Raw genomic sequence first — 56,659 nt, forward strand, 5'->3', positions numbered from 1 at the left:
ACGAGGCCAGACGGCTGCTGGAGCTCCCCGAGGACGCCGAGGGCCGCAACGTCGCCGAGCTCGGCCTGGAACCCGCCACGGTCGAGCTGCTCACCGCGGACCGCGCCGCCGACGACGAGGTGCACCAGGCGGGCGGCCGCCTGCTGGCGCTGAACAAGCGCTCCACCACCCCCTACGGCGGCCCGCGCACCAGCGTGGTGACCCTGCGCGACACCACCGAGCTGCGCGCCCTCTCCGGCCGGGCCGAGCTGGCCCGCGCCCGGCTGCGGCTGCTGTACGACGCCGGCATGCGGATCGGCTCCACGCTGGACGTGGTGCGCACCGCCCGGGAGCTCGCCGAGGTGGCCGTCCCCGGCTTCGCCGACGTGGTCACCGTCGAGCTGCGCGACCCGGTGCTGCGCGGCGAGGAGCCGGACGGGGCCAGCTCCGAGCTGCGCCGCAGCGCGGTGGCCGGGCTGGCCGAGGACCACCCGCTCTACCCGGTCGGCCGCCTGATCCACTTCGTCCCCGGCACCCCGATGGCCAGCAGCGTCCACGGCGGCCGCTCGGTGGTCGAGGCGGACCTCGCCGCCTCCCCGGGCTGGCGCTCGCAGGACCCGGAGCGGGCCCAGCGGATCCTCGACTCCGGCATCCACTCGCTGATGGTGGTGCCGCTCCAGGCCCGCGGCGTGGTGCTCGGCCTGGTCAACTTCTGGCGCTCCGGCGACTCCGCGCCCTTCGACGCCGAGGACGTCTCCTTCGCCGAGGAGGTGGCCGGCCGGGCGGCCGTCTGCATCGACAACGCTCGCCGCTACACCCGCGAGCACGCCATGGCGGTGACCCTGCAGCGCAGTCTGATGTCCCGTGCGCTGCCGCCGCAGGACGCCCTGGAGCTGGCCCACCACTACCTCCCTGCCCGGACCGGCGTCGGCGGCGACTGGTTCGACGTCATCCCGCTGCCCGGCGCCCGGGTCGCCCTGGTGGTGGGCGACGTGGTCGGCCACGGGCTGCACGCCGCCGCGACCATGGGCCGGCTGCGGATCGCCGTTCACAACTTCTCCGCCCTGGACCTGCCGCCCGACGAACTCCTGGGCCACCTGGACGAGTTGGTGGCCCGGCTGGACGTCCAGGACGAGAACGCCGAGGACGACGCCCCGGCCATCACCGGCGCCACCTGTCTCTACGTGGTCTACGACTCCGTCTCCGGCACGGCCACCGCCGCCACCGCCGGCCACCTCCCGGCCGCCGTGGTGCTGCCGGACGGCACGGCGACCTTGCTGCAGCCGCCGGTCTCCCCGCCGCTCGGCCTCGGCGCCGGCCTGCCGGTGGAGACCGCCGAGCTGACCCTGCCCGAGGGCTCCCGGCTGGTCCTGTTCACCGACGGCCTGCTGACGGCCCGTCACCGCGACCTGGACACCGCGCTGGCCTCCCTCCTGACGGCGGTCGCCGGGCCCGGCCGGACACCCGAGCAGATCCGCGCCGCGCTGACCGAGACCCTGCCCGTCCGCCCCGACGACGACATCGCCCTGCTGGTCGCCGGGACCCACCTGCTCGACCCGGAGCTGGTCGCGGTCTGGGACGTCGAACCCGATCCGGCCGCGGTCGGCCCCGTCCGCCGGGCCTGCACCCGCAAGCTGGAGGAGTGGGGCCTGGACCACCTCACCTTCGGCAGCGAGCTCATCCTGAGCGAGCTGATCACCAACTCCGTCCGCTACGGCAAGCCGCCGATCCGGGTCCGGCTGCTGAAGACCAGGACGCTGGTCTGCGAGGTCTCCGACGGCAGCAGCACCGCCCCGCACATCCGCCGCGCCAAGGAGAGCGACGAGGGCGGCCGCGGCCTCTTCCTGGTCGCCCAGTACGCCCAGCACTGGGGGACCCGCTACTCGGTCCGGGGCAAGACCATCTGGGCCTCCCAGTCGCTGGAGGCCGGCGCGGGGGAGGAGGAGGCCTTCGCCGACTTCCTCGGCGGCGACTGGGACGACCTGGAGCTCTGACGGCGGCCCGGGGCCCTGACCGACCGTCAGCCCGGCGGTGCGCTCCCGGCCCGGACGAGTACGCTGGAGGCCCACCGACGCCGTGACCAGGGGGAATTCCGACGGCCGGTGCGTGGGGGCCGGCTTCCTTCACCCATGGAGGCGTCGTGGTCAGATCCCCGCGGAGCCGCCTCGCCGCGTTCTCCGCCTCGCTCGTCCTGCTGGCCGCTGCCCTGGCCGGCTGCGGCGCGGGCGACGACACAGCCGTCACACCGTCCCGGGCGGTCACCGCCGCGGAGCTCGGCGGCATGGACGCCCTGGTCAGGGCGGCCCGGCAGGAGGGGCGGCTGAACACCACCACGCTGCTGCGCCACTGGGCCAACTACGGCGGGCTGATCGACGGCTTCGCCAAGAAGTACGGGATCGAGGTGGTGGTCGACAACCCCTTCGGCTCCAGCCAGCAGGAGATCGACGACATCAAGCGGCTCAAGGGCCGCCCCGAGGCGCCGGACGTGCTCGACCTCGGCGACTCCTTCGCGCAGTCGGCGGCCGAGCAGGGCCTGCTGGCCCCGTACCGGACCGTGGGCTTCGACCGGATCCCGCACGCCCAGAAGGATCCGAAGGCGCGCTGGTACAACAGCTACGGCGGCTACGTCTCGATCGGCTGCGACGCCAAGCGCGTCGCGCACTGCCCGGTCTCGTTCCTGGACCTGCTCAAGCCCGAGTACTGGGGCATGGTGGCGCTCAACGGCAACCCCACCACCGCCGGCTCGGCCTTCGCGGGCGTCTACGCGGCGGCGCTGGCCGGCGGGGGCTCGTTCGGCGACATCCAGCCGGGCATCGACTTCTTCTCCAGGCTGGACGACGTCGGCAACTACAACCGGGGCAACCCGAACCCGGACGCCATCGTGCGCGGCGAGACGCCGATCAGCATCGAGTGGGACTTCCTCAACCTGGTGCACACCGACGAGCTCCGGGACCGGGGCGTGGACTGGCGGGTGTCCATCCCGTTCGACGGCAGCTTCTCGCAGTACTACGCCCAGGCGGTCAACAAGGACGCGCCGCACCCGGCGGCGGCCCGGCTCTGGGAGGAGTACCTGGCGAGCCCCGAGGGGCAGAACCTCCGGCTGGCGGGGTACGCACGGCCGGTGCTGATGGCGGAGATGGAGCAGGACGGCACCCTCGACCGCACCCTGGCCGGGCGGCTGCCGACCGTGGAGGGGACCCCGGCCTTCCCGACCTCGCAGCAGCTGGCGGCGGCGCAGCGCACGGTGCAGAAGAACTGGTCGACGGCCGTACCCGAATGATTCACGGATGTTTCCGGACTATTGACACGGCCGGACGGGGCTTACAGACTCTCCTCACCACACCGTGTTAACGCGGACACGACGATGATCCGTCGGCGCGACCGCACGGTGCGCGGCGAGTCGGCCCATCGCCTCCGCCCCTCGCGTGACAGCAGTGCCCGCCCTCCCTCACGGCGCCCCCTCCACGCCGGACCGCGGACCCGTCACGTTCCGAAGCGAACAGCAAGAGGTACCCACCCATGTCCTTCAGAGCCCTCAGAGCCCGAGGCATCCCCGCGGTGTCCGCCGTCCTCACGGCCCTCCTCCTCTCCCTGCTGGGCGGTGTGGGCACCGCCCGGGCCGCGACCGTGACCATCGACAACGCGACGCAGTTCGCCGACCAGAACGGCAACCCGGTGCAGGCCCACGGTGGTGGGGTGGTGAAGGTCGGCGAGTTCTACTACTGGTTCGGTGAGGACCGGAACGCCGACAACACCTTCCGGTACGTGTCGGCGTACCGCTCGGCGGACCTGAAGAGTTGGGAGTTCCGCAACCACGTGCTGTCGCAGGCCACCGATCCCGAGTTGGCTTCTGCGAACATCGAGCGGCCGAAGGTGATGTACAACGCCGCGACCGGCAAGTTCGTGATGTGGATGCACAAGGAGAACAGCCGGGACTACGGCGAGGCCAAGGCGGCGGTGGCGGTCTCCGACACCGTCGACGGTGACTACGCCTGGCGCGGCAGCTTCCGCCCCTTCGGCGAGATGTCGCGGGACATCACCACCTTCGTGGACGACAACGGCACCGGGTACATGATCTCGGCCGCCAACGAGAACGCCGACCTGCACGTCTACCGCCTCACCCCCGACTACACCTCGGTCGACGCCCAGGTGCAGAAGCTCTGGGCGGGCCAGTCCCGCGAGGCCCCCGCGATGTTCAAGCGCAACGGCGTGTACTTCCTGCTCACCTCCGGCGCCACCGGCTGGTCGCCGAACCAGCAGAAGTACGCCACCGCCACCAGCGTCACCGGCTCCTGGAGCGGCCTGAAGGACGTCGGCGACTCCACCACCTACCGCACCCAGACCGCCTACGTCCTGCCGGTCCAGGGCACCAACGGCACCAGCTACCTCTACATGGGCGACCGCTGGGGCAACTCCATGGGCGCCATGGTCAACGACTCCCAGTACGTCTGGCTGCCGCTGAAGTTCCCCACCAGGACCACCATGACCATGGACTACTCGCCGCAGCTCACCGTCGACACCGCCACCGGCACCGTGCGCGGCATGAACGTGCTCTGGGAGACCCTGACGGGCCGTCAGAGCGGACGGTGCGCCAACGTCGCCAACTTCGACACCCGCGACGCGGCCCCGGTGGTGCAGTGGGGCTGCAGCCCGGAGATCAACGAGCAGTTCTGGTTCAAGAAGACCGGCAACGGCTACCTCCAGGTGATGGCCCGGCACAGCGGCAAGTGCCTCGACGTGGCCGACGCCTCCACCGCCGACGGCGCGCTCGTCGTGCAGAACCCCTGTGACGGCCGGCCTTCGCAGCAGTGGAAGCCCAAGGCCACCGACATCGCCGCGTACGTCCAGCTCGCCGCCCGGCACAGCGGCAAGTGCCTGGACGTCACCAACCAGTCCAGCTCCGACGGCGCCCCGCTGGAGCAGTGGACCTGCGGCACCGGCCAGAACCAGCACTGGAAGCGCACCACGGTCTGAGCCCGGCGTCTCGCGCGCGGGGCAGGGATGTCGACGCCGTCGGCCGTCACCCTGCCCCGCGAGCGGTGTTTTCGTGAACACGCGTCAGGCGGGCACGGTCCAGCGCTGGTTGGGGGTGGTGGTGCAGGTCCAGACGATCAGCGCGGTGCCGTTGGCGGTGCCGCCGCCCGAAGCGTCCAGGCAGAGGCCGGACTTGAGGTTCTGCAGGGTGTGGTCGGCGGGGCGGTGGGTCCAGGCCTGGGCCGGGGTGCCGTTGCAGGTGTAGAGCTGGACGACGGTTCCGGGGGTGACGGCGCCGTTGCGGACGTCCATGCACTTGCCCATGGCGCGCAGGGTGCCGTCGCCGGGGGAGGACCAGGTCTGGGCGGGGGTGCCGTTGCAGGCGTAGAGCTGCAGGGCGGTGCCGTCGGCGGAGTTGCCGCCGGTGACGTCCACGCAGGTGCCGCCGGTGCCGGTGACCGGGCCGGCGGGGGTGACCGGCGGGAGGGAGGCCGCGATGGCGGAGGCCACGGTGAAGACGTCGCCGGTGGGGGTGGTCGGGTAGCTGGTGGTGGCATGCGCCCAGGCGTCGTCCATCGCGAAGAAGTCGACGGCGGCCGGGGCGGTGTTGGTGCTCAACGCCGTTTCCAGGGACTGGAAGTAGGCGGCCCAGCGCTTGGCGTAGAGGTCGTTGATCAGGCCGGAGTACTCGCGGGCGGCGTAGTCCCGCAGGCCGTTGCCGTCGGCTTGGGACCGGTTGCCCCAGGTGGTGATGAGCGAGCGGGCGTCGTACCGCAGCCGGTCGTTCTCGGCGGCGGTGGCGCCCCAGGCGTCGACGCCGGCCAGCCAACTGCCCACCAGGAAGCGGCTGTCGGTGGCCATCAGCCGGTCGAGGGCGGCCAGGTCGGCGTTCCACTCGGCGGTCAGGGAGCGGAAGGTGGTGAGGTTCCTGGCGGTGTAAGCGGTGTTGATCTGCGGGAGCAGCGCGCGGGCGCGGTTGTCCAGGGCCTGCCGGGCGGTGTGCAGCAGGTCGAAGCGGTAGGCGTCGGTGGTGCGCAGCGCGGGGGCGACCTGGAGCAGGCTGTTCAGCGCGCTCTGGACGGTGGCCGGGTCGTAGCGCATGGCCCCGGGCGACCAGCTGGCCGAGCTGCTCGCGGTGAGCGAGGGCCGGGCGGTGAAGAGGCTGTCCTGCGGTTCGGCCCAGCTGCCGGACGGCATCGAGTAGGGGCCGGTGCGCAGCTTCTCCCAGGCCGCGGCCGCGTTGGCGTCGGCGCCGCCGTAGCGGGCGGTGGCGTAGTCCCGGAACCAGGCGGCCTGGTCGATCGGGGCGGCCGACCAGGCGAGGTCGGCGAAGAGGGCGAAGGCGGCCGGGTCGGTGCCGGTGCCCTCGGGCATGTAGGCGATGCCCTTCAGCGCGCTGCCGGGTTTGGCCAGCCACTGCCGGAAACGGGCCGTCCACACCGCCGAGTTGGCGCCGAGGGTGGTCTTGCCGCCCATGTTGGCGATGGTGCCGAAGGCGTACGGGGTGCCGTGCCAGGAGGCCTCCCGGTCGAGGTTCTGGTAGCGGTCGGAGAGGCCGTCGACGATCAGCATCCTCGACTTGTCGACACCGGCCAGCACTGCGTCGGAGGGGTTGTCCTGCCAGCCGAGGATCGCCCAGGTGGCGCCGGGGTGGGCGGTGAGCAGGGCCCGCTGGACGGCGCCGGCGGCGGCGGTCACGTCGATGTTCCCGGCGCTGCCGCCCTCCTGGAGCGGGTCCATCTTGAACATGGTCGTCTCGCCGAAGGCGGCGGCCTGGTCGGCGTAGTAGGCGGCGGCGACGGCCGGGTAGCGCGGGTCGTTCGGGTCGAGCCAGGACGGGCGGGTGAAGCCGACCCAGCCGCCGGGGGCGACCACGTTGGCGCCGGGGTTGCGGGTGGCGAAGTCGGCCGGGACGGTGCCGAAGTAGCCGGGCAGCACCGGGGTCATGCCGAGCGCGCGCAGCCGGTCGCAGATCTGCCGCCCGACGGCGGCCCGGGCTGCGATGAGCTGGGCGGAGACGGGGGAGGCCGAGGAGCCGTACATGTTCTGCATCAGCCACCAGGGCTGATGGGCTGGGGCCGGCACCCAGGACTGCAACTCGGCCGCGCTGTAACCGAATTGCTGGAGCGTCCGGTAGTAGGGCTGCTCGGCCCCGGCGGTGACCAGCACCTCGTTGACGCCGTGCAGGGCGAGGACGTCGATCTCGCGCTGGTAGTCGGCGAAGCTGCGGTAGGCGCCGGTGTAGCCGTTGTCGACGTCGTTGAGCGCGTAACGGTGCGGCACCACCGAGGAGTTGGTGTACGCGGTGGGGACGCCGGGCAGGGTCGCGGGCAGCGCGGAGGTGCTGGTGCCGGGCAGGCCGACGTCCACGTGCGCGACGTTGCGCAGGTACCAGCCGACGCCGGTGAGGAGGGTGGCCGGGCTGGTGCCGGACACCCGGATCGCGCCGGGGGCGCCGGAGACGGAGAAGGAGTCGACGCCCGGTGCGGTCCGGTCGACCGGCAGCAGGGTGAACTGGGCGGCCTGGGCCGGGAGCAGGCGCTGGATGCTCGCGGCGGCGGGGGAGGTGTCGAAGGTGGCGGCGTGGGCGGCGGGTGCGGACACGGTGGTCAGGCCGGTGCCCGCCGCCGCCAGGGAGATCACGACGCCGAGCAGGCGTCGGTGGAGCCTTGGCTTCATCGGTCGTCTCCTGGGAATGCGCTGTGGGGGATGGCATTATTAACGGAGCGTCCGTAAATATCTCGGCGCCGCCGGGGAGTGTCAAGGACCCGGGCGGGGAAACCTGCCCGCAGGGCCGGTCCGGAGCCCCAGTACAGTGCGAGACCGGTCCGCAGCACGGCGGCCGACGAGGAGTCAGGAGGGAATCGGGTGCCCACCCAGGGAGCGGCCACCGGGCCGCACGTCCTGCGCGCGATGAACGCCACCGCCGTCCTCGCCGCCCTGCGCGCGGCCGAGACCGCGACGGCCAGCGTCACCGGCCTCGCCACCGCCACCGGCCTCTCCCGCCCCGCCGTCACCCGGGCCCTGACCGCGCTGGCGGAGGACGGACTGGTCGAGTCCGTCACGGCGGCTCCCGACACCGCGGCACCCGGCCGCCCCGCGCAGCGCGTCCGCTTCCGGGCCGAGGCCGGTCACGTCGCGGGCATCGACATTGGCCCGCACAAGGTGCTGGTGGTGATCGCCGACCTGGCGGGCGAGGCCCGGGCCGAGCGGCGGGTGACGGTGGGTCAGGACATCGACGGCCCGGGGCTGTTCGAGACCGTCCGCACCGCGCTGACCGCCGCCGTCGCGGAGGCGGGGCTGGCCCCGGCCGACCTGCGGGCGGTCAGCGTCGGCACGCCCGGCATCGTGGACCGCGAGCGCGGGGAGATCCTGCTCGCCCCGAGCATCCCCGGCTGGGCCGGCCTGCCCGTCGTCCCGCAGTTGCGGGAGTGGCTGCACTGCCCGGTCCTGATCGACAACGACGTGGACCTCGCCGTGCTCGGCGAACGCTGGCGCGGCGGCGCCGGGGACGTGGACAGCCTGGTCTTCGTGCAGTGGGGCGAGCGGATCGGCGCCGGCATGCTGCTCGACGGCAGGCCCTTCCGGGGCGCCGGCGGCGCGGCGGGGGAGCTGGGCTTCATCGACGTGCCGACCGGGGACCCGCGGTCCGGAGACGTGCCGACCGGGGCGCCGTCCGGAGGGGCGCGGTCCGGGGCCGCCGGTGACGAGACGTCAGCCGCCCCGCTGTTCAGCACGCTCGGCCCCTTCGAGCGTCTCGCGGGCGCCGCCGCGATCCGGCGGCTCGCCGAGGAGGCGGGCGTCGCGCTCGGGCCGGACGGCGAGATCGGCCCGCTCTTCACCGCGGCCGCCTCGGGCGACCCTGCCGCCACCGCGGTGGTGGACCGGGCCGCCGACCGCTTCGCCCGGGGCCTGGCCACCCTGCTCCTGCTCCTCGACCCCGGCCGCGTCGTCATCGGCGGCGGCCTGTCCCGGGCCGGTGAGACCCTGCTCGGCCCCGTCCGCCGCCACCTCCGCGACCGCACCCTCACCACCGCCGAGGTCACGGCCTCGGCCCTCGGCGAACGCGCCGTCGCCGTCGGAGCCCTGCGCCGAGCCCTCGACACGGTCGAGCCCACCCTGATCGCCCCTGTGTGACCGACGCCGTCTGACCGGCGCCGAGGGCTGACGGTCGATCAGGGCACGACCACGTCCAGGTGGTAGGTCGTGTCCACCCAGAACTCACCCGACGTCGCCTTGATCGACAGCACGTACTGGCCGGGTGCGAGCGGGTCGAGCGTGCCCCACAGACCCCACGCCACGTGCGGGATCACGCCGGGCCAGAACCGCTTCGAGCTGAACTCGTGCGTCTGCAGTGGTATGCCGTTCAGCTCGGCCACGGCCCTGGAGACCTCGGCGCGCCACGGGCGGGCCCTGAACCCCAGCGCCGGGGCCACCGTGTTGAAGACCGGGAAGAAGAGCGGCTGCCCCGCCGGCACCTGGCACCGCCGCACCACGCGGCCACCGTACGTGCCCGCCAGGAACCAGACGTCCGCCGGCTGCCGCCAGTCCGCGAACTCTCCGGTCGTGTCCCCCACCGGGCTGCGGTCCGACGGCGCCGACAGTGCCCACTTCCACCACCGCGCCGCGAGCACCCCACCCTCCGCGGCATCGGGTCCGGCACCCTGGAACACGGCCTTGCTCACATCAGCTCCTCTGTTCGATCACGCTCTGCACAATCGAGCGAGACCCTACCCGGCGTCCCGGAGGGCAGGCGCCGCCAGGTATCGCCCGGCGTCGCGGTCAGTGGTCGCGGGTGACCGTCCAGGCCGGGAGGTGGTGGAAGAAGGCGACGGCGGTCGGCTGCCAACGGTCGTACCAGGAGCCCGCGACGGCGGAGGCCTCCGCCGCGTGGCGTTCGGCGTCGGCCTGGAGCGAGCGGTCGACGCCGTGCCGCCGCCCCAGGGCGCGGACCTGGTCGAGGGTCTCCTCGGAGGCGTCGGGGTCGCCGAGGGCGGTGGTCAGCAGGGCGCGTTCGGCGGTGTCCAGGTCGGCGGTCAGCAGGGCCCGGACCGCGTAGCTGCGGCGGCCGGAGCGGAGGTCGGAGCCGACCGACTTGCCGAGTACGGCGGGGTCGCCGAAGAGGTCGAGCCAGTCGTCGCGGAGCATGTTGGCGATCCCCAACGCGGTGGCGTAGCGCCGTAGTTCACCGTCGAACGGTGCGGGGTCGGCCCCGGCGGCGAGCAGGCCGAGGCGGAGCGGGGACAGGATGGAGTAGCGGGTGGTCTTGTACTCGGTGACCGCGTGCAGGAGGTCGAGGCCGGGGAGGGGGCCGAAGTCCCGTTCCAGGTCCAGGAACTGGCCGAGCACGGTGGTGGCCCCGACCCCGGCCAGCTCGGCGGTCATGGCGGCGGCCCGCCCGGGCGGCAGCTCGGCGGAGGCCAGTACCCGCAGGGAGAGGAAGGCGGCCAGGTCGCCCGCGAGCACGGCCAGGCCCAGCGCGGTGCCGGGCCGGTCCGGGTGCTCGTCGCGGTAGCGCTGCGGCACGGACGGCGCGCCGCGCCGGACCGCCGAGCCGTCGATGATGTCGTCGTGGATCAGGCCGTGGGTCTGGAGCAGTTCGATGCCGATCGCGGCCTCGGCCAGGCCCGGCGCGGGCTGATCGGTGATCAGCGCTGCGGCCTCGTGCAGCACCGCCACCCTGAGCCGTTTGCCGCCGCGCAGCGACATGTCCCGCAGCAGCTCAACGGCGCGGGCGGGGAAGGCGCCGTGCGCGAGGCCGTCCAGGGCGCCGCCGCCCGCCGGGTCGGTCAGCGAGTCGAAGTACGCCGCGAAGAGGGCGTCGAAGCGCTGCCGGTGCCCGGCCGCGCGCCGCAGGGCGGCAGTGATCGTCTGGTCCACCGCCCCAGACTTCCATCCGCCCCGCGGCCCGCGCCAACCCGGGGCGCCCGCTGTCAGGCCGGGTCGATCACCACGACCGGGATCTCGCGGTCGGTCCTGGTCTGGTACTCGTCGTAGGCGGGCCAGTGACCGACCATCAGGGGCCAGTAGGCGGCGCGCTCCTCGGGGGTCGCGGTACGGGCGGTGCCCTGCAGGACCTCCGGGCCGACCTGGATCCGGACCCGCGGGTCGGCCTCGAGGTTGCGGTACCAGAGCGGTGCCTCCGGGGCGCCGCCCTTGGAGGCGACCAGCAGGTAGCGGCCCCCGGACTCGCCGTAGATCAGCGGGGTGCGCACGGGGGAGCCGGAGACCCGGCCGATGGTGGTGAGCAGCAGGGTCTGGGTGCCGCGCCAGTACTGTCCCTCGGTGCCTCCGCTGTCCACGTACTGCCGGACGTGGGCCAGCTGCCAGCTGTCCTCGCGGGGGTCCTTGGGGTGGTCCCAGTCGATGTCGTCCACGGTCTCTCCCTGCTGTGCGTCGGAACGCCAACTCGGCCTCTGAACCTCTCAACGCGCGCCAACGCCGCCGGGCACGGTCTGGATTCCTACCGCACGGGTCTTGACGCACACTGCGTTCAGTCTCCAGTCTTTGCTCGAACATGCGCAGTTAGCGCAGGTATCGCTCAACTTTGCTCACGATATGCCACTGGAGAGCAACATGGGATGGCAGCACCGCGTGCTCGGGCTCTGTACCGCAGCCGTCGTCACCGCCGCTCTGGCCGTGTCCGCCGGGACCCCGGCCGCCGCCGACAGCACGGCGGCCAACACCTCCGCCCCGATCGGCGTCAAGCCGATGATGGGCTTCAACAACTGGGCCCGGTTCACCTGCGCCGCACAGGCCCGCCTGGACGGGACCCGCGAGGGCTACTCGTTCCAGCAGTTCATGCAGGACCAGGCCAAGGCGATGAAGGACACCGGCCTGGTCGCCGCCGGCTACACCAACCTGACGGTGGACGACTGCTGGATGCAGCGCACCAGCGCGGGCTACCTGCACGGCGCCGCGAAGTGGGGCAGCAGCAGCCAGCCCGGCTACGACTGGGAGCTGACGGACTACGCGAACTACGTGCACGCCCAGGGCATGGAGGCCGGGCTCTACAGCACCTCCGGGGTGAACACCTGTCAGGGCGTGCCCGGCGGTGTGCTCGGCCACGAGCAGGCGGACGCCAACTCGCTGGCCTACTGGGGCGTCGACTCCATCAAGCTGGACAACTGCGGGACCAGCATCACCAACCGGCAGCAGGTCTTCACCACCTTCGCCAACGCGCTGAAGACCGCCACCGCCAACACCAGCCGCAAGATCCTCTTCAACGAGTCCGCCCCGGCCGGGTACGGCCCGACCAGCGCCGAGAAGTACAACGCCCAGGAGTGGGTGCGCGGCCTGGGCCAGATGTGGCGGGTCAGCCCCGACATCGCCGTCTGGCACACCGGCACCACCTCGGCCTGGGACTGGCAGCACGGCGGTGACTACTACGAGGGCGGCGTCCTGCAGAACTTCGAGGACACCGTCGCCCTGGCCCGCTACAACGGCCCCGGCAACCACAACGACGCCGACATGCTGCTGATCGGCGACAACAACCAGCTCACCCTCGCCGAGCAGCGCAGCCAGTTCGCCCTCTGGGCCGCGATGGGCTCGCCGCTGATGATCTCCACCGACGTCCGCAGGATGGCGGCCGACCCGGCGGCCTACGCACCGCAGTTGGAGATCCTGAAGAACGCCGACATCATCGCCGTCGACCAGGACACCACCGCCGGCGGCTACCTCGCCGCCCGGGACGGCGCCGCCACCACGGCCGGCACCGAGGTGGTCGTCAAGCCGCTCGCCGACGGCTCCCGCGCGGTCGTGGTCCTCAACAAGAACGCCACCGCCACCGGCTTCACCCTCGACCTCGCCCGGGTCGGCTTCGGCAACACCGGCTGCTCCCGCACCGTCAAGGACCTCTGGAACCACACCAGTTCGCAGGTCACCGGCTCCCTCACCGCCACCGTCGGCGCCCACGACAACGTCATGTACACCATCGCGCCCGGCAGTTGCGGGGCCGCTCTGCCGACCGGCCAGATCCAGGCCGCCCAGTCCGGCTTCCAGGCCTACGCCCTCTGCCTGGACGCCTACAACGGCGCCACCAACGGCACCACCGTCGGCCTCTGGGACTGCCACTCCGGGGCCAACCAGCAGTGGCAGCGCCAGACCGACGGCCGGGTCAACTCCCTGGCCGCGCCCGGGCTCTGCCTCTCCGGCGAGACCACCGGACTGAAGCTGCGCAGCTGCGACGGCGCCGACGCCAAGCAGCTCTGGAGCTACGGCCTCGCCGGACAACTCAAGGCCAACGGGCTGTGCGCCGACATCGCCGGCGGCTCGGTCGGCGACAAGACCAAGGCCGTCGCCACCTACACCTGCGGCACCCACCAGCCCAACCAGACCTGGAGCGCGCCCTTCGCCACCGCGCCCACGTCCTGATCCGGTGGTCCGCCCGGCGGGGCGGACCACCCCTCCATCGCTGGGTGCGGGCACCGCTTCGGCGGGTGACCTGGGGGCATCTTCCCCCGGGGGCTCCGGGCTCCGGGCTTCGGTGCTCCGAACTCATCGGTGGGGGTTGGAAACTGATGCATGCGAACAGACGGACCGCCGGCCCGCACGGGCGCGTCGCCGGAGGCGTCGCCGCGCTCGTGGCGCTGACGCAGGCCGACCCGGCCGCCGGCCCCGGCTGCACCGCCGCCGGGGCCGTGCAGGCGGCGGCGTGACCAGCAACCTGTACGTCGATCCGCGACGGCAGCGGCGCCCTGGTCTGGTCCGCCGGGCCCGCCTCCGGCGGCTGGTGGCTGAGGCTCCAGGGCGACGGCAACATCGTGATCACCGACGCCGCCCGCAACCCGCTCTGGGCCACCGGCACCTTCGGCTAGGGGTTGGCAGGGTGGTGTCCGGAGGCTAGTGCCTCCCCCGGCAAGGTTTGCCCCGTCGCGCCGCCCGGCACGCACTCTCGGCGTGCCGGAGCAAGACCCGAGTAGCTCCGCTACGAGGGCCTTTCTCCGGCGCGCCGAGAGCACGCGCCCTCCTTGCCCGCCATCGGGCAGGAGGGGCCCTGAACGACGCTCCTCATGGGGCAAACCTTGCCGGGGGAGGCACTAGCTCGGCGAGGTAGCGTCCGGCCTCCTGTTCGAGGGCGGCGGCCAGCAGGCGGCGGGCGTGGTCGCGGACCAGCTCGTCGAGTGCCGGGTCCGGCGGGGCGAGGGTGGCTTCGGTGACCAGGCTCAGCGGGGGCCGGCCAGGACGGAGTTGGTCGCCGACCTGGATCCGGCGCCAGGCGGACTGCCACCGGGCGAGCTGCTCGGCGGAGGCGCCGCAGGCGGTGACCAGGGCCGACACCCGTGCCAGCGGGGGGAGGCGGGTGCGCCGGTGGCTCAGGTCGTCGGCGAGGGTGCTGCGGGGGACGCGGGTGCGGCGTTCGAGCTCGCGCAGCGACGGGTTGCCCGACCAGGCCCTGAGGGCCTGGAGCCGGCGGACGTACTCCTGCGGCGAGCCCGCGGTGCCCGGGTCGGGCGGCGTGGTCGTGATGGTGGTCGCGGCCCGGTGGGCCACCGTCTTGTGCTGTCCGGTCATGTCTCCCCCTCCGCCGGTGCGGCCCGGTCGGCCCGTCCGGCGTACCGGGCAGTCATCCTGTCTGCGAACGTTTGGCCGCTCCATGGCGTTGCCTTGGCGTTCCTCGTGATTTCCTGTCAGGAACGCGCCAGACGGGCGCCGTTCGGAGGCGGGCGTGGTGGGGAAGTTCGGTGCGCTGCTGCGCGGGTACCGGCTGTCGGCCGGGTTGACGCAGGAGGGCCTCGCGGAGCTGTCGGGCGTCTCGACGCACGCGATCAGCGTGCTGGAGTCGGGGCGGCGGCGGCCTCGGCTGTCCTCGGTGGCGCGGCTGGCCACGGCGCTCGGCCTCGGCCCGGGCGACCGCGACCGCCTGCTGGCGGCGGTGCGGGAGGAGTCGGGCGAGGGGCCGTCTCCGGCGGTGGACGGCCACCCGTCCCCCCGTCAGCTGCCGTACGCCGTACCGGACTTCACCGGACGTCGCGAGGAGCTGGCGCGGCTGCTGGAGCCGGCCGCCGGGACGGGCGGGGCCCGTCCGCTGGTGATCTCGGCGATCGACGGGATGGCCGGGGTCGGCAAGACCACGCTGGCCGTCCAGGCCGGCCACGCCCTCGCCGGGCGGTACCCGGACGGCCAGCTCTTCGTGGACCTGCGTGGGTTCACGCCCGGGCAGCGCCCGCTCGAACCGGGCGCCGCGCTGGCGGCCCTGCTCCGGGCGGTGGGGGTCAGCGAGGCCGCGCTGCCCCCGCACGCCGAGGAACGCGCCGAGCTCTGGCGGACCAGGACCGCCGGGCGGCGCTACCTGATCGTGCTGGACAACGCCGTCGACGCCGACCAGGTCCGCCCGCTGGTCCCCGGTGCCCCGGGCTGCCTCACGCTGGTGACGTCCCGTCGGCGGATGCCGGCGCTGGACGGAGCCCTCGCTCTGCCGCTGGACGTGCTGGGGCCGGCCGAGGCGGTCGAGCTGTTCGTCCGGATCGTCGGCCCGGACCGGGTGGCCGGCCACGCCGCCGCCGTGGACGAGGTCGTCGCCCTGTGCGGCCGGCTGCCGCTCGCGGTGCGGATCGCCGCCGCCCGGCTGGCCCACCATCCCGCCTGGACCCCGGCCGACTTGGTGCGGCGGCTCAGACCGGTCGGTCTATGGCGGCCGCAGAAGTTATGGAGTGAACTCGCCGGCCACGACCCGGGTGTCGCGGCGGCCTTCGCGGACTCCTACCACGCCCTCGCCCCGGCGCAGCGGCGCGCCTTCCGGCTGGCCGCGCTGCACCCCGGTGAGGACTTCGCGCCGCACGCCCTGGCCGCGCTGGCCGGGACCGGCCTGGAGGAGGCCGAAGAACTGCTGGAGTCGCTGCACGAGCACCACCTGCTGGTCGAGCACACGGCCTTCCGCTACACCTTCCACGACCTGCTCCGGGCCTTCGCGGTCGAGCTGCTCGCCCGGGAGGAGCCGGAGGCCGCCCAACGGGCGGCGCTGGTACGGCTGTTCGATCACTACCGGTACACCGCCGCGGCGGCGATGGACCAGCTGGCCCCGCTGGAGCGGCACCACCGGCCACGGCCCACCGCGGCCGGCGGCCCGGTGCTGCCGCTGGCGGACCGCACCGAGGCGGCCCGCTGGCTGGCCGAGGAGCAGGCCAACCTGCTGGCGGTCGTCCGGTACGCGGCCGAGGCCGGCCTGCCCGCGTACACGGCGGACCTCCCAGCCATCCTCTGGCGCCACCTCAAACGGAACATGCCCGCCACCGAGGCGCTGGCGATGGGAGTCCAAGCCCTGTGGGCCACCCGGCAGTTGGGCGACCCGGCCGGGGAGGCGGCCGCGCTGCGGCACCTCGGGCTGGTCCACTACCAGCTGGGCGACTTCCGGCGGGCGGTCGAGCTGCTCGGCTCGGCGCTGGAGCTCCGGCGCCGCACCGGTGACCGTGGCGGCGAGGCGCACGTGCTGGCCAACCTGGGGTTCACCCTGATGCGGATGGGCCGGCTGGAGGAGGCGCTCGGCCACCAGCGGCTGGCGCTGCGGCTGAGCCGGGAGCTTCCGGAGCCCGCCGTCGAGTCGGTGGTGCTGACCAACCTCGGGCCGACCCTGACCAGGCTCGGGCTGTTCGAGGAGGCGCTCGAACTCCACCACGAGGCACTGGAGTTCCACAGCAGCGGCGGCAGCTCGCTAGGCCGGGCGATCGTGCTCGACCAGCTCGGCGAGCACCAGCAGAGCTTGGGCCGGCACGCGGAGGCCGCCGTGCTGTACCAGGAGGCCCTGGAGCTGCACGAGTCCCTCGGCGACACCTTCGGCCAGGCCGAGTCGCACACCTTGCTGGGCGACGCGCTGCTGGCCCTGGGCGCTCCGGAGAGCGCGCTGCGGCACTACCGGGCCGCGGCCGAGTACCTCCCGCACACCGGCGAGCGCTACAACCTCGGCCGCGTGCACTTCGGCCTGGCCCGCGCCCACCAGCGGCTGGGCGATGCCGGGGCGGCTCGGGAGCACGCCGAACGGGCCGTCGAGATCCACACCGCGCTGGACGTCCCCGAGGCGGAGGAGGCCCGGGCCCTGCTCGCCTCGCTCACCGGCTCCCGGCGGGCGGCAGGACGCCCCGGCCGGGTGGCCGGGGCGTCCTGAGGGTGGGTCAGGGATGGGTCAGACGCGGGTCAGGCGATGGTCCACTGCTGGAGCGCGGAGCCGGTGTTGGGCTGCTGGGTGACCAGCGAGCCGTTGCTGAGGGAGGCGGTGCTCAGCAGCATGTTGCTGTGGACCGAGCTGACCGTGTAGGCGCCGTTGGCCAGGCGGTTGACGTTCCAGCGCTGGTTGGCCGAGCCGGCGGTGCAGGTCCACTGGATGATCTTGCCGCCGGCCGTGGTCGAGGAGTCGCTGACGTCCAGGCACATGCCCGACTCGCCGTTGGTGAGGGTGTAGGAGCCGTCCGCCTGGGCGGTGAAGGTCCACTTCTGGTTGAGGCCGGTGCCGAGCGTCCAGGTGATCATCTGGGTGCCGGCGGTGGTGGAGTGGTTGGGGTCGTCCAGCGCCTTTCCGCTGATGGAGAGGGTGTGGACGCCGGCCAGGGCCGGGTTGACCGTCCAGCTGAAGGTGGTCTGCGAGCTCGCGGTGCCGGAGGAGGCGGTGACGGTGACGTTCGAGACCGCGGTGCTGGTCGGGGTGCCGGTGATCAGGCCGCCGGAGCTGATGGAGAGTCCGGCGGGCAGGCCAGTGGCCGAGAAGGTGAGCGGCTTCTGCAGGCTGTCGGTGGCCGAGAGCTGGAGCGAGACCGCGGTGTTGACGGAAGTGGTCTGGTTCCCGGGCGAGTTGAGCACCACGGACTCCGGCGCGGTGCCGGCTGCCGTGAGGGTGAGGGTCTGCTCGGCGGCGGTGCGGCCGTTGCCCACGGCGCTGCCGCCGGCGTCGGTCCAGGTGCGGCCGGGGGTGGTCTCGGCGAGGCGGCCGGTGGTGGCGGAGAGGCCGACGGCCAGGCCGCTGTAGCGGTTGACGATCCGGAAGGTGCCGGGGGCGGAGGTGTTGGCGAGCACCCACCACTGCTGGCCGACGGCGGCGTTGCCGCCCGCGGGGCCGGTCACGGTCGGGGCGTTGCCCCAGGCGCGGCCGGAGTTGGCGGTGGCGTCCACGCCGAGCAGCTGCCCGCTGGCCGAGTTGGCGATCCGGTAGGAGCCGTCGCCGACCGCCTGGAAGGTCCAGGCCTCCAGTGCGGCGCCGGTGCCGGCGGCCACCGAGGTGGTGGTGGAGCCGCCGGAGACCTGGGCCAGGACCCGGCCGTTGCCGTTGGCGATCTTGTAGGACTTGCTCAGGTCCACCGGCGCGGCGGCCGGGGCCGAGGAGCCGACGGAGAGGTTGACGTACTCGCCGGACTTCCCGCCCGAGCACCCGAAGGAGCAGTAGGTGCGGAAGTTCTTGCCGACGATCGCCGAGCTGGTGCGGTTGGCGCTGTCCAGGAACCAGCGGTACCAGGAGGCGGTGTGGTAGCTGCCGGTGTCACCGAGCTTGAACCACTTCTGGGTGGCCAGGTCGGCGGTGGCGTAGATCTCCTGCGGTGCGTTGCCGCTCTGGTCGACCGCCTGCGGCTGGCCGAGGTAGAGGCCCAGGTAGGCGTTCCAGGTGACGTCCATGACGAACAGCGGCGAGGTGGCGGGCATCTTGCCGGCCGCGATCTGCTGGGTGGCGGTGCCGGTGTTCGCCGGGTCGTACTCGCCAGCGACCGGGGTGTACCCGGTGGTGCTGGAGGCACCGACGGGCACCATGTTGCTCTCCTTGCCGCCCTTGCCGGGCTGCGACCAGGAGCCGTCGTACCACTTCTGCCAGGAGCTCGGCGCCATCTTGCCGGAGATCGGGGCGCGGGCCACGTGCTCGTAGAACGCCTTCCAGCCACCGGACTTGTCGACGATCCGGGAGCCGTAGAAGACGTAGAAGTAGCCGGAGACGGTGTCCACCAGCAGGCGCTGGTCGCCGTCGCCGTAGGAGTAGGTCTGGTTGGGGAAGCCGGTGGTGTCACCCCGGGTGGTGCTGAACGGCGAGGTGATGACGTGGTCCTTGATCTTCCAGGTCCGGCCCTGGTCGGTGGAGACCGCGTAGTCGATCGCGTCGTAGTGCAGGCCGTCGCCGAAGGGCTGCGGGGTGAACTCGTTGTGCACCAGGCCGTACCAGTCACCGGTGTCCGGGTCCACCCAGACGCCGGCCAGGTCGCAGTAGTTGCGGTGCGCGTAACTGGCGCTGCCGGCGGCCGCGGTGGCCTCCAGGCCGGTCGGGCTGTTGTTGCAGCGCCAGGTGGTGTCGTTGTTCTTGTCGTTGGCGTTCGCCGGGTTCACGTAGTTGGAGACGGTCGCGTTCCGGCTCGCGGTGTCCAGGTCGGTGCCGGTGAAGAAGTCCCAGTAGCGCACGTCGTTGGCGCCGTAGAGCGCGGCCGACTGCTGGTACCAGAAGGAGCCGTCCTTGTCGATGTACGGCGCCGCGGGGGTGTCGGTCGGGTGGGTCCAGGAGCCGGTGGCGCCGACGGTGACGCTGTAGCTGGGGGCGAGTTCGTCCGCCGAGGCGGGGGTCGGGCTCGCCAGCAGCGGGGCGGCGAGGGCGAGGACGGTGGCGAGCAGGGCGCCGCCGGTCCTTCTGGCGGGAGTAGGCATGGGGGTACTCCTCAATGGGGGTGGGGAGGGTGAAGTGAACTGCGGGGGAAGGAAGTTCAGTCGTCCGACATGCGGAAGTCGTAGTGCGGCGGCACCGGCAGGCCGGGGTGGACGGCGCGCCACAGGGTGTCGAGCGACACCTCGCCCTCGCGCATGTTGTCCACCCGGATGCCCTCGGCCAGCAGCCGACGGACCAGCTCGTGGTCGCCGAGCGCGTACCCGGCGGTGGCCTCCGCCAGCCGGACCCGGCCGTGGTCGCGGACGGGGTGGGGGAGTTCCCCGATCAGGGCCAGGGCGGCGGCCGGCCGATCGGCGCGGAGCAGGGCGTCCAGCGTCTCGACGCCCAACTCCGTGAGGTCGGGCCGGAGCCGGTGCGCCTCGGCGAGCAGGTCGGCGGCGTCCTGCGGGTCCTCGGCGAGGTGGGCCAGGGCGCGCAGCACCCAGGGCGTGCGGCGGTCGGCGAGGGAGCGCCGCCAGGCCTCGCGGGCGGACTCCGGCTCCCCGTCGGCGAGGCGGACCAGGCCCAGGTGGTAGAGGGCGTGCCAGTCCCCGGCGTCGTTCCCGGTGCTCTCCTCCAGCAGCGCGCGCCAGCGCCGGCCGGTGACCGGGGCGGCCGGCGGGTCGCTGGCCGGCAGGGTGCCGGTGGCCAACAGCCGCTGCCACGGCCGCTGTTCGGGGCCGGGGCGGCCGAAGGGCAGCAGGGCGGAGGCGGGGAGGCGGCCGGCCTCGATCTCCAGCGCGGCCCAGCCCTGACCCTCCGTCAGCATCTCCTCGGGCTCGCCGAAGGCGGCGGCCGCGGCCTGCGCGCGGTCCAGCTCGACGGGCGGCAGCAGCAGGTCCAGCGCCGCGCCGACCGCTGTCCGGGCCTGCTGCCAACTGCCGTGCACGGCACGGGGATCGGCCTCCAGCAGCCCGTAGGCCTCGGTCCAGGACCAGGTGCCGCCGGCCGGCATCGGCAGGTGCTCCAGCTGGGTGCGGGCCAGGCCCGCCTGGATCTCCAGGTAGGGGTGGTCCGGGCCGGAGAGCCACTCCTGCCAGTGCCGGCCGCCGGTTCCGGTGCCCCAGCAGAACAGCTTGCGGCCGCGCAGGCGGGCGGTGGACGTCTGGACCAGGCCCGTGCCGTCGGCGTCCAGCGCGGCGATCCAGCGGCGCTCGTCGGGCGGGAGGTCGAGGAAGTGGTCGGCGGCGTGCTCGGCCCGGCCGGGGTAGCTGTGGTCGGTGGCGGCGCCCTCGGGCCGGGGGAAGGGCAGGCGGCGCAGGTCGCTGCGGTAGTCGAAGTGGAAGGCGTGGTCGGCCGGGGCCACCACCCGGGTGTCCGGGGTCTGCGGCACGGCGGTGTTGGACCACCAGTAGACGGCCGCCTCCTCGCCGGAGGGGTTGTGGATCTCCACGTGGACGTACAGCGCGGGAGAGCCCGCGGGCAGCCAGGCGTCGATCCGCAGCACCAGCCGGCGCAGCCGCTCGAAGGCGAACATCCGCAGCACCGGCGTGCCGTCCGGGGCGGTGAGCCGGGCGGCGTGCAGCGGCTCGCAGGTCAGCGGCCAGTGGCCGGTGGTGCCGAGGTTCCACTCCACGCCGCCGGCCAGCCAGGCGTCCCGCAGCGCGAGGTTGGCGGGCTGGAGCACCGGGTTGCGGTGCAGCAGCTCGCGTCCGGTCGGACGGTGCGTCAGGGACCAGAGGCGGCCGCCGTACCCGGGCAGGAAGGTGGCGGTCAGGAGCTCGTTCTCCAGGACCACGGCGGGCAGTCGGCGCGGGGAGCGGCGGCGGTCGTAGCGGTCCTGGCGGGTGTAGGGCAGCAGGGTGGCGGGCCGGCCGTAGCGCAGGCCCCGGCGCAGCTCCTCGTCCAGCCCGGCGCCGTGCGCGGTGACGGCGGGGATGCCGTGCAGGATCGGCAGGGTGGCGACCGGATCGGCCGCCCCGTCGATCGTCAGGGATTCGGTGCGCAGGACAGTGGTGGGTAGGGCGGTGGGCACGGTGAGGGTCCGTCCTCTCGGGGCACGACGAGGAGATTGCGAGGACCGTAAGACCATTTTGACCGGTAAAACAAGGGCCTCGGCAGAAATTGCCGAAACCGGGCAGAGAGGGCAAGTCCGCGCGGTGCTTCCCGGGCCTTGACCGGGGGTTGTGGTGGTCGTAACGTCGACGCCACATGCTTGACCGGTAAAATTCAGGGGGCCCACATGGTGACGATGCAGGACGTGGCCGACCGCGCGGGCGTCACCAAGCAGACGGTCTCCAACGTCATCAGCGGGCGGGTCCCTGTCCGCCCCGAGACCGCCGCCCGGGTGCGTTCCGCGATCGAGGTGCTCGGCTACACGCCCAACCTGGTGGCCCGGTCACTCGCGACCGGCAGCACCAGGACCGTCGGCCTGCTCGTCCCGACCGTGGCCGGCGCCTTCTACGCCGAGATGGTCGAGGCGGTGGAGGACGTGGTCGAGGAGCACGGCTACCACCTGCTGCTCGCCACCACCCGCCTGGACGGCGAACGGGCCCGCCGCCACCTGGCCAGCCTCACCAGCCGCTCGGTGGACGCCCTGCTGATCGCCGGGGACCGCGATCTGATGGCCCATCTGCCGCTGCTCGCCGCAGCCCGCTTCCCGGTCGCGCTCTGCGCCTGGGAGACGGCGGTGCCCGACGACTTCCCGGTGGTCACGGTCGACTACGAGCACGCCGGCTACCTCGCCGGGCGCCACCTGCGCTCGCTCGGCCACGAACGGGTAGCCGTCCTGGAGAGCCCCGACCACGGCTCCCGCCTCGCCGGCTTCCGCCGCGCCTTCGCCGCCGACGGCCTGACCGTCCCCGACCACGCCGTCCACCGCGCCGCCGAACCGACCGTGGCCGGCGGAGTCGCGGCCGCCCAGGCCGCCTTCGCCGCCGACCCCGGCCTGACCGCCGTGTTCGCCACCCACGACGTGCTCGCGCTCGGCGCCCTCGACGCGGCCAAGGCCTCGGGGCGGCGCGTGCCCGAGGACCTCTCCGTGATCGGCCACGACGACAACCCGGAGGTCCGGCTCACCAGGCCGCCGCTCACCAGCGTGGCGCTGCCCATGCGGGAGATGGCCCGTCAGGCGGTCGAGCTGCTGCTGCGCGCCGTCGCCAAGTCCGGGCCGGTGGTCAACTCGCTGCACCTGCTGCGGCCCGAGCTGATCGTCCGCGAGAGCACCTGCCCGCCGCCCTCGGCCTGAGGGTGCGTCAGCCGCCGAGCTGGGACCGGGGTGAGGCAGAATGCTCGCCATGACCACTTGAAGAGCACCATCGGGACGCAAGGCCTGGCGCCGGGGCGCAACCGGATGGACGGTCCGTGAAGGCGACCGCGGCGGATCGCACCGACCGTGTCGAGCGGGCGGAGGTCGAACGGAGGAGGTGGGAGCCGGTGGAGGGTGCGGAGCGGTACGGCGAGCAGGGCCGCCGGTACCGGGCCGGCGGGCTGCGGGAGGTGGTGCCAGAAGGTCACGGCGTGCTCGCCGACGAGGACCGGTTGCTCCAGCGGCAGCAGCTCGACCGTCGGGAAGCCCTGACCGCTGAGCCACCGGACCAGTCGGACCGTGCGCCGGACCTCCGCCACTGGCGTGCCCGCCCGCGCGACCTTGGCGACGGCTCGGGCGGCCTCCAGGCGGAACACCGCGTTGGTGTGCCCGCGCAGCAGCTCGGCGCCTTCCGGTGCGACACCGGCGAGTTGGCACGCCTTCCTGAGGACGGCGCGGACCTCGGGCCCGGCGAAGCCGCCGATGAGAGCCGGAACTGACATACCCGCAAGTCTGGCGACGGGAGGCCGGTCCTGTCACGTGCCCCGACGCGACGGAGTCCGGCGGCACCCGGGGTCAGCCGGCGAGTGTCTCGGTCGCCGCCTTCACCCGGGCCTGGAGGGCGGTCCTGATCTCCGCCATGGCGGCGGCGTTCTCGGCGATCGCCTGCTGCTGGTAGGCGGAGTCGACCGCGTACCAGACGCCTACCAGGTTGGTCCGGTGCCGGCAGGCCGCGTCGGCCGTCGCCGTCTGGAGCTCGCGCGGCGAGGGCACGGGGCCGTTCTGCCAGGCCTTGTCGGCCAGTGCGGCCACCGGGTCCGGGTAGTCGAAGCCGCTCTCCTTCATGCACTGCGACCACTGCGCGAACACCGCCCGGGTGCGGGCGTCGTGCTGGGAGTCCAGCAGGGTCCGGAACTTGAGGTCCTCGGCGAGCTGTGCGTCGCCCACCCAGCCGTCGGCCGCGCCGGTCAGCTTCCGGACGGACTCCCCGACGCAGCCGCGGTCCGGCACCGTCCGGCCGTTGAGGACCTGCCCGCCCGAACCGTACTTCTGCTTGGGGTCGGAGGAGCCGCGCAGCGCGGTCGTCATCTCCGGGCTCAGCTGCGGCAGGAACGGCGGTGCGTCCGGCCCGGCGCCGCCGCCCTCCGGGTGGTAGCCCCACTTCGCCATGGTGGCGGCGTTCTGCGGTCCGTAGCGGCCGTCGACGCGGGTGGTCGGGGCGTCGGTGTCGCGCGCGGGAGGGGCGGGCTCCGGGGGTGCGTAGTCGAATCCGAGGCGGGCCATGCAGGCCTTGGTGAGCTTGGTCTGCGCCCGCTGGACCGTCAACTGCTGTGCGGGGGCGAGCAGGTAGGAGTCCAGCGGCAGCGGCCTGTCGTTCGCCGAGTCGAGCACGGGCGTGGCGGGCACCTGGGGCGGCACGGCCACCCGGGTCGGTGCGTCGGCGCCGCGCGGCGGGTCCGCGTCGGCGCCCGCGCAGCCGGCCAGCAGCAGCGGCAGGGCGAGCAGGAGTGCGGCGGGACGGCGCGGACGGCTGAACACAGGCCTGGTCTCTCGGAGTCGGGGCGATGGTGGGGCGGGTCTCCGGCCGAGACGCTCGGCCGGAGACCGCGGTCGGGCTCGGCTCAGCCGAAGAAGCCCGCCGCGTTGTTGTTCTTCATCGTCGAGTTGAGGTCGCGGAAGCTGTAGTCCGGGATGGTCTGGCAGGCGTAGCTGCAGTTCCGGGTGCCGCTGTTGTAGTAGACGGTGAAGGAGCCGGGGTAGTAACTGTCCACCGAGGCGGCGTGGTTCTTCACCGAGAGGCCGGCGCCGTTGGTGCCGTAGGCGCTCTCGCCGAAGCGGTAGCCCGAATAGTCCGAGATGTTGCCGGTCTGGACGAAGACCGCGCCGTAGCCGCTGCCGCTGGAGTTGTAGTACAGGCAGACGTAGTGGCCACCCTCGCAGTCGGCCAGGTTGGAGGCCGAGGCCGTACCGGTGGTCGCCAGGCCGGAGGCCAGGACGGTGCCGGCCACGGTGGCGGCGGCGAGGAGCTTGCGGATGCGCATGAGGGAACCTTTCCGGACGCCGGTGACTCCGGCGCCGGGAGGCCATGCTAGATCGTCGATGAAGAAATGATCAAAATCATTTGAGTCGCCCCGAACGACAACAGCGCTGGTGAACGCGGGTAGGTGACGGGCCGTGAGCTCCCGTCGGTGGGGCCTCCGGTACGTAGATTGAACGTTGATCGCCCGTTGACGCCCCGCTCGTAGTGTCCGCACGTCCGAGCACACCGTCACCGGGCCCGCGAACGTCACGGTCAGGATCGAGGGTACGGAGTACGGCCTGTCCCAGGACCGTCGCCAGGGCTCCAGCACGGTCACCCCGCCGGCCACCGACGGCCCCGGGTGTCAGGCCGAGGCATGGGACGCGGCCCGCACCCACAACCCCGTGTGGGCGCCGTTCACCCTCTGGCAGACCGGCCAGCAGTACAGGATCGAGGACGTCGCCAGCGGCAACCTCCTCGACCACCCCGGCAGTTGGGACAGCGCCCATCTGGTCGAGAAGCAGGACGGCAACGCCAACCAGCTGTGGACCGTCACCGAGGACGGCGGCCCGGGCTGGTACCGGGTCAAGAGCACCAGCGGCGGCCACGAGCAGTGCCTCGGCGCGCCGGCCCGCCTCGCCGCGCTGAGCGTGACCGACTGCGACGGAAGCCCGGGGCAGTGGTGGCAGTTGCGCGACCGGAACGGCAGCCCTGCCACCGGCGCTCCCCAGCACGGCACCTCGTACGGGCTGGCCGGCTTCGCCGCAGGGACCACCTACGCGAAGCCCGACTTCGTGGCCGAGCCCAGGAACAGCGGTACCGCACCGGGGACGAAGATCGTCGCCGGAGACCCCAGCGGTGTCACCCGCACCGTCGTCTCCTTCGGCGGCCACTACTGGAGGGCGAAGTACTGGACCAAGGGCAACCAGCCCTCGACCGACCCCGCCAACCCGTGGACGCGCCTGGGGCCGACACCGTGAGGCCGTCTTGGCGGAAACCGTAGTTCGACGGGATCTCGCTGCGGCGCCCGCCCTACCGTGACCGAGGACGGGACGCCCGCGAGGGCAGTTCCGGGGCCCGTCGTGCGCGTGCGCACGCCCGGCGGGCCGCCATCCTCCGCACCGGTCGACCGCACGTGCCGCGGTCCGCCCCGAGAACGGCCGCACGTCAGGGCCGGGAGAGACTTCGTGATGGAAGAACCGGCCGGGTCCGACGTGAGCAACGACTACCGGGTCGACATCGGCGGTGATGTCCTCGGGCAGGTGGTGATCGGTGACCACAACCTGGTGGTGGACGCCCAGCACGGCTCCTCGGTGACGCTCCTGGTGTCCGGCCGCCGCCCGACCCCGGTGCGTCGCGAGCGGGTGGCGCTGCTCCCGCGCGGGCAGTCGGCGCCGCTGGGGCGTGGCGCCGAACTCGCCGAGCTGGAACGGGCGGTCCGCCGTGGCGGGTTGGTGCAGCTGTGCGGACCGTCCGGCGCCGGCACCAGCATGCTGCTGCGCCACGCCGCGCACCGGCCGGCCCCGACCCCCGACGGGCGGGTGTACCTCGACGCCCTCGGCCGCGAGGTGGCCGACCTGGCGCAGGAGGTCTTCGAGGCCTGCTACGACGCCGTCGGCTACGCCCCCTCGGTGCCCGAACTGCGGCGGCTGATGGAAGGGGTACGGGTCACCGTCTACCTCGACAACGCCGACCTGACCCGTGCTCAGGCCCTCGCCCTGGCGGACCTGGTGCCGGACGCGACCTTCGTGCTGGCCTCCCACCAGGCGTCGTTGCTCGGCGGGGACGGCACGCTGGTCGAACTCGCCGGGCTGGACCGGGCGGCCGGGCTGGAACTGCTCGTCCGGGAACTGCGCCGCCCGCTCGCCGAGGACGAACTGGCCGCCGCGACCGGCCTGTGGGAGGCCGCCCAGGGGCGGCCGCTGCACCTGTTGCAGGCCGGCGTCCTCGCCCGGGCCCGGGCCGGCGCGGGCGGCGGGCTGCCCCTGGCCGGCGAGGTCGCGGAGCTGGTCCCGCTGCTGCTCCAGGGACTTGACGCCCCGTCGGCGGAGGTGCTGCGCCTGTTGGCCACCCTGGACGGCGCGGAGCTGGCACCGGCCCGGATCGGCGCGATCGTCGATCTGCCCGAGGTCACGGGCGTGTGCGAGCGGCTGGCCGAGGTCGGCCTGCTGCGGGCCGAACAGGACGGCTACCGCTGCCCGCCGGAGGCCGTCGCGGCGGCCCTCGGCCGGACCGCCCCGTTCCCGTACCAGCGGATCTGCTCGCAGCTCACCGAGTGGATCGCCCGGCCGGACACCACCCCCGCCGAAGTGGCCGCGCACAGCCGGGCGTTGGACCGGGCGGCCGCGCTCGCCGAGGCGGACGGCCGGCCCGAACTCGCGGTCGCCCTGGCCCGGGCCGCCTCCCCGGCACTGGCCCGCGCGCTGCGCCCTGGGGCGTGGGGCCGGCTGCTCGGCCGTGGCTGGGGAGCCGCCGAGCGGGCCGGCGACCGGCCGGCGCAGACCTTCTTCGTCCACGAGGAGGGCATCCGCAGCCTGCTGACGGGCCGTCGGGTCATCGCGGCCGTGCTGCTCGGCGAGGCCGCGTTGCTCTGGAAGGCGATCGGCGACCTGCACGGCGCGACGGCCGCGCTCCACGCCCAGAGCGTCGCGCCGTCGCTGGCGGGCCCGCTGCCCGTCATCCCGACCGCCCCGACCGTCCCCGCACCGGGCGCCGGCCTGAGCGGGGCCGGGGCGCACGGCGGCGCGGTTCACGGGGGCGCGGCGAACGCCGTCGCCACGCCCGGTGCGCAGGCCGACTCGGTCGCCTCGCACATGGCCAACCTCTCGCCCGCGCCCGCGCCCGCTCCCGCGCAGCCTGCCGTGGTCGCTCCGCACGCCGCCGCCCCGGCGGGCCATGCGGAGGTGGGCCATGCCGGAACGGCCGCCGCCGGAGCGCCCGTTGGCCACGCCGCCGCCGGTTCGACGGCCGCTCTCGGCGCGGGGGCGGGCGCGGCACTGAGCGTCAAGGCACTGCTGGTCGTGCTGGCCGTGCTGCTCGCCGTGGTGAGCGCGGTCACCTGGTCGGTCTCCTCGGGAGGCAACGGCGGCGGCGGTCCGGTCGCCGAGGAGAAGGTGCTGCGCGAGCCGTTCGACCAGGCGGTGCGGGCGCTGTCCACGGCACCGGGCGTCCGCTACCAGGGCGACTGGAACGTCAAGGAGTACCTCAACGACGTCACGGTGACCACGCACGGCGAGAAGTTCGGCACCAGCCACCTCATCGGCGACACCATGGAGTCCGACAGGAACTCGCACGACCTGCTGACCATCGGCGGCAAGGACTACTCGCGCTGGCACACCTCGGACGGGATGCTGCGCCTGTGGACCTACAGCGGCCTCGGTGACCGGAGCACCCCCGACGGCGGCAGCCGCCTGACGCAGGAGATGTCGCTGTACGAGACGCCGGCCGACCTCGCCAAGCGGTTCTCGCAGGCGCTCGCCGACAAGCCCCGGCTCCCGGCCGCGAAGGACCCGCAGCCCACCGACGTCAACGGCGTCCCGGCCCTGCGCGCGGACACCACCGTCGGCTACCTCTACGTCTCCCGGGACGCGCCGTACCGCTTCCTGCGCTGGGAGCCGCCGAGCGCGATGAACTTCCACTTCCCGAAGGACGGTCAGCTGCCCCGCACGGTGGAGGCCCACTCCCCGCTGTGGGAGACCTCGTCGGTCGACCTGGCGACCGTCGCGCCGACGGAGGTCGGCACGGTGTACGACGGTCTGGAGAAGTACGTCAAGGACCTCCCGACGGCGACCTACGGAACCCTCGACTTCACCGGTCACGGGGCCGGCAGCTCGGTGAACTGCGACGGCTCCGGCTGCCACGTCAAGGAGGTCGTCAGCGCGGACATCCTCCGGGACGACGCCGTCATCCGCGGGCTCTCGCGCGTCAACGTGCTGCTGACGGTCGGCAAGCTCACCATCGACGGCCGAGCGGCGGGCAGTTGCTCCAGCGGCCCGCAGTCGCTGCCGGTCGGCGGCAACGCCGTCACCGGCACCCTCACCTGTGACAACCCGGCCGCTGCCGCCGTGTACCGGCAGGTCGCCGCGGAGAGCCAGGCCCGGGCGAACGCCGCCGGCAGCAACTCCTACTGGGACCGCGCCGAGGACATCGAGATCAAGGCCCTGGTCCTCACCCAGGCCGAGGCGGACCAACTCCTCGCCACCGTCCGGCAGGAGCGGTCGGCGGCCGGATGAGCACCGACACGGCACCGGCTGTCAGCGGGAGCTGCGCCGGCGGCGGGCCAGCAGCGGGGCGCCGACCGCCACGGCGATGGCCGCGGCCGCGGCGAGGACGAGGGCGGTGACCAGGGTGCCGTGACCGGTCTCGCGGGCCGGTTCGGCGGCGGCGGCGGTGGTGGTGCTGGTGGACAGGGCGGCGCTGGGCGTCGGCGTGGGGGTGGGGGTGGACGAAGGGGTGGCGGTGGGGCTGGGGGCGGTGCCAGGGACGGCGGTGACGTCGAGTTCGGCCTCGCCGTGGCCGAGGGCGGGGAAGCCGGAGTCGACCGCCACCGTCCAGTGGCCGGGCGGGAGTTGGCGGGCGGTGGTGTAGACGCCGGGCGGGCCGGGGACGGCGACCAGCGGCCAGGGGCCGACGGCGCGGCCGTCCGAGCTGGTGGCGTTGACGGTGGCGGCGACCTTCTCGTCGACCGGGTCGTGGTCGTTCTGCCAGGTGGCCGTCACGGTGAGGTGGCCGTCCACCAGGGCGGTGACGGCGAAGGCGATGGTGTCACCGTGGGCGGCGGCCGGGGTGACCGGGCCGAGGGCGAGCAGGGCGGCGGCGGCGGTGGTGGCGAGGGAGGCGGCGAGGGTGCGGAGGCGCACGGGGGCTCCTGGGTCGGGGAAGGGGAGAGCCGGTGGTGGTACGGGGCGGGACCCCGTACCACCACCGGCCGAGACGGTGCGTCAGGCGGCGGCCTGGACGCTCCAGTTCTGGTACGCCTGCCCGTTGGGCTGCTGGAGCTCCAGCAGCCAACCGCCGTAGTACCAGCGCTTGCTGGTGCCGAGGACCAGGGTGGAGCCCTTGGCGGTCAGCAGGTAGCTCTGGCCGGCCGCGCCGATCCGCCACTTCTGGGCGTCGGCGGCCGAGCACGGCTGCTGCGCCACGTACTGCCCGGCGACCGCGGTGCCGCCGAGCTGGAGGCACTTGTCCGACTTGGCCGAGCGGATCCGCAGGTAGCCGTCACCGGCGTCGTCGAAGAGCCACTGCTGGTTGCTGTAGCCGGTGCGCTGGTAGCCGATCAGCACGGCGCCGTCCCGGGTGGAGCCGCCCCACATGTCGGCCGCCTGGCCGGTGAGGTCGTTGGTCACCAGGTAGCGGGTGCCGGGCTTGGTGGGCGTGGGGCCGGCCGCCTTGAGGCTGCGGAACGCGGTGGCCTGGCCCGGGCGGCCGACCGTGCCGGCGGCGTCCTGGACGGCGACGGCGACCTTGTACCCGGTGTCCGGCCGCAGGCCGACCAGGCGGACCACGGTGGAGCCGACGATCGCGAGCGAGCGCCCGTCGACCTGGACGTCGTAGCCGCGCGCCCCGGCGACCGCCGGCCAGCTGAGCACGGCCGAGACGGCGGTGGTCTGACCGACCGTCACCCGGGGGCCGGTGGTGGTACCGCCGGTCGGGGAGGGCGAGAGGGTCGGCGTGGGGCTCGCGGTGGTCGGGCTCGGGGTCGGCGAAGCGGTCGGCGAGCCGGTCGGGCTGGCCGTCGGGCTGGAACTCGGGCTGGGGGAGGCCGACTTGGTCGGGCTCGCGCTGGTGCTCGGGCTCGGCTTCGGGCTCGCCGTGGTCGGGGACGGGGTGGGAGTGGGGGTCGGCGTGGGCGTCGGGTCCGGGGTGGCGCCGCCGTCCCGGAGGAGGAAGCGGTTGTCGGCGACGTTCCAGTGCGTGGCGAGGTAACTGCCCGGCTGCGGGGCGGTGTTGTAGTAGTCGTCGTGGTTGCAGTCGAGGCGGTCGTCCGAGGCCCGGTTCGGGCAGACGGTCTGCATCTTGGGGTAGTACGGCGAGTCCGAGTAGCACATGATGTCCCACTCGTCGACGCAGTGCGCGCCCTTGCTGGTGTGCGGGGCGCTGTTGTTCACGGCGCCGAGGTTGTGGCCGAGCTCGTGCGCGGCGGTGGAACCGCCCCAGCAGCCGTTGTCCGTACGGCCGTAGGAGGGGCCGAAGTTGGAGAGGTTGTCCTGGCCCGGGCGCTCGTCGCCGTTGAAGGTGCCTATGCCGCAGTACACGTTCGCGTCGGCGAAGATCATGTACTTGCGGTCCTTGCGGTTGAAGCCCTGGGCGGCCAGCGCCTTGTTGCTCGCGCCGAACTCCTGGAGCGCCGCGTCGGGCAGCTCGACGTCCAGCACGGACGCCGAGCAGTCGGACTCGGTGACGTACCGGACGTGCCGGGTGCCGCCGGTCTCCTGGGCGCTGGCGTTGTAGATGACGTCGGTGTCGGCCGCCCACTTCTTGAACGAGGCGAGGTACTGGCCGAAGCGGTCCTTGCCGGGCCCGTGCGCGTAGATGACCTGGACCCGGTTCCCGGTCGAGCCGTCACCGTCGCAGACCACCTTGGAGCCCTCGGCCGCGGCCGCCGGTGTGGATCCGGCGGCATCGGTGGGCGCGGCCCCGGCGGCGGTGAGCTGGCGGCCGCTCTGCAGGTCGATGACGGGCGGCGCACCGGCCAACAGGTCGGCGGCGGAGGGAAGTTCACCGGTGAGGACGTTGAGGTCCGGGGTCTTCCGCTCGCCGGTGACGGCCGGCGGGGTCTCCTTCTGAACGTCCTTGCCGGGCGGCGGGGCGTCCGGGCCGTGGGTGCACTGGTGCTCGCCCTCGCCGGCCTTGTAGACGCCCGCGCAGCGGTCGCCGGCGGTGGCCGGGACCAGGCCGCTGTAGACGAGGCCCTTGGCCGGCTCGTTCTTGGGGACCGAGCTGACCGGGACGGGCTTCTCCTTCTGCTGCGGCGCGGCGGCGGCGGTCGGTTCCACCAGCTCCTGCACGACCGGCGCGTCCGCCGAGACGTGCGTGTCCCGGCTGCTGTCGAGGCCGGTGGTGAGGGCGAAGGTGCCCGCGATCAGTCCTGCCGCGACGGCCGCGGCCGCGAACGACAGTCCGCGACGGCTCCGACGGCGGTGTGACTGCCTCTTGCGTGACATGGTTCTCCTCGTCGGCAGACGGGGAAGTAATGCGTGCCGACACATGGGAGATCCGTGGCGCAGCGGGGATAACGGAAAGTTCGCCAGTTTTTTCGAACCGGGCCGGCGGCCCGACGGTGCGGGGCGCCGGCCCGGCCGGTCGGTGCTACAGGCTGACGGCCGGTCAGTCGATCTGGAGCTCGCCCATCCGGCTCCAGCCCTGAGCGCCCTCGATGGTGGTGCTGACGATCTCGGGCGTGCGGGTGACCAGCGGACGGATGGTCTCCAGGCCGGCCGCGAAGTGGGCGGAGGTCACGTGCGCCTCGGCCGCGCCGTCCGCGAAGGCCTCGACCAGGACGTAGGTGTCGGGCTCCTCCAGGCTGCGCGACCACTCGAACCAGAGGTTGCCCTCCTCGCCGCGGGTCGCGCGGGTGAAGTCCGCGACCTTCTCCGGCCAGACGTCCACGTACTCGGGCTTGACGGGGAATTTCACCACAATGAAGATCATTCGCCGATTGTAGGGCGGTCAGGGGGCGCGGGGTCACCGGATGGAGCCGTGCGGTTGTGATGCGTACCGGGGTCGTTGGCGTTCGAAGCGACCTGCCCGGTCAGGGCCCGGCCGGTCATCCTCCTGGCGTCCGCACGCCTTCGGAGATGCCGTGCTCAGGTCGTTCCCACGCGCCGTCAGACGCTGCGCGCTCGCCGGTCAAGTGGAACCTCACCACCAGCAGTGCCTACCGGTACTGCGACTACAACCCGGACGACGACAGGCTCGACCGGATCGACCCCGACAAGGTCGCGGTGGCCGACGGCATGGCCGTCTTCTCCGCCACCCCGAGCAGCTTCACCCTCCCCAGCGGCCGCAAGGCCTGGGACACCGGGCTGATCACCACCGAGTACACGGGCCGACCGCTTCATGGTGAAGACCGGCGACTACGCCGAGACCCGGATCCGGATGCCGAAGGAGATGGGCGCCTGGCCCGCACTGTGGACCTGGCACCAGGGCGGCAACGAGATCGACTCCTTCGAGTACCACCCCGACAAACCGGCCCTGGTCGAGTGGTACGTCAACGACGTGCTGGTCTTCTCGGAAGAACGGCTCCTCCGGCGTGGTGCCGTCGGGGAGGGTGACCAGGACGGTGAAGGCCCGGCTGCGCGCCGACCCCTCGCGGCGGCGCCCGCCACATGGGACCCTCGCCCGATGGGCGCAGCGCGGCGGTCGCGCCGGTACGGGGGGAGGCCCCCGGTCGGCCCGGACGGGAGCGTCGGGTAGGTTCGTGCGTCGACCAATGGATGATCTTCGGGGGACGCACGTGCAACGCCGCTCCATGCTCAAAGGCCTGACCGCCACCGCCCTCGGTGCGCCGCTGGCCTCGATGGCCCTGCCCGCCGCCGAGGCGCAGGCCGCCGCCGCAGCCCCGTACGACCTGGCCGTCTGCGAACAGGCCTCCAACCGGATTCTGGTCCACCCCGCGGCCGGGCCGTGGACCCCGGGCACCTGCCGCTGGGCCTGGGCCCCGCCCGCACTTCCGGCCGGTTCCAAGCCCGGCACGGTCGACAACTGGCGCAACCTCTCCGACGTGAAGTTCCGCAGCACCAGCGCTCACGGCACGGTCGCCCTGGTGACGGCCTCCTACGGGAACGTCGGGATCGTCGAGGTCGCCTCCGGCGAACTGCTCTGGTCGGCCACCCCTTACGGCAACCCGCACGGCATCGAGCGGATACCCGACGTCGGCGCCGTGGTCGTGGTCTCCAGCGACAACGACACCGGCTTCGGCGGCCCGGGCAACCACCCGGCTGCCGGCTTCGTGACCGTCTACGCCCCGCTGCCGAACCGGTCGGACGACATGAGCAGCCTGACCAAGGTCACCGAGTTCACCTTCCCCGGCGCGCACGGGGTCTGGTTCGACGGCACCTTCCTCTGGGTGCTCGGCGACAAGGTGCTGATCAAGTACAGCTGCTCGGGCAGCTCCAGCGCGGACTTCAAGCTCAAGAACGAGGCGCAGATCACGGTTGACGGCGGGCACAGCCTCGACACCGACCTCAGCGGCCTGCACGACCACCTGCTGATGACCGACGGTTCCACGATGGGCCGGGTCCGCAAGGCGGACGCGGTCCGGATCCCGTGGGCGCCCACCCTGGGTGGGAAGGCGGTCGAGATTCGTGGGGTGAAGGCCTTCGGCCGGTCCCCGTCCGGCGAGTACTTCTGGCTCCAGGCGATCGGAGTCACCGACACCACCCAGCCGGCGGCGTGGTGGAACCACCGTGTCGACTTCTTCGACGCCACCGGCGAGTACTCCGGATCCCAGACCCTCGGGCTCGGGTACAAGCTGCAGCCCAAGTTCTACCGGGCCAGGATCTCCCAGGTCGCCTTCGCCTGAGCCTGAGCCTGAGCCTGATCCTGCGTCCAGGTCCTGACGGTCCGTCGGTGCCCGGTTCGGCGACGGACCGTCAGGACGGCTCGCGCGGGACGGCGGCGAAAACTCGGGCGACAGCGAGGCGGGACGCTCCCTAGCATCGGGCTGCTCGTGCCCGCTCCTGCCGATTGGTCCCGCCGTGAAACCCCTGCTGCCCCCGGTGCTCCGCGAGGAGCCGCAGTTCGCCCGGCTGTTCGCCGGGCAGGCGCTCTCGGTCCTGGGGGACCGGATCACCATGGTGGCACTGCCGTTCGCGGTGTTGGCCATCGGCGGGTCGATGGCCGACGTCGGGTTGGTGGCGGCCGCCGGGCTGGTGCCGATGCTGCTGTTCACCCTGGCCGGCGGGGTGTGGGCGGACCGCTTCCCCCGGCACCGGATCATGCTGGTCTCGGACGTGGTGCGGTGTCTCACCCAGGGTGCGGTGGCGGTGCTCCTGCTCACCGGACAGGCCCAAGTCCCTTACCTCGTGGGCCTGATGATGGTCTTCGGGACGGCCGACGCGTTCTTCATGCCGGCCGCCACCGGGCTGCTGCCGCTGCTGGTGCCGACCGAACGGCTGCGCGAGGCGAACGCCCTGCGCGGGCTGGTGCAGTCGGCCGGCCTGGTGGTCGGCCCGGCGGTGGCGGGCGCGCTGGTGGCGCTGGCCGGCCCCGGCGGCGCGCTGGCCGTGGACGCGGTGAGCTTCGCCGTCAGCGCCGCCTTCCTCGCCCGGCTGCGGCCGCGGCCCGCCTCGGCCTCGGACGCCCCGTCGGGAGGCAGCTTCCTCGCGGAGCTCCGGGAGGGCTGGAGCCATGTGCGGTCCAGGAGTTGGGTCTGGTCCGGCATGGCGGCGATGGGCGTCTACCACGTGGTGGTGCTGCCCTCGATCTTCGTCCTCGGGCCGGTCCTCGCCGACCGGGAGTGGAACGGGGCCGAGGGCTGGTCGATCGTCACGGTCGCCTTCGGCGTCGGCGCGGTCGCCGGTGACCTGCTGGCCTACCGCCTGCGCCCCGCACGGCCGTTGGCATTCGGCGCCGCCGCCCTGGCGGTCGCCTCCTGCCAGGCCGTGATCATCGGGGCCGGTCCGTCGGTGTGGGTGGTGGCAGGCCTGGAGGCCGTCACGGGGGTCGCGGTCTCGCTCTTCTTCGTCCTCTGGGAGACCAGCCTCCAGACCCACATCCCCGAGCACGCCCTCTCCCGGGTCAGCTCCTACGACTTCCTCCTCTCCTCCGGCCTGATGCCCCTCGGCCTGGTCGTGGCCGGCCCGGTCGCCTTCGCCGCGGGCCTCCGCCCGACCCTCTACGCCATGAGCGCCATCGGCGTCGCCTCCGCCCTCCTCCTACTCACCGTCCCGACGGTCCGTCACCTCACCGACCACACCGAGCAGTCCGTCCTGGCCGGTGAAGGTCGACCAGCGAGCACGACAGGGTGAATCCAGGCGGGGCCGAGCCCGAAAGGCCTCCGGATACGGGACACTGCGCTCCAGGGACCGGCCACCCGGCCGTTACCGGCAAGCCAGACGAGGAGGTCGGGATGGATGGGCACGGTCAGGCTGCGGAGGAACCTCAGGCGCGGCCGATCACCGCTCAGGTGACGGTCACGGGGCCGGAGGCAGCCGCACTGCGGGAGCTCGCCGCTGTTCTCGGGCGACCGGCGGAGGCGCTCGCACTGGAGTACTTGACCGGTGCCCTGAAACTGCCGACCACCGCCATCGGCGAGAGCGAGTTCGCGGATTGGGCCCTGTTCGACGGACCCGAAGACCTGGCCGCCACCGCCGACCACCACCTGGCCGAGGGCTTCGGCCGATGACCGCCGCCCCGCCGGCAGTGACGCCGCCGGACTTCGCGGTTGTCGACACCGGTGTGCTGTTGGCTGCCTTCAACGCGCGTGACAGTCTTCACCGAGCCGGGGTGGTCACGCTGAACCTGCCGAAGACCCTGATCATCTCGCCGTTGGTCCTGGCCGAGCTGGATCACCTCCTGCACGTCCGCTCCGGGGAGCAGGCCTCCGTCGACGCCGTCACCCGGATCGGTGCGCTTGCCGGCCAGGGACGAGTCCAGATCGCCATGGTCGACCGTCTGGTGTTGACGGAAGCGGAGCAGTTGATGCGCCGTCATCTCGGCCAGGCCCTCGGGCTCGCCGACTGCGTCAACGCGGCGCTTGCCTGGCGCCTCAGTCGGCCCGCGTTGCTGACCTTCGACAAGCACTACAGCGCCGTCCTTGCCCCGCGACGTTCCGGTGAGAAGCCACTCGAGGTCCATCCCGGCTGAGGGCGGCCGGGTTGTCCGCCGACGTCCTACCCGCCCGAGCGGCCCAGAGGCGCTGCGGGGACACCGTCCGGCTGTCCGGTGGGGTTGGTCAGAGGCCGAACATGGCCAGGCACTCGGGGGACAGGCCTGTCACCGAGGCCCGGGGGTGTTCGACGGCGGACCAGTCGGCGCGGGTGAGGCGGAGGCGGTCGGAGACCAGGGCGTCGGTGCCGCGGGCGTCGACGGAGATGCCGTCCGGGCGGTAGCCGAGCTTGCGGGAGACGGCTTGGGAGGGGTGGTTGTCCTGGAAGACGGTGGTGAGTGCGGCGGCGGCGCCGAGGTGGTCGAAGGCGAGGGTCAGGAGTCCGGCGCGGGCCTCGGTGCCGTAGCCCTGGCGCTGGTGGTCGAGGCCGAGCCAGGACCAGGTGGTGACCTGCCGGGTCACCGGGAAGGCGCGGCCGTTGAGCGCGACCAGACCCAGGGGCAGGCCGTCGAGGAAGACCCCCAACTGGAGCCCCCAGTCCGAGGGTTCCCACTCCGCCAGGTCGGCCCAGTGGCCGCGCAGGACACTGCGCTCTCGCTCGGACGGGGAGCCCTCGGTCCAGGGGGTGAGGAAGGGCCGTTCGTCCGGGTGGTGCACGCCCCGGCCCGCGAGGTGGGCGAGGTCGGCGAGTTCGGCCTCGCGGGGAAGGCGGAGCCGGAGGCGCGGGGTGTGGATGGTCAGGCCGTACAGCGGCCACAGGTCCGAGAGCAGGTCCGAGAGCATCCGCCCATGATTCAGCCCGGCAGGGTCCGGGTGCATCTCAATTGGACGGTGATGGGGCGGGGTTGTGCGGGCGCAGCCCGTGCGCCAGGGCTGACGCCTCGTCGGAGCGGAGCAGGGTGAGGAGGTGGTGGGCCTCGGCGGGGCGGGGGGAGGCGGCGAGGACGGCGGCGGAGAAGGTGGTGGTGATGGCGGTGGGGCCGGGGAGGGGGCCGAGGAGGCGGATGCCGGGGTGGGCGGTGAGTTCGCTGCGCTGTTGGAAGGCCAGGTCGGCGGTGCCGTCCTGGAGGAGGGCGGCGACCGGGACGCCGGGCGGGGCCTGACGGAGGGTGAGGCGGTCGGCGAGGCCGAGGCGGGAGAGGAGGGTGAGGACGGCGGTGCCGCTGGGGCCGGTGGAGTGGGCGATCGTCGTGGCGGAGAGGAGGAGGGCGCGGAGGTCGTCGACCGTGGCGAGGGGGGAGGGTGGGGCGGAGGCCGGGACGGCGGCGAGGGTTTCGGAGTCCCAGAGGGGGAGGGGCCGGGCGGCGAGGTGGCCTTCGCGGTCGAGGGCGGCGAGGGCGTCGTCGGCGAGCACGGCCAGGTCGGCGCGGGCACCCGCGCGGATGCGGCGGGCGGTCTCGACGCCGCCGGCGGCCTCGAAGCGCGCGGGCAGGCCCCGGGCGGTGAGGGCGGCGAGCAGTGGACGGACGGCCATCGAGGAGAGACCGAGGAGCGGTCGGGAGTCGGTCGGGAGCTCGTTCACCAGGATGCCTTCGGTGTGGGGTGGGGGCGGGATGGGAGACTGACGGGATGAGTACGTCCCGGGTCACGGCGGCCGGCAAGGTCCTCCAGGTGCTGGCGCTCTTCGACCGCGAGCACCCCGCGCTGACGCTGTCCGAGATCGCCCGCCGCACCGGCCAGGCGGTCAGCACGACGCACCGCGTGGTGGCCGAGCTGGCGGCCTGGGGTGCGTTGGAGCGGGCCGAGGACGGCTCCTGGCACGTGGGGCTGCGGCTGTGGGAGATCGCCTCCGGCTGTCCGCGGACCCAGATCCTGCGGGACGCCGCGCTGCCGTTCATGCAGGACCTGTACGAAGTCACCCACGAGAACGTCCAGTTGGCGGTCCGGGAGGGCACCGAACTGGTCTTCGTGGAGCGGATCGCCGGGCACCGTTCGGTGGACCTGCTGACCATGGTGGGCACACGCTTCCCGGTCGGCTCGACCGGGATGGGGCGGGTGCTGCTGGCGTACGCGCCGAGGGAGCTGCAGGAGGAGGTGCTGGCCGCGCCGCTGCGGGCCTGGACGGCGCACACGGTGACGGACCCGAAGGAGCTGCGCGCGCAACTGGACCTGATCCGGCGCGAGCAGGTCTTCGTGAGCGACCGTCAGCTCCAGGAGGAGACCGTGGCGGTGGCCGCCCCGGTGCGGATCGGCCGGACCGGGCCGGTCGGCGCGGTGCTGGGGATCGTGGTGGCGGCGCGGGGCGCGGACCGGGCGCGCAGGTTGCGCGAGCCCTTGCTGAGGGCGGTGCACGGGATCTCCGAGGAGTTGGGGCGGCGGGCCCGGACGGCGCTCTGAGGACTTGGTGAGGGTGTCGATCCTGCCCGGTGGGAGGGGGCTGGGGGTGAGGCTTTCCGCCTGACGGAAAGGGTGGCGACGCGGCGGGGCGCAGGGTGTCAGCGTTCGGGGCGTACCCAGCACCTACTCCACCCTCCAAGGAGCCACTGTGTCCGAAACCGCCGTCGACACCGTCACCGAGGTGCCTGTCGCTGTGGTCGGGGCCGGCCCGGCGGGGCTGATGCTGGCTCATCTGCTGGGCCGGGCGGGCGTGGAGAGCGTCGCCGTCGACCTGCGGACCCGCGCGGAGATCGAGACCACTCACCGGGCCGGCATCCTGGAGGCCGACGTGGCCCGGGACCTGGTGGAGACCGGGGTGAGCGACCGGATCCTGCGCGAGGGGCACGAACACACCGGCACCGAACTGCGGGTGGCCGGCCGCCCGTACCGGATCGACTTCCAGGAACTGGTCGGCGCCTCGGTCTGGCTCTACCCGCAGACGGAGGTCTTCAAGGACCTCGCCGACGCCCGCGAACGCGACGGCGGGACGGTCCACTTCGGGGTCCGCGACACCGAGGTGTCGGACGTCGGCACCACCGCGCCCCGGGTGCGGTTCACCGCCGCCGACGGGACGCGGCACGAACTGCGGGCCCGCTACGTGGTCGGCGCCGACGGCTCCCGCTCCACCTGCCGCGACCTGGTGCCCGAGCGGCACCGGACCAGGCACGGCGCCGAGTACCCGTTCGCCTGGTTCGGCGTGATGGCCCAAGCGGCGCCCAGCGCGCCGGAGTTGGTCTACGCGCACTCCGCCCGCGGCTTCGCGCTGATCAGCCGACGGACCGAGGACGTGCAGCGGATGTACTTCCAGTGCGCCCCGCACGAGCGGGTCGAGGACTGGCCGGAGGAGCGGATCTGGGCCACCCTCCAGGCCCGGGTGGCGGGCGAGGACGGCTTCCGGCTGACCGAGGGGCCGGTCCTGGAGCGGACGGTGCTGCGCTTCCGCTCCTTCGTCCAGGAGCCGATGCGCTGGGGTTCGCTGCTGCTCGCCGGTGACGCGGCGCACACCGTGCCGCCGACCGGCGCCCGCGGGCTGAACCTGGCGCTGCACGACGTCAAGGTGCTGGCCGGTGCGCTGGTGCGCGCCCTCGGGCGGGAGGGCGAGCCGGCGCTGGACGAGTACCAGCCGGCCGCGCTGCGCCGGGTCTGGCGGGCCCAGCACTTCTCCTCCTGGATGACCCGGCTGCTGCACACCCCGCCCGGGGCCACCGCGTTCGAGCTGCGGCGCCAACTCGGCGAGCTGGACTGCGTGGTGGGCACCCGGGCGGGACGCACTTACCTGGCCGAGCAGTACACCGGCTGGCCCTCCGCCGGTCGCTGACACCCCGACACCCTCTCAGGAGCGCCCCACGTGATCATCGACAGCCACGGTCACTTCACCACCGCCCCACCCCAGCTCGCCGCCTGGCGGGAGCGCCAGATCGCGGCGGCCGGCTCACCGGCCGACGCCCCCGACCCGGACGAACTCTCGATATCCGACGAGGAGTTGATCCGAGCGGTCGGGGAGAACCAGCTGCGCATGATGGACGAGCGCGGCACCGACTTGATGGTCTTCTCCCCGCGAGCCAGCTTCATGGCCCACCACGTCGGCGACTTCGCGGTCTCGGCCACGTGGGCCCGGATCTGCAACGACCTGGTACACCGGGTCGCCACCCTGCTCCCCGAGCGCTTCGCGATGGGCGCGATGCTCCCGCAGTCGCCCGGCGTCGACCCGGCGAGCTGCCTGCCGGAGCTGCGGCGCGCGGTGGAGGAGCTGGGCGCGGTCGCTGTCAACCTCAACCCCGATCCCTCCGGCGGCAGTTGGACCGCCCCGCCGCTCACCGACCGGAGCTGGTACCCGCTGTACGAGGCGCTGGTGGAGTACGACGTCCCGGCAATGGTGCACGTCTCCACCTCTTGCAACCCGGCCTTCCACACCACCGGCGCGCACTACCTGAACGCCGACACCACCGCCTTCATGCAGCTGCTCCAGGGCGACCTGTTCGCCGACTTCCCCACCCTGCGCCTGGTCATCCCGCACGGCGGGGGCGCCGTCCCCTACCACTGGGGCCGGTTCCGCGGCCTGGCGCAGGCGCTCGGACGGCCGGAGCCCGAGGAACTCCTGGGCCGCAACGTGTACTTCGACACCTGCGTCTACCACCAGCCCGGCATCGACCTGCTCACCCGGGTCGTCCCCGCCGAGGCGCTGCTCTTCGCCAACGAGATGATCGGCGCCGTCCGCGGCACCGACCCGCGCACCGGCCACCACTACGACGACACCCGCCGCTACCTCGACGCGACCGAGCACCTCACCGAGGCCCAGCGCGCCGACGTCCTCGGCGGCAACGCCCTGCGCGTCCACCCCCGCCTGGCCGCCCGCCTGGCCACTCGCCCTGGCCACCCCGCCCGCTGACGACCCCTCAGGAGGACACCCGTGGAACACCCCGAACTCGGCCTGGTCCGCACCTCGATCACCCGCGCCGACCCCGCCGCCGTCGACGCGCTCTCCGCCTTCGGCGTGGCCACCGTCCACGAGGCGATGGGCCGCACCGGCCTGACCCGTCCGTACCTGCGCCCCGCCTACCCCGGCGCCCGCCTCTGCGGCACCGCCGTCACCGTCCTCCTCCAGCCCGGCGACAACTGGATGCTGCACGTGGCGGCGGAGCAACTGCGGCCCGGCGACGTGGTGGTGGCCGCCTGCACCACCGAGAGCGAGGACGGCTTCTTCGGCGAACTGCTCGCCACCTCGTTCCGGGCCCGGGGCTGCGCCGGGCTGGTCGTCGACGGCGGGGTCCGGGACGTGGCCGAGCTGGCGGCGATGGACTTCCCGGTCTTCGCCCGCGCCGTCAACGCCCGCGGCACGGTCAAGGCCACCCTGGGGTCGGTCAACGTCCCGGTGGTGTGCGCCAACGCGCTGGTCCGGCCCGGCGACGTGGTGCTGGCCGACGCCGACGGCGTGGTGGTGGTGCCGCGCGAGCGGGCCGCCGAGGTGGCCGCGGCCGCGGCGGTGCGCGAGGCCAACGAGGCCGGCAAGCGCGAGCGGCTGGCGGCCGGCGAGCTCGGTCTGGACATGTACGGCATGCGCGGCCCGCTGGCCGCGCTCGGACTGCGCTACGAGGACTGACCATGGCCGTCGAGAAGACCCCGGGCTGGCTGGAGTGGGACCCGGCCCCGTCCCGGCCCCGACTCGCCCTGCCGGAGGGGGCGGTGGACGCGCACTGTCACGTCTTCGGCCCCGCCGACACCTTCCCCTACGCCCCCGAGCGCAAGTACACCCCGTGCGACGCCTCCGCCGAGCAGCTCTTCGCCCTGCGGGACCACCTCGGGCTGGTCCGCAACGTGATCGTCCAGGCCACCTGCCACGGCGCCGACAACCGGGCCCTGGTCGACGCGCTGCGCCGCTCCGGCGGCCGGGCCCGGGGCGTGGCCACCGTTCGGCCCGGGGTGTCCGAGGCGGAGCTGCGGGAGCTGCACGAGGCGGGCGTGCGCGGAGTCCGGTTCAACTTCGTCCGCCGGCTGGTGGACGTCACCCCGGCCGAGGAGCTGCGGGAGGTGGTGGAGCGGATCGCGCCGTTCGGCTGGCACGTGGTGCTCTACTTCGAGGCCGCCGACCTGGCGGAGCTCGCCGAGTTCTTCCTCTCCGTCCCGGTCCCGCTGGTGGTCGACCACCTGGGCCGGCCGGACGTCTCCAGGGACGTGGACGGCCCGGAGTTCGGCGCCTTCCTCGACTTCCTCCGGGCCCGGGAGGACATCTGGTGCAAGGTCAGCTGCCCGGAGCGGCTCTCGCTGACCGGCCCGCCGGCGCTGGACGGCGAGCGGGACGCGTACCGGGACGTGGTGCCGTTCGCCCGGCGGGTGGTCGAGGAGTTCCCCGACCGGGTGCTCTGGGGCACCGACTGGCCGCACCCCAACCTGACCGGCCACATGCCCGACGACGGCCTGCTGGTCGACCACCTGACACACCTCGCCCCGAGCGAAGGGCTGCTGCGAGGCCTGCTGGTGGACAATCCGATGCGCCTCTACTGGCCCGAAGAGTACGGGAGTTGAGCGGGATGGACCGAACGTACCGGCTGGTGCCGGGCACCACGATCTTCGACGCCGAGCAGTCCGCCAAGGGCTACCACCTCAACCAGTTCTGCATGTCGCTCACCACCGCCGAGAACCGGGCCGCCTACCTGGCCGACGAGCGCGCCTACCTGGACGCCTGGCCGCTGCGCGAGGAGCAGCGGCGGGCGCTGCTGGAGCGTGACCTCAACGCCGCGATAGCCGAGGGCGGGAACATCTACTTCCTCGCCAAGTGGGGTGCCACGCTGGGTCTTTCGTTCCAGCAGATGGCGGGCTCGATGACCGGCATGACCGAGGAGGAGTACCGCGCGATGATGGTCGCCGGCGGCCGCCCGGCGGGGCAGCGGCTGGACCACGCCGTGCTGGAGGCCGCCCATGCGGAGCCGGCCGGACGGGCCCGGATATCGGCCGCCGTCTTCACCTCGCACGTGCCGGCCATCGGTGCCGCGATGGATCACGGGAAGACCCAGGAGCCGTACTGGCAGCCGGTGTTCGAGGGGTACGAAGCGACCCGGCGGTGGGCCCGGGAGAACGTTCCGGACGTGGTGGTGCTGGTCTACAACGACCACGCCACCGCCTTCGACCTCTCCCTGGTCCCCACCTTCGTGCTCGGCACCGGCGCGGCCTTCCCCGTCGCCGACGAGGGCTACGGCCCCCGCCCGGTGCCGGATGTCGAGGGCGACCCGGAGTTCGCCGCGCACCTCGCGCACTCCCTGATCCGGGAGGACTTCGACCTGACGCTGGCGCAGGAGATGGCGGTGGACCACGGGTTGACGGTGCCGCTCTCGCTGGTCTTCGGCGAGGTGGAGCGCTGGCCCTGCAAGGTGATCCCGTTCCACGTCAACGTGGTGCAGTACCCCGTGCCCTCCGGCGCGCGCTGCTTCGCCCTCGGTCGGGCCCTGCGCCGGGCCGTGGAGTCCTACCACCGGCCGCTGAACGTCCAGGTCTGGGGGACGGGCGGGATGAGCCACCAACTCCAGGGACCGCGCGCCGGGTTGATCAACCGGGAGTGGGACAACGCCTTCCTGGACCGGCTGGTGGACGATCCGGCGGGCCTGGCCTCGGTGCCCCACCTGGAGTACGTCGAACAGGCCGGGTCGGAGGGCATCGAGCTGGTGATGTGGCTGATCGCGCGCGGCGCGCTGAGCGACGTCGACGGCGGCGGCACCGTCTCGGCCGACCACCGCTTCTACCACGTGCCGGCGTCCAACACCGCCGTCGGCCACCTCATCCTGACCAACCACAGCCTGACCGACCACAGCCCGGCCAGCCACAGCCCGGCCGGCCACACCCTGACCAACCACCCGCAGCCGCACGCCGGTTCTGCGGAGGAGGAGTGACATGAGCGAGCACCAGCCCCTGCGGATCGCCCTCGCGGGCGGCGGCGCCTTCGGTGCCAAGCACGCCGCCGCCCTGCGCCGGATCGAGGGCGTGGAGGTGGCCGCCGTGGTCAGCTCCGGCCTGGAGAGCGCGCGGAAGTTCGCCGCCGAGCACGGGATCGGCCGGGCCGCCGCCGACCTGGACGAGGTACTGGGGATGGACGACGTGGACGCCGTCGTCCTGGCCACCCCCACGCCGATGCACGCCGCCCAGACCCTGGCCTGCCTGGAGGCCGGCAAGCACGTCCAGGTGGAGATCCCGGTCGCCGCCTCGCTGCCGGACGCCGAGGCCTGCGTCGCGGCGCAGGAGCGCACCGGCCTGGTCGCGATGGCCGGGCACACCCGGCGCTTCAACCCGAGCCACCAGTGGATCCACCGCCGGGTCGCGGCCGGGGAGTTCAGCATCCAGCAGCTGGACGTGCAGACCTACTTCTTCCGCCGCAGCAACCTCAACGCTCTCGGGCAGGCGCGGAGTTGGACCGACCACCTGCTCTGGCACCACGCCGCGCACACCGTCGACCTGTTCGCGTACCAGACCGGCTCGCCGATCGTGAGGGCCAACGCCGTCCAGGGTCCGGTCCACCCCGAGCTGGGCATCGCGATGGACATGTCGATCCAGCTGCAGGCGGAGAGCGGAGCGATCTGCACCCTCTCGCTCTCCTTCAACAACGACGGCCCGCTCGGCACCTTCTTCCGCTACATCGGCGACACCGGCACCTACCTCGCCCGCTACGACGACCTGCTGACGGGGAAGGACGAACCGGTGGACGTCAGCGGGGTCGACGTCTCGCTGGACGGCATCGAGCTCCAGGACCGCGAGTTCGTCGCCGCGATCAGGGAGGGCCGCGAGCCGAACGCCTCACTGGCGCAGGTGCTGCCCTGCTACCGCACCCTGGCCGACCTGGAGCGGCAACTCGAGGGCTGACCCGTCGGTGGTTCGGCTGACCGGAAGGGGGACGGGAGGGGAGGATGGGGTCATGTGCGGTCGCTTCGTCTCCACCTCCACCCCGTCCGACATCGCCCAGCTGCTGCGCGCGGTGGTCTGGCCCTCCGCCGAGACCCTGGCGCCGTCCTGGAACGTCGCGCCGACCGATCCGGTGGCCGCAGTGCTGGAACGGGTCGACCGGGAGACGGGGGAGCTCGTGCGGCGGGTCGAGGCGCTGCGGTGGGGGCTGGTGCCGTCCTGGTCCAAGGACCCCAAGGCCGGGGCACGCCTGATCAACGCGCGGGTGGAGACGGCGCACGAGAAGCCCTCCTTCCGCAAGGCCTTCGCGGCGCGGCGCTGCGTGGTGCCGGGGGACGGCTACTTCGAGTGGAAGCCGGTCGAGGCCGGGGAAGGGCGCAAGGCCTTCAAGCAGCCGTACTACCTCCACCGCCCGGACGGCGTACCGCTGTTGATGGCCGGACTGTACGAGTACTGGCGGGACCGCGCGGTGACCGCGGACGACGATCCGGCCGCCTGGCTGGTCACCTGCACCGTCCTCACCACCGAGGCGGTGGATGCGGCCGGCCGGGTCCACGACCGGATGCCCGTCACCCTGCACCCCGACCACCTGGACGCCTGGCTCGACCCGGAGCTCGCGGAGGTGGAGGAACTGCGCGCCCTGCTCTCCGTCCCCGCCGCCGAGCTGGCGATCCGGCCGGTGGCCACCGCCGTGAACAGCGTCCGCTCGAACGGGCCGCAGCTGCTCGCCGAGGTCGAGGACCCGCTGGCCGGGATCACCGGAGGGCACTACTCCTGAGGCCCGCTGACGTGCCGTCGGAAAAAACCGGTTGCCGCGACCGCCGGTCTTCAGCATGATCGCACCCATGGACAAGTGACGGCTGCCTCCGAGCATCCAACCCAGCGCGCAGGACCACGATCCCGCCCTCGGCGTGGGCGAACCGCCCCCGGGGTGACGACGCGCGCTCCCGTCCTGTCCAGAGAGCGATCACCCACATGCATACCAATCGCAAGGCCCGTTGGGCCGTGCGCCAGTTCGGCCTGCCCGCCGTCGTCCGGCCCTGCCCGGACTGCCCCTCCACCCGGCACCGCGCCTCCGGCAAGATCCGGGTCAACGCCAGCGGCAAGCTCCTCGACGTCTGGCTGCTCCTCAGCTGCGCGGGCTGCGACCGCACTTCCAAGGTCCCCGTCCACGAGCGGACCCACGTCTCCTCCCTCGACCCGGCCCGCCTGGTCGCCTACGAGACCAACGACCCCGTCGTGGTACGGGAGTTGACGATGAGCGCGTCACTCGCCGCCAAGAACGGCCACCGCCTGGACTGGGCGGGAACCTGGGAGCTCGACACCCGGATGCCGCTCTACGCCCTCGACGACCCCCGGGCCTTCGAGGTCCTGGTCCACTTCGACCTCCCGGCCCCGATCCGCGCGGAACGCCTCCTCGGTCTCGGCCTCGGCCTCAGCCGTGGTGACCTCCGCCGCCTGGTGGGCGACGGCCGTGTCCACCTCCCCGTCCCCCTGGACGCCAAGGTCCACCGGGACTTCACCTTCACCCTCCACGGCCCCGGCGCGGTCGAGGCCGCCCGGGGCCGGGTGGACGTGGGCCGGCTACCGGAACCGGAGCAGATGGAGCGCTCCGCCTAGCGCGGACGCCGAGGCGGCCGCTCCCGGCGCCGGTGCCCTGAGCCTCAGAGCACCGGCGCCTGCCCGCCGTCGCAGCGCATCGCCGTGCCGGTCACGTACGCCGCCGGGGCGCCGCACAGGAAGGCGGCGCAGGCGGCGAACTCGGCCGGGGTGCCGTAGCGGTGGGCCGGGATGGCGGCGGCGGAGGCCGCGCTGACGGCGTCCGGGGCCGTGCCGTCGCGGGTGGCCCGGGCCGCGTCCAGCCGGGCGACCCGGTCGGTGGCGATCCGGCCGGGCAGCAGCAGGTTGACGGTCACGCCGTCGGCGGCGCAGTCGGCGGCCAGCATCTTGAGGTAGGCGGCCAGCGCGGTGCGGCCGATGCCGGAGAGGGCCAGGTCACCGATCGGGGCGACCACCGCGCCGGAGCCGATCGCCAGTACCCGGCCCCAGCCTTGGCGCCGCATGTGCGGCAGGGTGAGCGAGACCAGCCGGTGATGCACCGTCAGCAGCGAGTCCACGGCGGGGCCGAGCTCCTCGGCGGCCAGCTCGGTGACGGTGGCCGGCCGAGGCCCGGGGCCGTTGAGCACCAGGATGTCCACCGGCCCGTACGCCTCGGTGGCCCGGGCCACCAACTGCTCCGGCCCGCCGGGGGCCAGCAGGTCGGCGGCCACGCCCACGGCCTCCGGCAGCCCCGCCGCGACCTCCCGGGCCAGCTCGGCCCGGCGCCCGCTGACCACGACCCGGGCCCCCTCGGCGGCCAGCGCCTCGGCCACCGCCCGCCCGAGCCCCGAGGTGGAGGCGCAGACCAGGGCGGTGCGCCCCGCGATCCCCAAGTCCATCTCGGGCGGCCTTACTTGACGGCCTGGCGGACGGTGTTGCGCAGCGTCCCGACCCGCTCCACCACCGCCTCGACCCGGTCGCCGTCCTTGATCCAGCCCGCACCCGGCGTGCCGGTGGAGATCACCGAGCCGGCCTCCAAGGTCATGCCGCCGGAGAAGTGGGCGACCTGCCAGTGCGGGTCCCGCAGCATGGCGGAGACGGTGTTGGAGGCGATGGTCTCGCCGTTGACCAGGGTGGTGATCCGGATCGAGGAGAGCTCGCCCACCTCGTCCGGGGTGACGATCCAGGGGCCGAGCGAGCAGAAGGTGTCGAAACCCTTGGCCCAGGGGATGTAGCGCGGGTTGATCCGGATCGCGTCCTCGGCGGTCATGTCCAGGACGGTGGTGTAGCCGAAGATCACCGAGGCGGCCTCCTCGGGGGCGACGTCCTTGCAGGTCCGGCCGATGACCAGGCCGAGCTCGGCCTCGGCGGTGACGCGCTGGGACTGGGTGGGCAGCACGATCTCGTCCCCGTGGCCGATCACGCAGCTGCTCGGCCGCAGGTACGAGCCGGGGGAGCCGGTGGGCTGCTGGGCACCCAGGTCGGCGGCGTGGCCGCCGAAGTTGAGGCCCACGCCCCAGATCTTGGGCGGCTGACGGTAGATCGGCCCGAGGGTGCTCTCGTCCAGCGGGACGGCCAGCCCGGCGGCCCGGGGATCGGCCAGCGCCGCCCGGATCAGCTCGGTCTGGCCCTCGGTGACGACCTCGAACAGCGTCGGCCCGAGCTCGGTGCCGGTCAGCTCGGCGAGTGCGCTGAGCGGTACGACGCCGCCCTCGGCGGCGATGCCGACGTCGGTCCGGCCGTTCAGGGTGAGGGTGCACAGGCGCATGGGGACAACTCCGGTTCAGTGGCGGGTGGTTCGGTGTGAGGTAGGTGAGGCGGTGGGCTCAGCCGGCGGCGAGGGCGAGCGAGCGGTGCGGGGTGCGCGGAGCCCGCTCGCGCAGGGCGGCGCGGACCAGGTTGAGCAGGGCGAAGCGGGCCGGGCCGCCCGGGGTCCCGGCCACCTCGGTGGCCAGGCCGACGTGCAGCAGCTCCTGGACGGCGAGGGCGGTCCGCAGCTTCGGCAGGCCGGTCTGCAGGCCGATCCGCTCGATCGTCCAGCCGTCCGGGTGGTCGGCCAGTCGCAGCGCCAACTCACGGGTGGTGGAGGTAAGTTGACCGATCAGCCGGTGGGTGGCCGCCGCCGGGCCGGCCCCGGTCGAGGGGTGGGCGGCCAGCTCGGCGGGCTCACTGCGGGCCATCTCCAAGAGCTCCGGCACGGAGAGCACGGTGGCCCAGCAGGCCGCCGATTCGAGCGCCCCGGGCAGCCCGTCCAGCAGGTCGCAGACCTCGGCGAGCGCACCGAGCTCGCCCGCACCCAGCTCGCCCGCGCCGGGCGTCCGGGCCGGCCGCAGCTCGGTGAGCCGCCGCAGCAGGTAGGCCAGCGCGGGTCCGCCGTCGGCCGCGCCCTGGCGCCGCCCGGCCAGCGGGGCCAGCGGCAGCCGGTGGCGCCCGGGCAGCCCCTGCGGATCGCGCCCGGTCTCCAGCACGCTCAACCCCGGGCACTCCCGGAGCAGTGCCCAGACCGTCTCCTGGGCCACCGCCCCGTGGTCGTTCCCGTCCAGCACCAGCAGCCCCGGCCGGTCCCCGAGCTGCCGGGCCAGCCGGTGCGCCCGGGTGCCCGGCCCGCCGGTCAGCTCCGCCGCCGCCCCGCCGCGCCCGGCGCCCCGGCCGGATGCGGGGCGCGCGGCCCCGGCCTCCGCCGGGGGCAGGCGGACCCAGTGCACCGGGACGGTCCGCTCCTCCTGGACGGCCCGGGCGGCGGCCGCCGCGAGCTGGGTCTTGCCGACCCCGGCGAACCCGGAGACCACGGTGTAGCGGTCCGCCTCGTCCAGCAGGCGGCCGACCAGGTGGTCGAGCTCCTCGGCGCGCCCGATCAGCGGGCGGGCCAGCAGCCGGACCGGCGGCTCCAGGGAATCGAGCAGGGCCTCCTCGCCCGACCGGCCGGCCGCCAGCTCGAAGGAGAGCTGCTCCTCCGGGCCGAGCCGCAGCGCCGTGGCCAGCAGCCGGACGGTCTCGCGGCGCGGCGCGCCGACCTGCCCGAGCTCCAGGTTCCGCACCGCCCGCACGCTGACGGTGGAGAGCCCGGCCAGCGCCCGCTGGCTCAGCCGGGCCCTGCGGCGATAGCGTTGTAATTTGCTGCCGAATTCCTCGGCAGATGGTTCGTCAACTCTCGCGAAATGTTCCGGCATTCCCGTAAGGGAATTCATTCCAGCCCCCGTAGCCAGATGAATGCGACGGGAGGAGAGTATGGCAGCCCCCCCAAAAATGGACCACGGTAGTTCCGGTTACTCCGTCATGATCACCGCGATTTCCTTCACCAACTGCTCCGAGGGGCGTACCCGGTCCACCTCGGCCACCGCCGCCATCAGCTCGAACACGTCCACCCCGGTCGCCTCCGCGCAGCGGCTGAGCAGCGGGAAGAAGCTGGAGTGGGTGCGGGTCAGCCCGCCGAGCACCTGGAAGGTCCGGTCGTCCGGCAGCCGCGGGATCGGGCGGACCACGGCCTCGCTGAGCTCGGAGAGCGCCCGGTGGTCGTACCGGCCCTCGAGCCCGCTGCGGGACAGGATGGCGGTGAAGGCCTCGGTCACGGTGTTGCCCGCGCCGCGCCCGATGCCGTCCAGGGTGGTGTCCACGTACCGCGCGCCGTGCTGCGCGGCGGCCAGCGCGTTGGCGTTGGCCAGGCCCAGGTTGTCGTGGCCGTGGAAGCCCAGCGGCACCCGCGCCTCGGCGCCCACCCGGGCGAAGAGGTCGGCCACCTCGCCGGGCAGGTAGCCACCGACCGAGTCGACCAGGTAGACCGCCTCGGCCCCGTACCCGGCGCACCGGCGGACCATCCCGACCACCTGCTCGGGCGTGTACACGTTGGTCTTCATCAGGTTCACGAAGACCCGCAGCCCGAGCTCCCGGGCCAGTTCGGCGAAGGGCGCGGCCGGGCCCACGTCGGTGATGTCCACCCCGATCCGGACGAAGTCCATGCCCGCCGCGGCCGCCGCCCGCAGGTCGTTCTCGCAGGCCAGCCCGGGGATGCAGAACATCCCCCAGGCGGCCGAGCTCAGCGTCCGCTCGGCGAGCTCGAAGGAGCGCGCGTCCGACACCAGGCTGGGCCGGCCCAGCGTCTCGCCGGCCCCCAGCCCGAGCCCGTGGCCGAGCTCGACCAGGCCGATCCCGGCAGCCTCCAGGCCGCTGAGCACCGAGGTGACGGTCTCCTCGGTGAACTGGAAATCAACGGAATAACTACCGTCCCGCAGCGTGCAGTCGAGAATCTCCATGTGGCACTCCCCTGGCCGTCGGAAAAAAGCGATGCCTTTCACGCTACGGACTCCGACGGCTCGGGAGCGGCACAGGGGGGAGGCAGTTTCGGTGCGGCCGCGAGCTGACAGAATGCCTCCCCGAGGACGCCCGCGAACCTTGTGGGCGCGAATGCGCGGATGCCAGAATCACCGAGCAGACAGAAAGGGAAATTCGCCCATGCCGCACGCCGAGGCCACCGACGGGACCCGCATCGCCTACCAGCTCCGGGGGGAGGGCGCCCCGCTGGTCCTGCTCGCCGGGCAGGCGAACAACCACCACTGGTGGGACGGGGTCCGGGAGGACTTCCACACCTCCCGCAGCACCCTCACCCTCGACTACCGGGGCACCGGCGACAGCGACAAGCCGGACGTGCCCTACAGCACCCGGCTGCTCGCCGAGGACCTGCGGGCGGTGCTCGACGAACTCGGCATCGAGCGCGCCGACGTGTACGGCACCTCGATGGGCGGGCGGGTCGCCCAGTGGTTCGCCGCCGACCAGCCGCACCGGGTCGGCACGTTGGTGCTCGGCTGCACCTCGCCCGGCGGCCCGCGGGCCGTCGAGCGGGACCAGTCCGTCCGCCGCGCGCTGGCCGACCGCGACCCGGCCGTCTCCCGGGCCGCCCTGCTCGACCTGATGTACACGCCCGGCTGGCTGGCCGCCAACCCCGGCCCGTACCGGACCCTCGGCGACCCCGGCATGCCCGCCCACGCCCGGGGCCACCACCTGGTGGCCAGCAACCGGCACGACGCCTGGGACGTACTGCCGGGCCTGACCTGCCCGACGCTGGTGCTGCACGGCACCGACGACCTGCTCAACCCCACGGTCAACGCCCACCTGCTGGCCGACCGGATCCCCGGCGCCCGGCTCGAGCTCATCGCCGGGGCGCGGCACGCCTACTTCGAGGAGTTCCGCGCCGTCGCCGGGCCACTCGTCCTGGACTTCCTCGGCTGAGGCCTGCCGCGCCCCGCGGCCGGCCCGGTGGCCGGGGCGGTGGCCGGGGCGCCCGACTCAAGGAGGCCTCGATGCCCACGCACCTGCCACTGTTCGTCCTGACCACCTGGCTGCTGGCCATGCTGCCGGGGGCCGGGCACGCCCTGATGATGCGTCAGACCCTGGAGGGCGGGCTGCGCACCGCCCGGGTGACCATCGCCGGCAACGCGACCGGGCTGCTGCTCTGGTCCTTCTCGGCCGCCGCCGGGCTCTCCGCGCTGCTGCTCGCCAACCCGAGCGTCTACGCGGTGGTCCGGATCGCGGGCGGGGTGGTGCTGCTCCTGCTCGGCGTCAGCACCCTGCGGGCCAAGCGCGGCGCCGCCCGCCCGGCCGACGCCCCGGCCCGCCGCTGGGGCGCCTTCGGCACCGGACTGGCCACCAACCTCGGCAATCCCAAGGCGGGCGTCTTCGCCGTCTCGGTGCTGCCGCAGTTCGTCACCGCGGACGGCCCGGTCTTCGCCTCCAGCGCCCTGCTCGGCGTGGTCTGGGCCGCGGTCAACGCCTGCTGGTACGTGCTGTTCACCTGGGGGGTCAACCGGGGCCAGGCCCTGGTCAGCCGCCCGTCCGTTCAGCGCGGACTGCGGATGGTCACCGGGGTGGTGCTGCTCCTGCTCGGCACCGCCGTCGCGGCCGGCTACTGAGCCGCCGGCCCCTGGACGGCCCGGTCGGCGGCGGGGATCGGCTCGGACTCGGCTCGGACTCCACCGCGTGGGCGGGAGAATGGCCCCATGGATGAAGCGGAGGCCGACGGCGGCGAGACGGCGTGCTGGGTGGGGGAGGTGTGCCCGGAGTGCGGGCGGCCGCGGGCGGACGGCGACTGCGGGCACCGGGAGGTGGAGCCGCGGGAGGCGGTTCCCCGGCGGGTGGCCGGGCGGGACCGGGACGCGGAGGGGCGGGCGCGGAACGGCCGCCCGCGGGACGGGTTGGGGCGGCCGCTGGCGTACGGGAGCCAGGGGGCGCCGCGGCAGCCGGAGGGGGTGGTGCGGTCGGCGGGGCGGACCTTGGCGGAGGCGCAGCAACTGCTGGACGCCGGGCGGCCGTTCCACGCGCACGAGGTACTGGAGGACCGGTGGAAGTCCGCTCCGGAGGAGGAGCGGGCGCTGTGGCGCGCGCTGGCCCAGTACGCGGTGGGGCTGACGCACGCAGCGCGGGGGAACGCCAAGGGCGCCGCCACCCTGTTGGCGCGGGCGGCGGCGGGGCTGGCGCCGTTCGAGGCGGAGCCGCCCTTCGGGATCGACGTCGCGGGGATCCGGCGTTGGGCGGCCCGGCCGGAGGCGCCGGTGACCGCCGTGCCGGCCGACGGGGTCCCGGCGCTGAGGAGCCGGGGCGCTGAGGGGCTGTGAGGTGACGGACGGTCAGCGGGTGGCGGTGAGGCGGGCGGAGACGACCACGTTGGAGTCGTAGCCGCCGTTGCCGCGGTCGAAGTGGCCGCCGCAGGTGAGGACCCGGAGTTCGGGGTGGCCGGTGGAGGCGTAGACGGCCTCGGTCGGGAAGGCGGACTTGGGGTGGGTGCGGACCTCGGTGACGGTGAAGACCGCCGTCCGGCGGTCCTGCCGGGTGATCTCGACGGTGTCGCCGCGCCGGAGCAGGCCGAGTTGGTGGAAGACGGTGGGGCCGGTCCGGTTGTCGACGTGGCCGAGCAGCACGGCGGTGCCGTTCGCGCCCGGGGCGGTGGCGTCGCGGTACCAGCCGGCCAGGTTGCGCTCGGTCATCGGAGGGGACGTCAGATGCCCGGTGGCGTCCAGGCCGACGCCGGTGACGGGCGCGTCGACCTTGATCGAGGGGATGCGGATCCGGCTCGGCGGGGAGGGCGGCAGCGCGGGCGCGTAGGCGGGGAGGGTGGCGGTCGGGGAGGGGGCGGCGTCGGCGGCGACGGGGGGCTGCGGCGGTCCGGCGGTGGCCGTGCCGTCGTGCACCAGCCAGCCGCCGAGCAGGACCGCCACCGCCACGGCCCCGGCGGTGAGGACGCCGGGGCCGCAGCGGACGGAGCTGGGCTCAGTCCTCCGCATGACGGGCGGCGCGGCGCCGCAGGTACCGCACGCTGACGGCGGCGGCACCGATCAGCAGGGCCGAACCCCCGGCGATCTCGGCCGGGTCGGGCCCGTCGGAGCTGCCTCCGCCGCCCGCGTCCACGCCGCCCACGGGGAGCCCGTCGGAGCCGGTGCCGGAGCCGTTTCCGGCGCTGCCGCTCGGGCTGCCGCTGGGCTTGCCGCTCGGGGCGCTGCTGATGGGCAGGTCGGAGTCCAGCGGCGAGCAGTCGACCGTGAAGACCTTCTGCTTGGCGTTGCCGTTCTCGCCGGCGAAGGTCCATTCGAGCTTGTAGTGGCCCTCCGGCAGGGTGTAGTCCTGCGAGCGGCCGTTGCCGCCGACGAGCGCCACCCCGCCCGCCGCCACCTGGGCGTTCCCGGTCGGCGGCTGCTGGGAGAGGGTGTAGGTCACCAGCTGGATCGCGTCGAAGTTGAGGGCCGCGATGTAGAACTTGCAGACCTTGGGCTCGTCGCTGGTGTCGGTGGTCGGGGTGGTGGTCTTGTGGATCTTCACGGTGCCGTTGTCGCCGGGCGCGGCGTGGGCGGCGGGCGCCGCGGTGAGGGCAAGGGCGGTGGCGAGCAGGACAGTTGGCAGGGCGAGGCGTCTCATGCACGGGCTCCAGACCTGGGGGACACGGCTCAGGAGCCGCAGGATGCCCCAGGTTGACCCTTCGTCACGCCCGCGCCGTGATGCCTCGCCCTGCCCGTCCTACTTTTCACCTCACCGGCCGACGGCCGGTGGCCTGACGGTCACTCAGCCGGCCGTCCGCCATCCGGCGCGGAGCAGCACCAGGACCTCGGCCGTGATGGCGGCCTCGTTCTGTTCGAAGGCGGGGCCGGTGAGCTGGGCGCGGTCGGAGGGCAGGCCGGTCAGCACGGGGGTGTGCAGGTGGCCGCCGGGCAGGGTGGGGCGGAGCTCCTGGCGCAGGCGGTTGCTGCGGTAGGCGACCTCGTTGGAGAGGTAGCCGCCGCCCCCGCCCGCCACGGCGCGAGAGTCGGGGGTGGGGCCGTCCTCGCGGTCCACCGGGTCGGTCTGGCCGGCCGGGATCTCGGTGACCTCGGTGTTGACCAGGACGGGGTACGGCGTCTGGGTGGCCTGCTCCAGGGCGGCGCCCGGGAGGGTGGTGCGGATGAACTCCGGGCCGGGGCCCATGCCCGGGGCCACCACCGGGTTCTGGTACGTCCCGCCGGAGAGCGCGCCGGTGTTGTCCGGGTACGGGTCGGCCGAGCGGGACCGTCCGGCCCACTCCTCCACCGTGAACAGGCCCGGGTAGCCCTGGCTGATCGAGGTGATCCGGTCGGCGGAGCGCGGGCCCGCCGCCAGCCGCGGGCCGTACGCCCGCTCCACGATGCCGCGGTCGAAGTCGCCGTAGCGGACCGGCAGCATGACGGCGCGGATCTCGGCGGTGGAGCCGTCGTCCAAGGTGACGCGGCGTCCGTTGAGGGTGAGCGCGGCCGAGCCGGAGGGGTTGGCGGTGCGCAGGTCACCGTCCAGGCCGAACGGGTCGAAGCCGCTGACGAAGATCCGCTTCAGGCCCGTGGCGGCGCTGAACTCGTTCTCCTTCAGACCGCGCGAGGCGTCCTCGAAGCGGGCCCGGAGCGCGGCGGTGTCCACCGCGAACTGCGGCTGCCAGCCGTTCAGTTGGTCCACCATGGCGAGCCGCGCCCAGTACAGCGGCCGGTCGTCGCCGGGCGCCAGACCGCCACCGGGGCGGCGGCCCTGGGCGCGGTTGACCGCCGACTGCCAGAGCGCCACGCCCCAGGAGTCGGCCAACTCCTCGGCCTCGCGGGCGCTCCGGGTGGAGCAGAGGGCGGCGGGGAAGCGGGCGGTGAAGCTGCCGAGGCCGCCCCCGGTCACCAGGTCGGCGCTGCGCGGATCGGCCAACCGCCGTTCCTCGGCGCCTCGTTGGGACGGCGTGGTGACGGTGCACCCGGCGTCGAGGGCCTGGGCGGGGGCGGTGGAGAGGGTGCACAGCAGTGTGCTCGCCACCAGGGCGGCGGCAGCGAAGGAGGGTTTCATGCCGTGTGACATTACACAGAGCGGGCCTGGCGGGGAACGGGGCGTCTCACCCCTCGGAGACGCCCCCGTCCCCCGTCCCCCGGTCCCCGCTCCCGGTCCTGCTGCGGGCTCAGGGCCGGTACGGCGGGGTGATGCCCCAGTCCCACTGCGGCATCGGGGTCTCGGGCAGCGGCGGCGGGTTCGGGCCGGAGTAGATCACGGCCATCCTGGTGCCCCACTCCAGGTAGTAGGCGAGCACCCCGCGGAACTCCGGGTCGGCGGGCAGCCCGACCTCGTCGGCGGTCTCCAGCAGCAGGGCCACCCAGCGGCGGCGCTGCTGCTCGGTGACGCCCCGGCCCAGGTGGCGGGAGGCCATGTGCCGGTGCCCGCCGTGGCCGGTGCTGTACCGGGCCGGGCCGCCGAACACCTCGCCCAGCCAGGCGGCGACGTGCTCGGCGTGGTGCGGGTCCATCCCGGCGA

General features: G+C 73.6%; 50 protein-coding genes (2 of these 50 cut by a window edge). 28 read left to right on the forward strand and 22 right to left on the reverse strand.

The features are described 5' to 3' along the window. From ACZ6ZR_RS17770 to ACZ6ZR_RS17780, 3 genes are all read left to right on the forward strand, one after another. Positions 1-1,973, forward strand: the 3' portion of a protein-coding gene (locus ACZ6ZR_RS17770) for a SpoIIE family protein phosphatase (RefSeq protein WP_465643272.1). It extends 757 nt beyond the left edge of the window; 1,973 of the gene's 2,730 nt are visible here — the last part of the coding sequence; its start codon lies off the left edge, out of view; it ends in the stop codon at positions 1,971-1,973. Positions 1,974-2,119: 146 nt separating this feature from the next. Continuing rightward, entirely contained in the window at positions 2,120-3,259 is a 1,140-nt protein-coding gene (locus ACZ6ZR_RS17775) for an ABC transporter substrate-binding protein (RefSeq protein ID WP_465643274.1), read from the forward strand. A 239-nt stretch (positions 3,260-3,498) separates the two neighbouring features. Next, a complete protein-coding gene (locus ACZ6ZR_RS17780; protein WP_465643276.1) occupies positions 3,499-4,953 on the forward strand; it encodes an RICIN domain-containing protein in 1,455 nt (484 codons plus the stop codon). Between the two features lie 84 nt (positions 4,954-5,037). On the opposite strand, the gene ACZ6ZR_RS17785 is transcribed toward ACZ6ZR_RS17780, so the two are convergent. Continuing rightward, the gene (locus tag ACZ6ZR_RS17785) at positions 5,038-7,632 is read right to left on the reverse strand and encodes an alpha-N-acetylglucosaminidase (RefSeq protein WP_465643278.1); all 2,595 of its coding nucleotides are present in this window, start codon (positions 7,630-7,632) and stop codon (positions 5,038-5,040) included. A gap of 189 nt (positions 7,633-7,821) precedes the next feature. Between ACZ6ZR_RS17785 and ACZ6ZR_RS17790 the strand changes: the two genes are divergently transcribed. Then, positions 7,822-9,090, forward strand: a complete 1,269-nt coding sequence (locus ACZ6ZR_RS17790) for an ROK family protein (RefSeq protein ID WP_465643280.1) — start codon at positions 7,822-7,824, stop codon at positions 9,088-9,090. Positions 9,091-9,128: 38 nt separating this feature from the next. Here the strand turns inward: ACZ6ZR_RS17790 and ACZ6ZR_RS17795 are convergent, their stop codons facing one another. The 3 genes from ACZ6ZR_RS17795 to ACZ6ZR_RS17805 all read right to left on the reverse strand — a co-directional run bounded on the left by ACZ6ZR_RS17795 (position 9,129) and on the right by ACZ6ZR_RS17805 (position 11,330). Then, positions 9,129-9,638 (reverse strand): hypothetical protein, encoded by a 510-nt coding sequence (locus ACZ6ZR_RS17795; protein WP_465643282.1) that lies wholly within the window; start codon positions 9,636-9,638, stop codon positions 9,129-9,131. A gap of 97 nt (positions 9,639-9,735) precedes the next feature. After that, positions 9,736-10,833 carry a polyprenyl synthetase family protein gene (locus ACZ6ZR_RS17800; RefSeq protein ID WP_465643284.1) on the reverse strand — a complete coding sequence of 366 codons (1,098 nt, stop codon included), beginning with the start codon at positions 10,831-10,833 and terminating at the stop codon, positions 9,736-9,738. 53 nt (positions 10,834-10,886) lie between these two features. Further along, entirely contained in the window at positions 10,887-11,330 is a 444-nt protein-coding gene (locus ACZ6ZR_RS17805; RefSeq protein WP_465643286.1) for a nitroreductase family deazaflavin-dependent oxidoreductase, read from the reverse strand. A gap of 199 nt (positions 11,331-11,529) precedes the next feature. On the opposite strand from ACZ6ZR_RS17805, the gene ACZ6ZR_RS17810 reads away from it, so the two are divergent. Continuing rightward, positions 11,530-13,326 (forward strand): ricin-type beta-trefoil lectin domain protein, encoded by a 1,797-nt coding sequence (locus ACZ6ZR_RS17810; RefSeq protein ID WP_465643288.1) that lies wholly within the window; start codon positions 11,530-11,532, stop codon positions 13,324-13,326. Positions 13,327-13,472: 146 nt separating this feature from the next. After that, positions 13,473-13,610, forward strand: coding sequence for a hypothetical protein (locus tag ACZ6ZR_RS17815; protein ID WP_465643290.1), 138 nt, complete (start codon positions 13,473-13,475; stop codon positions 13,608-13,610). A 352-nt stretch (positions 13,611-13,962) separates the two neighbouring features. Here the strand turns inward: ACZ6ZR_RS17815 and ACZ6ZR_RS17820 are convergent, their stop codons facing one another. Further along, positions 13,963-14,466, reverse strand: coding sequence for a hypothetical protein (locus ACZ6ZR_RS17820; protein WP_465643292.1), 504 nt, complete (start codon positions 14,464-14,466; stop codon positions 13,963-13,965). A gap of 154 nt (positions 14,467-14,620) precedes the next feature. Here ACZ6ZR_RS17820 and ACZ6ZR_RS17825 point away from each other — a divergent pair, with 154 nt between their 5' ends. Beyond that, on the forward strand, positions 14,621-17,053 hold the full coding sequence (locus ACZ6ZR_RS17825) for an ATP-binding protein (RefSeq protein ID WP_465643294.1): 2,433 nt from the start codon (positions 14,621-14,623) through the stop codon (positions 17,051-17,053). A 29-nt stretch (positions 17,054-17,082) separates the two neighbouring features. Here ACZ6ZR_RS17825 and ACZ6ZR_RS17830 read toward each other — a convergent pair whose 3' ends face one another. Then, on the reverse strand, positions 17,083-19,557 hold the full coding sequence (locus ACZ6ZR_RS17830; protein ID WP_465643296.1) for an RICIN domain-containing protein: 2,475 nt from the start codon (positions 19,555-19,557) through the stop codon (positions 17,083-17,085). A gap of 56 nt (positions 19,558-19,613) precedes the next feature. Further along, on the reverse strand, positions 19,614-21,530 hold the full coding sequence (locus ACZ6ZR_RS17835; protein WP_465643298.1) for a DUF5107 domain-containing protein: 1,917 nt from the start codon (positions 21,528-21,530) through the stop codon (positions 19,614-19,616). A gap of 207 nt (positions 21,531-21,737) precedes the next feature. On the opposite strand from ACZ6ZR_RS17835, the gene ACZ6ZR_RS17840 reads away from it, so the two are divergent. Together ACZ6ZR_RS17840 and ACZ6ZR_RS17845 are read left to right on the forward strand one after the other, a co-directional pair. Next, complete coding sequence (locus ACZ6ZR_RS17840) at positions 21,738-22,742, forward strand: LacI family DNA-binding transcriptional regulator (RefSeq protein WP_465643300.1); 1,005 nt, start codon at positions 21,738-21,740, stop codon at positions 22,740-22,742. Between the two features lie 272 nt (positions 22,743-23,014). Further along, positions 23,015-23,302, forward strand: a complete 288-nt coding sequence (locus ACZ6ZR_RS17845) for a hypothetical protein (RefSeq protein ID WP_465643302.1) — start codon at positions 23,015-23,017, stop codon at positions 23,300-23,302. A gap of 76 nt (positions 23,303-23,378) precedes the next feature. Here the strand turns inward: ACZ6ZR_RS17845 and ACZ6ZR_RS17850 are convergent, their stop codons facing one another. Both ACZ6ZR_RS17850 and ACZ6ZR_RS17855 read right to left on the reverse strand, forming a co-directional pair. Continuing rightward, the gene (locus ACZ6ZR_RS17850) at positions 23,379-24,341 is read right to left on the reverse strand and encodes a hypothetical protein (RefSeq protein WP_465643303.1); all 963 of its coding nucleotides are present in this window, start codon (positions 24,339-24,341) and stop codon (positions 23,379-23,381) included. Positions 24,342-24,424: 83 nt separating this feature from the next. Further along, positions 24,425-24,844: a hypothetical protein gene (locus ACZ6ZR_RS17855; protein ID WP_465643305.1), complete on the reverse strand. Its 420-nt coding sequence runs from the start codon at positions 24,842-24,844 to the stop codon at positions 24,425-24,427. A 382-nt stretch (positions 24,845-25,226) separates the two neighbouring features. On the opposite strand from ACZ6ZR_RS17855, the gene ACZ6ZR_RS17860 reads away from it, so the two are divergent. After that, positions 25,227-25,802 (forward strand): RICIN domain-containing protein, encoded by a 576-nt coding sequence (locus ACZ6ZR_RS17860; protein WP_465643307.1) that lies wholly within the window; start codon positions 25,227-25,229, stop codon positions 25,800-25,802. A gap of 207 nt (positions 25,803-26,009) precedes the next feature. Beyond that, the gene (locus tag ACZ6ZR_RS17865; RefSeq protein ID WP_465643309.1) at positions 26,010-29,054 is read left to right on the forward strand and encodes an ATP-binding protein; all 3,045 of its coding nucleotides are present in this window, start codon (positions 26,010-26,012) and stop codon (positions 29,052-29,054) included. 21 nt (positions 29,055-29,075) lie between these two features. Here the strand turns inward: ACZ6ZR_RS17865 and ACZ6ZR_RS17870 are convergent, their stop codons facing one another. The 3 genes from ACZ6ZR_RS17870 to ACZ6ZR_RS17880 all read right to left on the reverse strand — a co-directional run bounded on the left by ACZ6ZR_RS17870 (position 29,076) and on the right by ACZ6ZR_RS17880 (position 32,472). Next, positions 29,076-29,681, reverse strand: coding sequence for a hypothetical protein (locus ACZ6ZR_RS17870; RefSeq protein WP_465643311.1), 606 nt, complete (start codon positions 29,679-29,681; stop codon positions 29,076-29,078). Between the two features lie 81 nt (positions 29,682-29,762). Next, positions 29,763-31,985 carry an RICIN domain-containing protein gene (locus ACZ6ZR_RS17875; protein WP_465643313.1) on the reverse strand — a complete coding sequence of 741 codons (2,223 nt, stop codon included), beginning with the start codon at positions 31,983-31,985 and terminating at the stop codon, positions 29,763-29,765. Positions 31,986-32,148: 163 nt separating this feature from the next. Continuing rightward, positions 32,149-32,472 (reverse strand): putative quinol monooxygenase, encoded by a 324-nt coding sequence (locus ACZ6ZR_RS17880; protein ID WP_465643315.1) that lies wholly within the window; start codon positions 32,470-32,472, stop codon positions 32,149-32,151. 408 nt (positions 32,473-32,880) lie between these two features. Here ACZ6ZR_RS17880 and ACZ6ZR_RS17885 point away from each other — a divergent pair, with 408 nt between their 5' ends. From ACZ6ZR_RS17885 to ACZ6ZR_RS17905, 5 genes are all read left to right on the forward strand, one after another. Continuing rightward, positions 32,881-33,237: a hypothetical protein gene (locus ACZ6ZR_RS17885; protein ID WP_465643317.1), complete on the forward strand. Its 357-nt coding sequence runs from the start codon at positions 32,881-32,883 to the stop codon at positions 33,235-33,237. Between the two features lie 55 nt (positions 33,238-33,292). Then, positions 33,293-34,345, forward strand: a complete 1,053-nt coding sequence (locus ACZ6ZR_RS17890; RefSeq protein ID WP_465643319.1) for a hypothetical protein — start codon at positions 33,293-33,295, stop codon at positions 34,343-34,345. A gap of 175 nt (positions 34,346-34,520) precedes the next feature. Then, positions 34,521-35,792 (forward strand): MFS transporter, encoded by a 1,272-nt coding sequence (locus tag ACZ6ZR_RS17895; RefSeq protein WP_465643320.1) that lies wholly within the window; start codon positions 34,521-34,523, stop codon positions 35,790-35,792. Between the two features lie 158 nt (positions 35,793-35,950). Next, positions 35,951-36,169, forward strand: a complete 219-nt coding sequence (locus ACZ6ZR_RS17900; RefSeq protein WP_465643322.1) for a hypothetical protein — start codon at positions 35,951-35,953, stop codon at positions 36,167-36,169. Further along, positions 36,166-36,630 carry a type II toxin-antitoxin system VapC family toxin gene (locus tag ACZ6ZR_RS17905; RefSeq protein ID WP_465643324.1) on the forward strand — a complete coding sequence of 155 codons (465 nt, stop codon included), beginning with the start codon at positions 36,166-36,168 and terminating at the stop codon, positions 36,628-36,630. The genes ACZ6ZR_RS17900 and ACZ6ZR_RS17905 overlap by 4 nt, the downstream gene beginning before the upstream one ends. A gap of 88 nt (positions 36,631-36,718) precedes the next feature. Here the strand turns inward: ACZ6ZR_RS17905 and ACZ6ZR_RS17910 are convergent, their stop codons facing one another. Beyond that, complete coding sequence (locus ACZ6ZR_RS17910; protein WP_465643326.1) at positions 36,719-37,375, reverse strand: GNAT family N-acetyltransferase; 657 nt, start codon at positions 37,373-37,375, stop codon at positions 36,719-36,721. A 37-nt stretch (positions 37,376-37,412) separates the two neighbouring features. Further along, a complete protein-coding gene (locus tag ACZ6ZR_RS17915) occupies positions 37,413-38,114 on the reverse strand; it encodes a molybdate ABC transporter substrate-binding protein (RefSeq protein WP_465643327.1) in 702 nt (233 codons plus the stop codon). Positions 38,115-38,161: 47 nt separating this feature from the next. Here ACZ6ZR_RS17915 and ACZ6ZR_RS17920 point away from each other — a divergent pair, with 47 nt between their 5' ends. From ACZ6ZR_RS17920 to ACZ6ZR_RS17960, 9 genes are all read left to right on the forward strand, one after another. Further along, on the forward strand, positions 38,162-38,929 hold the full coding sequence (locus ACZ6ZR_RS17920) for an IclR family transcriptional regulator (RefSeq protein WP_465643329.1): 768 nt from the start codon (positions 38,162-38,164) through the stop codon (positions 38,927-38,929). Positions 38,930-39,077: 148 nt separating this feature from the next. Further along, positions 39,078-40,286, forward strand: a complete 1,209-nt coding sequence (locus tag ACZ6ZR_RS17925) for a 4-hydroxybenzoate 3-monooxygenase (protein WP_465643331.1) — start codon at positions 39,078-39,080, stop codon at positions 40,284-40,286. 30 nt (positions 40,287-40,316) lie between these two features. Next, positions 40,317-41,357, forward strand: coding sequence for an amidohydrolase family protein (locus ACZ6ZR_RS17930; RefSeq protein WP_465643333.1), 1,041 nt, complete (start codon positions 40,317-40,319; stop codon positions 41,355-41,357). Between the two features lie 21 nt (positions 41,358-41,378). Further along, a complete protein-coding gene (gene ligK, locus ACZ6ZR_RS17935) occupies positions 41,379-42,068 on the forward strand; it encodes a 4-carboxy-4-hydroxy-2-oxoadipate aldolase/oxaloacetate decarboxylase (RefSeq protein ID WP_465643335.1) in 690 nt (229 codons plus the stop codon). Between the two features lie 2 nt (positions 42,069-42,070). Beyond that, positions 42,071-42,991, forward strand: a complete 921-nt coding sequence (locus tag ACZ6ZR_RS17940) for an amidohydrolase family protein (RefSeq protein ID WP_465643337.1) — start codon at positions 42,071-42,073, stop codon at positions 42,989-42,991. Positions 42,992-42,996: 5 nt separating this feature from the next. After that, entirely contained in the window at positions 42,997-44,349 is a 1,353-nt protein-coding gene (gene ligA / locus ACZ6ZR_RS17945; RefSeq protein ID WP_465643339.1) for a protocatechuate 4,5-dioxygenase subunit alpha, read from the forward strand. A gap of 1 nt (position 44,350) precedes the next feature. Beyond that, positions 44,351-45,313: a Gfo/Idh/MocA family oxidoreductase gene (locus ACZ6ZR_RS17950; protein WP_465643341.1), complete on the forward strand. Its 963-nt coding sequence runs from the start codon at positions 44,351-44,353 to the stop codon at positions 45,311-45,313. A gap of 52 nt (positions 45,314-45,365) precedes the next feature. Beyond that, positions 45,366-46,130, forward strand: a complete 765-nt coding sequence (locus ACZ6ZR_RS17955) for an SOS response-associated peptidase (RefSeq protein ID WP_465643343.1) — start codon at positions 45,366-45,368, stop codon at positions 46,128-46,130. A gap of 197 nt (positions 46,131-46,327) precedes the next feature. Next, positions 46,328-46,972 carry a DUF1062 domain-containing protein gene (locus ACZ6ZR_RS17960; RefSeq protein ID WP_465643345.1) on the forward strand — a complete coding sequence of 215 codons (645 nt, stop codon included), beginning with the start codon at positions 46,328-46,330 and terminating at the stop codon, positions 46,970-46,972. Positions 46,973-47,016: 44 nt separating this feature from the next. Here the strand turns inward: ACZ6ZR_RS17960 and ACZ6ZR_RS17965 are convergent, their stop codons facing one another. The 4 genes from ACZ6ZR_RS17965 to ACZ6ZR_RS17980 form a co-directional block, all read right to left on the reverse strand. Next, positions 47,017-47,790 (reverse strand): SDR family oxidoreductase, encoded by a 774-nt coding sequence (locus ACZ6ZR_RS17965; RefSeq protein WP_465643347.1) that lies wholly within the window; start codon positions 47,788-47,790, stop codon positions 47,017-47,019. An 11-nt stretch (positions 47,791-47,801) separates the two neighbouring features. Beyond that, positions 47,802-48,659, reverse strand: a complete 858-nt coding sequence (locus ACZ6ZR_RS17970; protein WP_465643349.1) for a fumarylacetoacetate hydrolase family protein — start codon at positions 48,657-48,659, stop codon at positions 47,802-47,804. A gap of 58 nt (positions 48,660-48,717) precedes the next feature. After that, on the reverse strand, positions 48,718-50,061 hold the full coding sequence (locus ACZ6ZR_RS17975) for a helix-turn-helix domain-containing protein (RefSeq protein WP_465643351.1): 1,344 nt from the start codon (positions 50,059-50,061) through the stop codon (positions 48,718-48,720). Between the two features lie 96 nt (positions 50,062-50,157). Then, entirely contained in the window at positions 50,158-51,141 is a 984-nt protein-coding gene (locus tag ACZ6ZR_RS17980) for a beta/alpha barrel domain-containing protein (RefSeq protein ID WP_465643353.1), read from the reverse strand. A gap of 199 nt (positions 51,142-51,340) precedes the next feature. Here ACZ6ZR_RS17980 and ACZ6ZR_RS17985 point away from each other — a divergent pair, with 199 nt between their 5' ends. The 3 genes from ACZ6ZR_RS17985 (at position 51,341) to ACZ6ZR_RS17995 (ending at position 53,496) form a co-directional block, all read left to right on the forward strand. Further along, positions 51,341-52,114, forward strand: coding sequence for an alpha/beta fold hydrolase (locus tag ACZ6ZR_RS17985; RefSeq protein WP_465643355.1), 774 nt, complete (start codon positions 51,341-51,343; stop codon positions 52,112-52,114). A gap of 71 nt (positions 52,115-52,185) precedes the next feature. Then, positions 52,186-52,794, forward strand: a complete 609-nt coding sequence (locus ACZ6ZR_RS17990) for a LysE family translocator (RefSeq protein ID WP_465643357.1) — start codon at positions 52,186-52,188, stop codon at positions 52,792-52,794. Between the two features lie 87 nt (positions 52,795-52,881). Then, on the forward strand, positions 52,882-53,496 hold the full coding sequence (locus ACZ6ZR_RS17995; protein ID WP_465643359.1) for a DUF309 domain-containing protein: 615 nt from the start codon (positions 52,882-52,884) through the stop codon (positions 53,494-53,496). A gap of 12 nt (positions 53,497-53,508) precedes the next feature. Here the strand turns inward: ACZ6ZR_RS17995 and ACZ6ZR_RS18000 are convergent, their stop codons facing one another. The 4 genes from ACZ6ZR_RS18000 to ACZ6ZR_RS18015 form a co-directional block, all read right to left on the reverse strand. Beyond that, on the reverse strand, positions 53,509-54,162 hold the full coding sequence (locus tag ACZ6ZR_RS18000; RefSeq protein WP_465643361.1) for a class F sortase: 654 nt from the start codon (positions 54,160-54,162) through the stop codon (positions 53,509-53,511). Beyond that, a complete protein-coding gene (locus tag ACZ6ZR_RS18005) occupies positions 54,149-54,790 on the reverse strand; it encodes a hypothetical protein (RefSeq protein WP_465643363.1) in 642 nt (213 codons plus the stop codon). Before ACZ6ZR_RS18005 ends, ACZ6ZR_RS18000 begins: the two co-directional genes overlap by 14 nt. A gap of 144 nt (positions 54,791-54,934) precedes the next feature. Continuing rightward, a complete protein-coding gene (locus ACZ6ZR_RS18010; protein WP_465643365.1) occupies positions 54,935-56,200 on the reverse strand; it encodes a pyroglutamyl peptidase in 1,266 nt (421 codons plus the stop codon). A gap of 109 nt (positions 56,201-56,309) precedes the next feature. Then, a protein-coding gene (locus ACZ6ZR_RS18015) for a globin domain-containing protein (protein ID WP_465643367.1) crosses the window boundary here: on the reverse strand, positions 56,310-56,659 show its 3' portion. 412 nt of this gene lie beyond the right edge of the window; the window shows 350 of its 762 coding nt (coding positions 413-762); its start codon lies beyond the right edge, outside the window — the gene reads right to left on this strand; its stop codon occupies positions 56,310-56,312.

Source organism: Kitasatospora sp. NPDC088742 (assembly GCF_055584905.1).

Coding starts and splice junctions, on each gene's coding strand:
- ACZ6ZR_RS17780 (WP_465643276.1), top strand. CDS start 3,499: ATGTCCTTCAGAGCCCTCAGAGCCCGAGGCATCCCCGCGGTGTCCGCC.
- ACZ6ZR_RS17785 (WP_465643278.1), bottom strand. CDS start 7,632: ATGAAGCCAAGGCTCCACCGACGCCTGCTCGGCGTCGTGATCTCCCTG.
- ACZ6ZR_RS17810 (WP_465643288.1), top strand. CDS start 11,530: ATGGGATGGCAGCACCGCGTGCTCGGGCTCTGTACCGCAGCCGTCGTC.
- ACZ6ZR_RS17815 (WP_465643290.1), top strand. CDS start 13,473: ATGCATGCGAACAGACGGACCGCCGGCCCGCACGGGCGCGTCGCCGGA.
- ACZ6ZR_RS17820 (WP_465643292.1), bottom strand. CDS start 14,466: ATGACCGGACAGCACAAGACGGTGGCCCACCGGGCCGCGACCACCATC.
- ACZ6ZR_RS17830 (WP_465643296.1), bottom strand. CDS start 19,557: ATGCCTACTCCCGCCAGAAGGACCGGCGGCGCCCTGCTCGCCACCGTC.
- ACZ6ZR_RS17840 (WP_465643300.1), top strand. CDS start 21,738: ATGGTGACGATGCAGGACGTGGCCGACCGCGCGGGCGTCACCAAGCAG.
- ACZ6ZR_RS17855 (WP_465643305.1), bottom strand. CDS start 24,844: ATGCGCATCCGCAAGCTCCTCGCCGCCGCCACCGTGGCCGGCACCGTC.
- ACZ6ZR_RS17875 (WP_465643313.1), bottom strand. CDS start 31,985: ATGTCACGCAAGAGGCAGTCACACCGCCGTCGGAGCCGTCGCGGACTG.
- ACZ6ZR_RS17880 (WP_465643315.1), bottom strand. CDS start 32,472: ATGATCTTCATTGTGGTGAAATTCCCCGTCAAGCCCGAGTACGTGGAC.
- ACZ6ZR_RS17885 (WP_465643317.1), top strand. CDS start 32,881: ATGGTGAAGACCGGCGACTACGCCGAGACCCGGATCCGGATGCCGAAG.
- ACZ6ZR_RS17890 (WP_465643319.1), top strand. CDS start 33,293: ATGCTCAAAGGCCTGACCGCCACCGCCCTCGGTGCGCCGCTGGCCTCG.
- ACZ6ZR_RS17905 (WP_465643324.1), top strand. CDS start 36,166: ATGACCGCCGCCCCGCCGGCAGTGACGCCGCCGGACTTCGCGGTTGTC.
- ACZ6ZR_RS17910 (WP_465643326.1), bottom strand. CDS start 37,375: ATGCTCTCGGACCTGCTCTCGGACCTGTGGCCGCTGTACGGCCTGACC.
- ACZ6ZR_RS17920 (WP_465643329.1), top strand. CDS start 38,162: ATGAGTACGTCCCGGGTCACGGCGGCCGGCAAGGTCCTCCAGGTGCTG.
- ACZ6ZR_RS17940 (WP_465643337.1), top strand. CDS start 42,071: ATGGCCGTCGAGAAGACCCCGGGCTGGCTGGAGTGGGACCCGGCCCCG.
- ligA (WP_465643339.1), top strand. CDS start 42,997: ATGGACCGAACGTACCGGCTGGTGCCGGGCACCACGATCTTCGACGCC.
- ACZ6ZR_RS17950 (WP_465643341.1), top strand. CDS start 44,351: ATGAGCGAGCACCAGCCCCTGCGGATCGCCCTCGCGGGCGGCGGCGCC.
- ACZ6ZR_RS17955 (WP_465643343.1), top strand. CDS start 45,366: ATGTGCGGTCGCTTCGTCTCCACCTCCACCCCGTCCGACATCGCCCAG.
- ACZ6ZR_RS17960 (WP_465643345.1), top strand. CDS start 46,328: ATGCATACCAATCGCAAGGCCCGTTGGGCCGTGCGCCAGTTCGGCCTG.
- ACZ6ZR_RS17965 (WP_465643347.1), bottom strand. CDS start 47,790: ATGGACTTGGGGATCGCGGGGCGCACCGCCCTGGTCTGCGCCTCCACC.
- ACZ6ZR_RS17970 (WP_465643349.1), bottom strand. CDS start 48,659: ATGCGCCTGTGCACCCTCACCCTGAACGGCCGGACCGACGTCGGCATC.
- ACZ6ZR_RS17975 (WP_465643351.1), bottom strand. CDS start 50,061: ATGCCGGAACATTTCGCGAGAGTTGACGAACCATCTGCCGAGGAATTC.
- ACZ6ZR_RS17980 (WP_465643353.1), bottom strand. CDS start 51,141: ATGGAGATTCTCGACTGCACGCTGCGGGACGGTAGTTATTCCGTTGAT.
- ACZ6ZR_RS17985 (WP_465643355.1), top strand. CDS start 51,341: ATGCCGCACGCCGAGGCCACCGACGGGACCCGCATCGCCTACCAGCTC.
- ACZ6ZR_RS17990 (WP_465643357.1), top strand. CDS start 52,186: ATGCCCACGCACCTGCCACTGTTCGTCCTGACCACCTGGCTGCTGGCC.
- ACZ6ZR_RS17995 (WP_465643359.1), top strand. CDS start 52,882: ATGGATGAAGCGGAGGCCGACGGCGGCGAGACGGCGTGCTGGGTGGGG.
- ACZ6ZR_RS18000 (WP_465643361.1), bottom strand. CDS start 54,162: ATGCGGAGGACTGAGCCCAGCTCCGTCCGCTGCGGCCCCGGCGTCCTC.
- ACZ6ZR_RS18005 (WP_465643363.1), bottom strand. CDS start 54,790: ATGAGACGCCTCGCCCTGCCAACTGTCCTGCTCGCCACCGCCCTTGCC.
- ACZ6ZR_RS18010 (WP_465643365.1), bottom strand. CDS start 56,200: ATGAAACCCTCCTTCGCTGCCGCCGCCCTGGTGGCGAGCACACTGCTG.